Genomic DNA, 57671 nt, shown 5'->3' with positions numbered 1-57671 from the left:
TGAAAAACTGGGTAAAAGCTTCCTTTACCGCACTGGCTCTGGGCCTGACCGTCAGCCAGACAGCATTTGCCGCTACCGACGTGAAAGTTGGCATGTCTGGCCGCTACTTCCCGTTCACTTTCGTGAAACAGGACCAGCTGCAGGGTTTCGAGGTCGATGTCTGGAATGAAATCGGTAAACGTAATGATTATAAAGTGGAATTCGTGACGGCGAACTTCTCCGGGCTGTTCGGCCTGCTGGAAACCGGCCGCATCGATACCATCTCGAACCAGATCACCATCACCGACGAACGTAAAGCCAAATACCTGTTCAGCGACCCTTATGTGATTGACGGCGCGCAGCTGGTGGTCCGTAAAGGAAACGACAGCATTCAAGGCACGGACGATCTGAGCGGTAAAACCGTCGGCGTGAACCTGGGCTCCAACTACGAGCAGCTGCTGCGTGGCCTGGACAATGCAGAGCAGATCAACATCAAAACCTATGAAACCGGCATCGAGCACGACGTTGCGCTGGGCCGTACCGACGCCTTCGTGATGGATCGCCTGTCTTCTGTTGAGCTGATCAAAAAAGCTGGTCTGCCGCTGCAACTGGCCGGCTCGACCTTTGAGCGCATTGAGAATGCCTGGCCGTTCCTGAACAACGACAGAGGCCAGAAGCTGCGTGATGAGGTCAACAAAGCCCTGAACGCCATGCGCGAAGACGGCACACTGACCGAAATCTCACAAAAATGGTTCGATGCTGACATTACCCGCTAATGGGCCGGAATGAATCCTGTCATTTCAGGTCACCATCCTTATACTAATAAGTAATATCAAGACTCACCCTTGTGGTGGGTCTTGTCACTTTTATTCTTTAACTCCACGGAACACGCATCCATATGGGCTTCGATTTTGATTACATGCTGTCGCTCATGCCGATTCTGCTCAAATACCTGGGCACAACCATGGGCATGGCGGTCTGGGGACTGGTCTTTGCACTGGTGATCGCGGTAACGCTGGCTTTGGTGCGGGTTTACCGTCTACCGGTGCTGGATCAGATCAGCCAGGTTTACATCAGCTTCTTCCGCGGCACCCCGCTGCTGGTTCAGCTCTTTCTGCTGTACTACGGCCTGCCTCAGGTCTTTCCGGCTCTGGTCGGGCTGGACGCCTTCAGTGCCGCCGTCATCGGCCTGAGTCTGCACTTTGCCGCCTACATGGCCGAAAGTATCCGGGCTGCCATTATCGGCGTCGACAACAGCCAGCGTGAAGCCAGTCTGTCGATCGGGATGACGGAAATGCAGGCCATGCGCCGCATCATCCTGCCGCAGGCGACTCGCGTCGCGCTGCCGTCCCTGATGAACTACTTTATCGACATGATCAAATCCACCTCACTGGCGTTTACCCTGGGTGTGGCCGAAATCATGGCCAAAGCGCAGATGGAAGCGTCTTCCAGCTTCAAGTTCTTCGAAGCCTTCCTGGCCGTCGCCCTGATTTACTGGGGCATTGTGGTGGTACTGACCCGGATTCAGAACTGGGCGGAAGTGAAACTTAACAGGGCGTATGTACGATGATTCAGCTGCATAACTTCAGCAAACGCTTCGGTGACAATACCATTTTCTCCGGTATTGACCTTCAGATTGACCAGGGTGAGATTGTGGTGATCATCGGCCCGTCCGGCACCGGCAAGTCCACCCTGCTGCGCTGCATTAATTTCCTGGAAACCGCGAACAGCGGCCATCTGACCATTGACAAGATCCACGTGGATACACCGGTGGCCACTCCCAAAGAGATCCTGTCAATTCGGCGCAAAACCGGCTTCGTCTTTCAGAACTACGCCCTGTTTGCCCATATGACGGCCCGTCAGAACATTGCCGAGGGCCTGATCACCGTGAAAGGGTGGAAAAAGCAAGCCGCCTACGACAGAGCCCAGCAAATCCTCGACGATATCGGGCTGGGCGACAAAGGCGACAGCTACCCGGCCGCCCTGTCCGGCGGTCAGCAACAGCGGGTCGGTATCGGCCGCGCGATGGCGCTGGAAGCCGAACTGCTGCTGTTTGATGAGCCGACGTCTGCACTGGATCCGGAATGGGTCGGTGAAGTGCTGAACCTGATGAAAATGCTGGCAACCCGCAACCAGACCATGCTGGTGGTCACGCATGAAATGCAGTTTGCCCGCGAAGTGGCCGATCGGGTGATCTTTATGGCCGACGGCGAGTTCGTGGAACAGGGATCTCCGCAGGAGATCTTCAGCAACGCCAAAGATCCGCGGTTGCAAAAATTCCTGCGTCAGGTGGGGATCCGCTAAGGATCCTTGCACTCAGCAAAACAAAACGTATAATTCAGCGCCCGGGTTTCTCGGACGAAAACGGCGCAAAAACCATCGCCGGAAAGAGGGGAATGATTGACTCGAAGCGGGTCAGTGATTACAATTCCGCCTCTTTGTGGACGTAATGGGTTTCTTTTTGAGCCCTGCCGGGTAACCGGAAACACAAAAACTTAAAACTGATCAGTAATTTTAAGGTAAAACCATGAAACGCACTTTTCAACCTTCAGTTCTAAAGCGCAAGCGTACTCACGGCTTCCGTGCTCGCATGGCAACTAAGAACGGTCGCGCTGTAATCAATGCACGTCGCGCCAAAGGCCGTAAGCGTCTGTCTAAGTAATCATTGCGATTATTTTGAATAAGTTCGCTTTTTCTCGGGAGTTACGTCTGTTAACTCCCGAAGATTATAAACATGTCTTCCAGCAAGCTCACAGTGCTGGCTCCCCTCACTTAACCATTCTGGCCCGCAATAACGACCTGAACCAACCACGGCTCGGTCTGGCAGTCCCTAAAAAACAAATCAAAACCGCAGTCGGCCGCAATCGCTTTAAACGCCTGGTTCGGGAACGTTTCCGTCTCAAGCAACACGATCTGCCTGCGAAAGATTTTGTCGTGATCGCCAAAAAAAGTGCCAGTGAAATGAGCAACGCCGACCTGTGTAAACTGCTGGATAAGCTATGGCATCGCCTGTCTCGCCCATCGCGTGGCTAGTCGTCGGACTAGTCCGCTTTTACCAACTGGCAATCAGCCCGCTGATCGGGCCACGTTGTCGTTTCACCCCCACCTGCTCTCAATACGCGATCGAAGCGGTAAAAACCCATGGAGCAATAAAAGGTTGTTGGTTCGCGGCGAAACGTCTATTAAGATGTCACCCTTTGAACAACGGTGGCTATGACCCCGTTCCGCCAACCCAGGATAACGACAGAGAACATTAACGATGGATTCCCAACGCAATATTCTGTTAATTGCCCTGCTGTTTGTGTCTTTCCTGCTGTTCCAGCAGTGGAATGCAGACAACAGCCCGCAACCTCAGAACCAGACAGCTGCGCAAAGCGCGACGACCCAGGGCGATGTGCCGTCACATTCCGGTGACAGCGCGACGATTCCGGGGCCAAGCAGTTCCGACAAGCTGATCCACATCCGCACCGATGTGCTGGATCTGACTGTTGATACCCTGGGTGGTGATATTATTGAAGCCAAACTGCTGGCTTACGACAATGAGCTGGATTCCAGCGATCCGTTCGTGCTGCTGAAAAACGAGCCCGCACATCAGTTTATTGCTCAGTCCGGCCTGATTGGTGCCAATGGCATCGACTCAACTGCCGGCCGTGCCCAGCTGAACGCAGAAGCCAAAGATTACGTACTGGCCGATGGCCAGGATGAATTGCGCGTTCCGCTGACTTACAGCAAAGACGGCATTGAATATATCAAGACGTTCACGCTGCACCGTGACAGCTATGCGCTGGAAGTGTCTTATACCATCAACAACAAGTCTGAAAAGCCGGCCACTGTACAAATGTACGCCCAGCTGAAACAGACTCTGATGGATGACGGCGGCAGCCTGACCATGCCGACCTACCGTGGCGGCGCCTACTCTGCTGACGATGAGAAGTACAAAAAGTACAGCTTTGACGACATGGCAGACAAGAACCTGAACCTGTCCATGTATCAAGGCTGGGCTGCGATGATGCAGCACTACTTCGTCTCTGCCTGGATTCCAACACCGATTGCCGTCCCTGCAGATAAGAGTGTGCAAACACCAAGCCATAACCTGTTCTCCCGTACCAGCCAGGGCCAGGGCTACATTGGCGTGCGTATGCCAACTGAAATCGTAGCACCAGGCAGCGGCCTGACCACCTCAGCAAAACTGTGGGTAGGTCCGAAACTGCAGGACAAGATGGAAGCAACGGCCGACAACCTGAACCTGACCGCTGACTACGGCTGGCTGTGGTTCATCGCCAGCCCGCTGCATAAGTTCCTGTCCTGGATCCAAAGCTTTGTCGGGAACTGGGGTATCGCGATCATCATCCTGACGATCATTGTGCGTGGCGGCCTGTATCCGTTTACCAAAGCGCAGTATACCTCCATGGCGAAGATGCGCATGCTGCAGCCAAAACTGCAGGCAATGCGTGAGCGTTTCGGCGATGACCGTCAGCGCATGAGCCAGGAAATGATGGAGCTGTACAAGAAAGAGAAAGTGAACCCGCTGGGTGGCTGTCTGCCGCTGCTGCTGCAGATGCCGATTTTCATTGCTCTGTACTGGGCTCTGATGGAATCGGTCGAACTGCGTCACGCACCTTTCTTCGGCTGGATCCACGACCTGTCGGCACAAGACCCGTACTATGTACTGCCGATTCTGATGGGTGTGACCATGTTCCTGATCCAGAAGATGAGCCCAAGCACAGTGACCGACCCGATGCAGCAGAAGATCATGACTTTCATGCCTGTGCTGTTCACCGGTTTCTTCCTGTTCTTCCCATCCGGTCTGGTCCTGTACTGGCTGGTGTCGAACATCGTGACGCTGACTCAGCAGTCCATCATCTTCAAGCAACTGGAGAAGAAAGGCCTGCACAGCAAGTAAGCCTGATCTCACAAGAAGATGACAAGGCGGCCGGAAATGGCCGCCTTTTTGTTTCCTGCGCCATCGCCGGCTCCCGGAGTTGGCTATCCTGTAAACACTGATTACAATGGCGCCCACGCCAAATTACGAAGCAATCATGATGACACAGACTACGGACACTATTGTTGCTCAGGCCACACCTCCCGGTCGTGGCGGAGTCGGCATTATCCGCGTTTCCGGTCCGCTGGCCGGCCAGGTGGCCGAAGCCGTCACCGGACGCACGCTCAAACCACGCTACGCAGAATACCTGCCTTTCCGGGCAGAAGACGGCACGGCACTCGATCAGGGGATTGCCCTGTTCTTCCCGAACCCGAACTCCTTCACCGGCGAAGACGTTCTGGAACTGCAGGGCCATGGCGGTCCGGTTCTGATGGACATGCTGATCAAACGCATCCTGCAAATCGAGGGCGTGCGCCCGGCCCGCCCGGGCGAATTCTCCGAGCGTGCCTTCATGAATGACAAACTGGATCTGGCCCAGGCCGAAGCCATTGCCGATCTGATTGATGCCAGCAGTGAGGAAGCGGCCAAGAGTGCCTTCCAGTCGCTGCAGGGCGCCTTCTCCAACCGGGTCAACGCCTTGGTGGAAGCTCTGATTCACCTGCGTATCTACGTTGAGGCCGCGATTGATTTTCCGGAAGAAGAAATCGACTTTCTCAGTGACGGTAAGGTCAGCACCGATCTGGATACCGTGATTGCACAGCTCAATGCCGTACGCCGCGAGGCCAATCAGGGCGCCATCATGCGTGAAGGCATGAAAGTGGTGATTGCCGGTCGTCCGAACGCCGGTAAATCCAGCCTGCTCAATGCCCTGTCTGGCAAAGACAGTGCCATCGTGACCGACATTGCCGGGACCACCCGCGACGTGCTGCGTGAACATATCCATATTGATGGCATGCCGCTGCATATCATTGATACCGCCGGTCTGCGCGATGCCAGTGACGAAGTGGAACGGATTGGTATCGAGCGTGCCTGGGATGAAATCCGTCAGGCTGACCGCGTGCTCTTCATGGTTGATGCCACCACCACAGACGCCACCGATCCGGCAGACATCTGGCCGGACTTTATCGAACGCCTGCCGGACGGGATGGGACTGACCGTCATCCGGAACAAAGCGGAGCTGACCGGAGAAACGACCGGGATCTGCCATATCAGCCAGCCAACCCTGATCCGCCTGTCGGCGCGAACCGGTGACGGCGTCGATGCCCTGCGCGACCACCTCAAGTCCTGTATGGGCTTTTCCGGCACCACAGAAGGCGGGTTCATGGCCCGCCGCCGCCATCTGGATGCGCTGGAGCGTGCAGCCACACACCTCGACACAGGCAAGGCGCAGCTGGAAGGCTACATGGCCGGTGAAATCCTGGCCGAAGAGCTGCGTCTGGCCCAGCAGCACCTGAGCGAAATCACCGGGGAATTCACCTCGGACGATCTGCTGGGACGCATCTTTACGTCGTTCTGTATCGGGAAGTAACTCTGCACCGATACCGGCAACTGATCACAAAGCCCCGCCATTCCGGCGGGGCTTTGACTTTTCCGCTTTACAACACGGAAACCGAGACAGCAATGTCACCGTGATCGGTCCGGAAGACCTCGGCTTCACTGCACATACCATCCGTCTCAGGGGCAACGACCAGCTCCCGGGCCAGCGTTTCCTGCATCAGATATTCCTGATGCTGTGTGACCCAGCCCGCCAGCGCCGCCGGCGCCTGCAGCTCAATCCGGATCCGGTCGCTGACCCGGAAGCCGCTGTCTTTGCGCAACTTCTGGATCCGGCTGATCACCTCCCGGACCGCTCCTTCCCCGATCAGTGCATCAGACAATTGAGGATCCACATCCAGTGAAATAAACCGGTTCGACACGGCATGGGTCCCTTCTTTCGCCTGACGGTAGAGGACAATCTCTTCATCACTGAAGACCTGTCCGTCCAGCTCCAGCTCTCCCGACTCCTGCAATGTCGTCAATTGCGCCTCGGTCAGGGTATGGATCAACCCGGTGTAGTGCTTCATCTGCGTGCCCAGCTTACGGCCCAGCAGGGCAAAGTTCGGTTTGGCATAAAAATCGATGTAATCCGCCTCGAGCTCGCTGAAGTGAACCGTTTTCACATTCAGCTCAGCCCGGATATAGTCTGACAACCGGGCCACATCCGCCAGCACGGCCGGATCGCGATGAAGCACGGTGATCCGGCTGAGCGGCGTCTTGATTTTGATTTTCAGATCGTTCCGCTTCTGCCGCCCCATCGTCACCAGATGCTGGAAGCGCTCGACCGAAGCTTCCAGCGCCGATTGCTGTATCGCAGGCTGTGCTTCAGGGTACGGACACAGATGTACCGATTCCGGCACGCTCCCGGGCTGACGGAATGCCAGCAGTCCCTGATAGAGATGTTCTGACAGGAAAGGCGCAAACGGCGCCATCAGGGTGCCGAAGGTCTCCAGGCAATGGAACAGGGTCTGGAAAGCCCGGGATTTATCCCCGCTCATCCCATCCTGCCAGAAGCGGGCCCGGTTCAGACGGATATACCAGTTGGTCAGTTGCTCAATAAAATCAAACAGCGCCGGAACCACCTGATAAAGCCGGTACTGCTGCATCTCATCGTTCACCCGCCGGGTCAGGGTCTGAAGGCGGGACAGGATCCACTGATCCAGGATATTATCGCTTGGCATCTGCGCCGGTGAAAACTGCCACTGATCCAGTGCCGCATAGGTCGCAAAGAACTTGTAGCCGTTGTACCAGGGCAGCAGGACCCGGCGGACCATTTCCTGCACTCCACTGTCGGCAAAGCGCTGTTCTTCCGCCTTGACCAGTCCGGAATTGATCAGATACAGCCGCAGGGCGTCAGCGCCGTACTGCTCCATCAGCACATCCGGCGCGGTATAGTTCTTCAGACGCTTGGACATTTTCTTCCCGTCTTCAGCCATCACGATGCCGTTGACGATGACATTCCGAAACGCCGCCTGGCCGAACAGGCACTGACTCAGAACCTGCAGGGTATAGAACCAGCCCCGGGTCTGATCCACCCCTTCGGCAATAAACGCCGCAGGAAAATTCTTTTCAAACTGATCTTTGTTCTCAAACGGATAATGCACCTGGGCATAAGGCATGGCGCCGGACTCAAACCAGCAGTCGAACACTTCCGCGATGCGGCGGTAGACTCCGGCTTCGCCCGGCAGGGTAAAGGTCAGGTCGTCCACATGGTCACGGTGCAGATCCTCGACCGTCACCCCGGTATAACGGGCCAGCTCCTCACGCGAGCCGAGGCACAGCTGGCTGCCAGTGGTGTCGTTGATCCAGATCGGCAGCGGCGTACCCCAGTAGCGGTTGCGGGACACAGCCCAGTCTTTGGCGCCTGCCAGCCATTTGCCCATCCGCCCTTCCTGCAGATGATCCGGCACCCAGTTCACCTGCCGGTTATTCGCCACCAGTGCGTCACGCATCGATTCGACCCGGATATACCAGGACGGTACAGTGCGGTAGATGATCGGGGTATCCGAGCGCGGACAGAAAGGGTAGCTGTGCAAAAGGGTCTCCTGCCGGTACAGCAGCCCCTGCGCTTTGAGAGCCTGAATGATCGCCTTGTCAGCGTCTTTGACGTACATCCCCTGATAGTCCGGTACTTCAGCGGTAAAGCGTCCGCGGCCGTCCAGCGGACAGGGCGCCACCTGAATGCCATGCGCTCTGGCGACCCGCTGATCATCTTCCCCGAAGGCCGGCGCCATATGCACAATCCCGGTCCCGTTATCCGTCGAGACAAAGTCATCCGCCAGCACCCGGAACGCGCCGTCAGCCGCATGTCCGGCAAAACAGTCAAAGACCGGCCGGTAACGCTTCCCTGCCAGTTCAGCCCCGGACCGGGTTTCCAGTACCGCCACATCCCGTCCTTTACAGACGGCCGCCAACCGGGATTCTGCCAGCCACACATCGCCCCCGAGCACGTCATCATGCACTTTGACATAGGAAATATCCGGGCCGACACACAGGGCCAGATTCGCAGGCAACGTCCAAGGGGTCGTGGTCCACGCAGCCAGATACCCGTCCTCATCCGCTAATTTGAAAAGCACGGTGATGGCCGGATCCTGAACGTCTTTGTAGTTAGAAGTTGCCTCAAAGTTCGACAGGACGGTCTCCAGCTCAGTTGAGTAAGCAACCACTTTCTCGCCCTGATAGACCAGTCCCTTGTCCCACAACTGCCGGAACACCCACCACACCGACTCCATATACCAGGGCTCCATGGTGCGGTAGTCGTTGTCAAAATCAACCCAGCGCCCCAAGCGTGAAATGGTCTTCTCCCATTCCCGGGTATAACGCTGCACAATGCCGCGGCACTCATCGTTGTAACGGGCAATCCCCAACTGCTCAACCGCTTCCTTGGCTGACATCCCCAGCGTTTTATCGATCTCATGCTCGATCGGCAAGCCATGGCAATCCCAGCCGAAACGGCGCTGCACAAAATGACCTTTCATCGTGAAATAACGCGGAATGACATCTTTGATCGTCGAAGCCACCAAATGGCCGTGGTGCGGCAGGCCGGTTGCAAACGGAGGGCCGTCGTAAAACACGTATTCCGGCTGGTGGGCCGACTGTGCCAGCGACTGCCGGAAGATCTGCCGGTCCTGCCAGAATCCGAGCACGGCATGCTCGGCCTCGACAAAGGAAAAAACGGATGATGCAGACGCGTCAGATAGCTGATCGGTCTGGGACGGGGTTTCTTTTGAACTCATAGCTGCCTCTCTGCGACTGAGGCCCGGGAAGCAGTGATCAAAAAACCCGCCTCCAGGGCGGGTTTGACGTTATTCAAGCACAAGCGAACCCACCACTCCTAAGGAATGATGATAATAATTCGCTGTGGGTTCAATAAGGTCTTCATGCATTCAACTTAAGCCGCAGACCGACACCTGTCAACACGATATGCAATTCAGGCCTCATATAACACTCCGGATCACCGTCTGCGGGATCAGACAGTCCATTCCCCGCAAATACGGACATCACGTCGATCGGACACGCGAGCATGATCTGCCGGAAACTGTAAAAGCAGGGAAGAACCTTGGGACCCCCTGTGAACAAATAAAATAACCAATTGAATTAAAATGATTTTATTTCATCCAGTTCAGACGGGACTATACGCAGCCCAGGGTCGCGCCCGGATCGACCCCGGTCCCATCCCTCTGACACCACGCCTAATCACTGCCCGGAGCTCTCCCGCACAGCCTGCCGTCGCGCATTACAGGGGTTTCCTTCCCGGGTGTTCCGAGTACAATCCGGACATTTAAGATAACATTTACACAAAGAGGACACGATGGCTGCAATTACCCTGATCACCGGCAGCACCTTAGGAGGTGCGGAATACGTCGCCGATCACCTGGCTGATCTGCTTTCCGAAGCTGGCCATACCACGACGATTATCAATCAGGCCGATCTGTCAGCATTGGATCCGGACCAGATCTGGCTGCTGATCTGTTCCACCCACGGCGCCGGTGAATTTCCGGACAACATCCAGCCTTTTGTCAGCCAGCTCCAGACCCAGCAACCGGACTTAACTCCGCTGCGTTATGGTCTTGTCGCGATCGGAGACAGCAGCTATGACACTTTCTGTCAGGCTGGTAAAGATCTTGACCACCTACTGGCCGGACAGGGAGCCAAACGCCTGGGCGAACGGCTGGAAATCGATGTTTCACAGGATCCGGTGCCGGAAGACCCGGCTGAAATCTGGCTGAACAGCTGGCAAAATCTCCTGTAATCCCCATCAGACTGGCGGAAATTATTCCCATAACCGCCAGTTTTTCACGATTCGGCTGTGGATAAGTATAGTTCTAAACGGTGATCAACCCTTTGTTATCCAATGAACAAGATCATCACGCCGATACCCTTGTTGATAAGTAGCGATTTAGATCCCAGGGTTTCCCAACGAAGATCCCGCTTCCCTCACAAGTAATGATCCTTCCTAACTCCATGATCATCAGGATCAAAAATCACTTATCCACACGATCCGGCGATCCTAATAGTAGATCCAATAAAAGATCTCTTTAAAAGATCTTATATATATTTAGGATCAAATCCCCTGATCATTTGATCGTCAAGAGTGATTCTTTCTTGCCTTGAAACGCGGTAGAATATCCCCCCTTTGCTCCAAGCAAATTGACTGGCTAATTGATCACCTGAGGTAGTTTCATGTTTTACCAGGAAAATTTTGATGTCATCGTGGTAGGTGGCGGTCATGCCGGAACGGAAGCCGCGCTGGCAGCAGCACGTATGGGTCAGAAAACCCTGCTGTTGACCCATAATATCGATACGCTGGGACAAATGTCTTGTAACCCGGCGATTGGCGGGATCGGAAAAGGTCACCTGGTAAAAGAAGTGGACGCTCTGGGTGGCATCATGGCCCGCGCGATAGATAAGGGCGGCATTCAGTTCCGGACCCTGAACTCATCGAAAGGCCCGGCAGTCCGAGCCACCCGTGCCCAGGCTGACCGTGCGCTTTATAAAGCCGCTGTGCGTGAAGCGCTGGAAAACCAGCCGAACCTGATGCTGTTCCAGCAGGCGGTCAATGATCTGATTGTTGAGAACGACCGGGCTGTCGGCGTTGTGACTGAAATGGGACTCAAGTTCCGCGCACGTGCCGTGGTCCTGACCGTGGGGACTTTCCTGGGGGGCAAGATCCATATCGGTCTGGAAAATTACAGCGGCGGCCGCGCCGGTGATCCACCGTCGATCGCACTGGCGGAGCGTCTGCGTGCCCTGCCTTTCCGGGTTGATCGTCTGAAAACCGGTACACCACCGCGCATTGACGCCCGTACAGTGGATTTCAGCCAGTTACAGGCACAGCACGGTGACAATCCGACACCGGTGTTTTCCTTCATGGGAAAACAGACGGATCATCCGCGTCAGATCCCGTGTTTCATCACGCACACCAATGAGCAGACCCATGATGTGATCCGCAATAACTTGGATCGCAGCCCGATGTATTCCGGGGTGATCGAGGGGATCGGTCCGCGTTACTGTCCGTCGATCGAAGACAAAGTCATGCGCTTTGCCGATAAAAACAGCCATCAGATCTTCATTGAACCGGAAGGCCTGACGACCCATGAGCTGTATCCGAACGGGATTTCCACCAGCCTGCCGTTTGACGTGCAGATGCAAATCGTTCGTTCGATGAAAGGCTTTGAAAATGCCAGCATCATCCGTCCGGGTTATGCCATTGAGTACGATTTCTTTGATCCGCGTGATCTGAAACCGACGCTGGAAACCAAATTTATTGACGGTCTGTTCTTTGCCGGTCAGATCAACGGGACAACCGGCTACGAAGAAGCGGCCGCACAGGGGCTGCTGGCCGGGATGAACGCCGCACTGCAGTCGCAGGACAAAGACGGCTGGAGCCCGCGTCGTGATCAGGCCTATCTGGGCGTACTGATCGACGACCTGTCAACCATGGGCACCAAAGAACCGTACCGCATGTTTACCTCCCGTGCCGAGTACCGCCTGCTGCTGCGCGAAGACAATGCCGATATCCGTCTGACCGAACTCGGTCGTCAGTTGGGTCTGGTCGATGACGCACGCTGGGCACGCTTCAATGAAAAAATGAATCATATGGAGCAGGAACGTCAGCGTCTGAAAGAGATCTGGATCCATCCGGCTTCTGAGCATGCGGCGTCCGTCAATGCATTTCTGAAAACCCCGCTGGTTCGCGAAGCTAGTGGTGAAGATCTGCTGCGCCGTCCGGAAGTGACCTATGAGCAGCTGACGGCCCAGGCGCCGTTTGGCCCGGCGCATGAGGATGCCCAGGCCAGTGAGCAGGTTGAAATTCAGGTTAAATACCAGGGCTATATCGACCGCCAGAAAGAAGAGGTGGAGAAATCGCTGCGTCATGAGCAGAGCAAGCTGCCGGCTGATCTGGATTACAGTCTGGTGAAAGGCCTGTCCAATGAGGTCATTGCTAAGCTGAATGAAGCCAAACCCGCGACGATTGGCATGGCCTCCCGGATTTCCGGCGTTACGCCAGCCGCAATTTCGCTGCTGCTGGTCTACCTGAAAAAACATGGGTTGCTGAAGAAAGGTGACGCGGAGGCAGCAGCGTGAAAGAACGTCTGGCACAACTGATTTCAAAAACTGAACTCAAGGTCACAGAACAGCAACTTGAGCAGTTGGTGGGTTATGTTAGCCTGCTGCACAAGTGGAACAAAGCGTATAATCTGACGTCGGTCAGAGATCCGAACGAGATGCTGGTCAAACATATTTTGGACAGTATCGTCGTCAGCCCTTATCTGGTGCAGGGATCCCGGTTTATCGATGTCGGAACCGGCCCGGGTTTACCCGGGATTCCGCTGGCCATTATGCACCCGGACAAGCAGTTTACCCTGCTTGACAGTCTGGGGAAGCGGATCCGGTTTATCCGTCAGGTTGTGCATGAGCTGGGACTCGGCAATGTCACGCCGGTCCAGAGCCGTGTTGAAGAATTTATCCCGGAACAGGGCTTCGATGCTGTCCTGAGCCGGGCTTTTGCGTCGATGTCTGACATGGTTCACTGGTGCCGTCATCTGCCTTCGGCTGAAGGCCGGTTTATGGCACTGAAGGGCCAGGTTACGGAAGAGGAGCTGGCAGAACTACCGTCATGGTGTTCTGTGAGTGAGGTCAAATCTTTGCATGTCCCCGACTTGGAGGGGGCGCGTCATTTAGTACTCTTGACGGCAAAGGAATGAATGAACGAGGGTGATTCGTGGGAAAAGTCATAGCTGTTGCCAACCAAAAGGGCGGCGTGGGTAAAACCACGACCTGTGTCAACCTGGCTGCGTCCCTGGCCGCAACCCAGCGCAAGGTGCTGGTGATTGATTTGGACCCGCAGGGTAATGCCACCATGGCCAGCGGTGTCGACAAGTATCAGGTTGACGCGACCGCATATGAACTTCTGGTCGAAGAAACCCCGTTCTCTGATGTGGTGATCACTGAAAATGCCGGTGGTTACCACCTGGTGGCGGCCAACGGCGACGTGACCGCTGCCGAAATCAAACTCATGGAAGTCTTTGCCCGTGAAGTCCGGCTGCGCACGGCCCTTGAACCGGTTCGTGAACACTATGATTTTATATTCATTGACTGTCCGCCTTCCCTCAACCTGCTGACCATCAACGCAATGACAGCAGCGGACTCGGTTCTGGTACCAATGCAGTGCGAATATTTTGCACTGGAAGGCCTGACAGCCCTGATGGACACCATCAGTAAGCTGGCTGCCGTGGTCAATGCCGATCTTAAGATAGAAGGCTTGCTTCGCACCATGTATGATCCGCGCAACCGACTGGCGAACGAAGTGTCCCAGCAGTTGAAAAAGCATTTTGGTGATAAGGTGTACCGCACCGTGATCCCACGTAACGTACGTCTGGCCGAAGCCCCGAGTCATGGTTGCCCGGCCATGTACTACGATAAAACCTCCAGCGGTGCCAAGGCTTACCTGGCGCTGGCCGGAGAGATGATTCGTCGTGAGGAAACCCAGCGGGAACCGGCTCAGGTAGAGGCGTAAGCAAGCATGTCCATGAATAAACGAGGCCTGGGAAAGGGTCTTGACGCACTGCTGGCCACCAGTTCGGTGGCCCGTGAACGACAACAGGCCGCAGAGGCCGTCAGCAAGGAAGAAACGGTACCGGCCGAAGGCGCACTGCGCGAACTGCCGGTCAGTCAGCTGCAACCGGGTCAGTATCAGCCTCGTCAGGATATGTCGGCGGAAGCGCTGGCGGAACTGACTGACTCCATCCGTGCTCAGGGGGTGATCCAGCCAATCGTGGTTCGCCAGCTGGCACCTCAACAGTATGAAATCATTGCCGGCGAACGACGCTGGCGGGCATCACGTCAGGCCGGACTGCAAGTCGTTCCCTGTCTGGTGAAAAACGTGGACGACCGTGCCACCGTTGCGATTGCTCTGATTGAAAACATCCAGCGTGAAGACCTCAATGCCATTGAGGAAGCCCAGGCGCTGGAACGATTGCAGAATGAATTCTCCCTCACCCATCAGCAAATTGCCGAAGCACTCGGCAAGTCCCGTGCTGCGGTCTCCAACCTGCTGCGTCTGAACCAGCTGGAGCCTCAGGTCAAGCGGTTGCTGGCCCAGCGTCAGCTGGAAATGGGTCACGCCCGTGCATTGTTGTCTCTGGTTGCTGAGCAGCAACTGGAAGCAGCCCACACCGTCGTGGCGAAGTCTCTGACTGTCCGGGATACCGAGCGTCTGGTCAAGAAAATGCTCGCACCGGCCCCAGAGGTCGCCCCTGCCCCTGTTGATCCCCAAGTCGAAGCGATAGAAAACCGTCTGAGTGAACAATTCGGCACTCAAGTTGCGATTAATCAAAGCAAAAGCGGGAAAGGTAAAATTATAATAAATTTTGACGAGCCTCAGAAGTTAGAGCAACTGCTGGCAATGTTAAGTTCGGAAGTGTGACGAGTTTCGTACTATTTTTGCCGTAAAAGTAACCACCGCGTGATCGGGATAATGTGTTATAAAATCTAACTGTTTTTTTGCTGTGATTAGATTGCATTCAATTTATTGAACCGTATAATTTTCGCAGTTTTCCCAGCACGACGTATGTGTAGTGGAACGGACTCGAGGAATGAATACATGGTTTCGGCGCTGGTCAGACCGGGACGCCAATTGGCGAAGCGGTTGTTGTTATTACAATCTGGCGTCGTTTTGACAACGGCAATCATGGCAGTGTTTGCTGTCAATGTTGACTGGGGAATCTCTGCACTGATCGGTGGCGGCATCTTTGTGATAGCTAACGCCGTTTTTTCTGTGTGCGCTTTTCTCTTTGGCGGAGCCAGTAAGGCCCGTCTGGTGATGGCGTCTTTCTACAGCGGAGAAGTGCTGAAAATCCTCACTACAGTCATCTTGTTTTCCCTTGTCTACCTGTATGTCGAGGTGGAACTTGTTCCCCTCAAACTGACCTATTTGCTGGCTCTGGGTATTAATATCTGTGCGCCGGTTTTATTCATTAACAACAACAAATAGGATGAGTTATGGCTGCGCCAGGTGAAGCGCTTACACCATCCAGTTACATCACTCACCACCTGACTAACTTATCAACCGATAAGCTGGGCCTGGTGAGCGAGGGAAGTTTCTGGGCGGTACACATCGACAGCCTCTTCTTCTCTGTGTTGACGGGTGCAATCTTTTTAGGATTGTTCCGTCTGGCAGCGAGAAAGGCGACCTCAGGGGTGCCGGGTAAGCTGCAGTGTTTTGTGGAAATCATGGTGGAATTCGTTGACAACAGCGTCAAAGAAACCTTTCATGGCCGCAACGCGCTGATAGCTCCGCTAGCTCTGACGATCTTCTGTTGGATTTTCCTGATGAACGTCATGGACTTGGTTCCAATCGACTTTCTTCCTTATCCGGCAGAGCATTGGTTGGGTATTCCTTATCTGAAGGTAGTACCGTCGGCCGATGTTAACATCACCATGGCAATGGCGCTGGGTGTCTTTGCATTGATGATTTATTACAGCATCAAGATCAAAGGCCTGGGCGGTTTTGCCAAAGAACTGGCATTACACCCGTTCAATCACCCGGTTATGATTCCGTTCAACCTACTACTGGAAGTAGTTTCGCTGCTGGCGAAGCCTATTTCTCTGGGTATGCGTCTGTTCGGTAACATGTTCGCCGGTGAGGTGGTGTTTATCCTTATCGCGGCACTGATGCCGTGGTGGGCACAATGGCTGGGCTCGGTTCCGTGGGCAATATTCCACATCCTGGTCATTACGATTCAATCTTTCGTCTTTATGATGCTGACTATCGTGTACCTGTCTCAGGCTCACGAAGACAATCATTAATACGTAAATACATTTTTTAAGTTTTTCTTTACAGGCATTTAGGCCGACAACAATAAACTGGAGATAGTGATGGAAACTTTACTAAGCTTTTCTGCAATTGCCGTGGGCATCATTGTAGGTCTTGCTGCCCTGGGTACTGCGATCGGTTTCGCCCTGCTGGGTGGTAAGTTCCTGGAAGGCGCTGCTCGTCAACCAGAAATGGCTCCAATGCTGCAAGTTAAGATGTTCATCATTGCAGGTCTGCTGGATGCGGTTCCAATGATCGGTATCGTAATCGCTCTGCTATTCACATTCGCAAACCCATTCGTTGGACAGCTGGCTGGTTAATCCACGAACGTAACGGACCCATAGCAACCCTTTTTAGGAGATGCCGTTGTGAATATGAATGCAACCTTGCTGGGTCAGGCTATCGCGTTTTTCCTGTTTGTGGTCTTCTGCATGAAATATGTATGGCCACCAATTATGGAAGCGATTGAGGAACGTCAGAAGAAAATTGCTGACGGTTTGGCAGCTGCGGATCGCGCTGCCAAAGATCTCAACCTGGCGCAGGCAAATGCTTCTGAGCAACTGAAAGAAGCAAAACGCACTGCAACTGAACTGATTGAGCAAGCGAATAAGCGCAAAGCTCAAATCATCGAAGAGGCCAAAGCGGAAGCGACGGCTGAGCGTGAAAAAATTCTGACTCAAGGTCGTGCCGAAATTGATGCAGAACGTAATCGCGCGCGCGATGAACTACGCAAACAAGTTGCAACTCTGGCTGTGATTGGTGCTGAGAAAATCATCGAGCGTTCTATTGATAAAGACGCTCATGCTGATCTTCTTAACAAAGTCACTGCAGAACTGTAATAGAAGGGGCAAGCAACATGTCGGAAATGACTACAATCGCACGCCCCTACGCTAAAGCAGCCTTTGATTATGCGGTTGAGAAAGGTGAGTTGGCCCAATGGTCAGAAATGCTCACCTTTGCTGCAGAAGTCGCAAAAAACGAAACGATTCAGGATGTCCTGGATGGTGGTTATGCGGCGGATAAGCTGGTGGAAATCTTCATTTCCGTCTGCGGCGAGCAACTCAACGAAGCCGGCCAGAACCTGATCAAGGTAATGGCTGAAAACGGACGTCTGAAAGCACTTCCTGATGTTAGTGCTCAGTTCCTGTTCCTGAAAGACGAACTGGAAAAGACCATCGACGCCACTGTGACCTCTGCGGTTGCACTGGACGAGGGTCAACTGAGTGCGATCAGTCAAAAGCTGGAAAAGCGTCTGGCGCGTAAGGTTAAGCTGAACTGCAGTGTAGACGAGACCCTGATTGCCGGGGTTGTAATTAGAGCCGGAGACTTAGTCATCGATCAATCAGTACGCGGCAAACTGGCCCGACTGAACGATACGTTGCAGTCTTGATTTGGGGAATTGGAGCATGCAACTTAATTCCACGGAAATTAGCGAACTGATCAAGCAGCGGATTGAAAAATTCAACGTTGCAAGTGAAGCGCGTAACGAAGGTACGATCGTTTCTGTCAGCGATGGTATCATTCGTATCCACGGCCTTGCAGACGTCATGCAAGGTGAAATGATTGAACTACCTGGCGGCCGTTACGCGCTGGCACTGAACCTTGAGCGTGACTCGGTTGGTGCAGTTGTAATGGGTCCTTATGCTGACCTGCAGGAAGGCATGAAAGTGACCGCGACCGGTCGTATCCTGGAAGTTCCAGTCGGCCCTGCCCTGCTGGGTCGTGTTGTGAACACCCTGGGTGAGCCAATCGATGGTAAAGGCCCAATCGAGAGTGACTTCACCTCGCCTGTCGAAGTGATTGCACCGGGTGTTATCGACCGTAAATCTGTTGACCAGCCTGTACAGACTGGCTACAAGGCGGTTGACTCGATGATTCCAATCGGCCGTGGCCAGCGTGAGCTGATCATCGGTGACCGTCAGATCGGTAAAACCGCACTGGCGATCGATGCCATCATCAACCAGAAGAACTCTGGTATCTACTCTATCTATGTTGCTATCGGTCAGAAAGCTTCAACCATCGCTAACGTGGTTCGTAAGCTGGAAGAGCACGGCGCATTGAAGAACACCATCGTTGTTGTTGCCTCTGCTTCTGAAGCAGCTGCACTGCAATACCTGGCGCCATATGCTGGTTGTGCCATGGGTGAATACTTCCGTGACCGCGGTGAAGATGCACTGATCGTATACGATGACCTGTCTAAGCAGGCTGTTGCTTACCGTCAGATCTCTCTGCTGCTGCGTCGTCCACCAGGCCGTGAAGCATTCCCTGGTGACGTTTTCTACCTCCACTCCCGTCTGCTGGAGCGTGCTGCTCGCGTGAGCGAAGAGTACGTAGAAAAGTTCACCAACGGTGAAGTGAAAGGCAAAACCGGTTCTCTGACTGCACTGCCAATCATCGAAACTCAGGCGGGCGACGTTTCTGCGTTCGTACCGACCAACGTGATTTCGATCACCGATGGCCAGATCTTCCTGCAAACTGAGCTGTTCAACGCCGGTATCCGTCCTGCGGTTGACCCAGGTATCTCGGTATCCCGTGTTGGTGGTGCTGCGCAGACCAAGATCATCAAAAAGCTGTCTGGTGGTATCCGTACCGCACTGGCTCAGTACCGTGAACTGGCGGCATTCGCACAGTTCTCTTCTGACCTGGATGACGCGACTAAGCGTCAGCTGGATCACGGCCAGAAAGTAACCGAGCTGATGAAGCAGAAGCAGTACTCTCCAATGTCTGTATTTGAGCAGGCGCTGGTGATTTTCTCTGCTGAGAAAGGTTACCTGAAAGATGTTGAGCTGACGAAGCTGGCAGATTTCGAAGCTGCGTTACTGTCTTACGCCAAGAGTCAATTCGCTGAGTTGGTTGCTCAGATTGATGAAACGGGTGCGTGGAACAACGAAGTTGAAGCCCAGTTCGTGAAACTGGTTGAAGATTTCAAAGCGACCCAGACTTGGTAATTGGTTGGTGATCGCAAGCGATCACCAGCTCAAGGAGAGTAACGATGGCCGGCGCAAAAGAGATACGTAACAAGATCGGCAGTGTGAAAAACACTCAGAAGATCACCAAAGCGATGGAGATGGTTGCTGCGTCTAAAATGCGTAAATCGCAAGACGCGATGGAATCATCACGCCCATACGCACAAACAATGCGCAAAGTGATCGGTCATATCGCCCTTGGTAGCCTCGAGTATAAGCATCCTTATCTTGAGGAGCGTGAGGCCAAGCGCGTAGGTTACATCATTGTTTCGACTGACCGCGGTCTGTGTGGTGGCTTGAACGTGAACATGTTCAAACAAGCCATTCACGGCATGAAGGCCTGGTCAGATAAAGGCGCTGAGGTTGAGCTGGCCCTGATTGGTGCCAAAGCTACAGCTTTCTTTAACAACTACGGTGGCCGTGTTGCGGCTCAGGTAACAGGTCTGGGTGACAAGCCTTCTGTTGATGAGCTGATCGGTACCGTGGGTGTCATGCTGAAGAAATATGATGAAGGCCAACTGGATCGTCTGTATCTGGTGTACAACAAATTTGTGAACACCATGGTGCAAGCGCCAGTGATCGATCAATTGCTGCCTTTGCCTAAGTCAGAAGACGAAGAAATGAAACGCAACCACGCTTGGGACTATATTTATGAGCCTGAGCCAAAACCTCTGCTGGATACCCTGCTGGTTCGCTATGTCGAATCTCAGGTCTATCAGGGTGTGGTCGAAAACCTTGCCTGTGAGCAAGCGGCCCGAATGGTTGCGATGAAAGCAGCAACTGATAATGCAGGTAACTTGATTGACGAACTGCAACTTGTGTACAACAAAGCCCGTCAGGCTGCGATCACACAAGAGCTGTCGGAAATCGTTTCTGGTGCCTCCGCTGTTTAAGGCAAAGAATTAATAAGTTTAGAGGATTAACGATGGCTACAGGTAAGATCGTACAGATCATCGGTGCGGTAGTCGACGTAGAGTTTCCACAGGATTCTGTACCCCAGGTATATGATGCCCTGCACGTTGATGCCAAAGAAAAAGGTACCTTGGTACTGGAAGTTCAGCAGCAGCTGGGCGGTGGCGTAGTTCGTGGTATCGCCATGGGTAGTTCTGATGGCCTGCGTCGTGGTCTGTCTGTTGAAAACACAGGTCGACCAATTGAAGTACCAGTCGGTACAGCGACTCTGGGACGTATCATGAACGTTCTGGGTCAGCCAATTGACGAGTGCGGTGAAATCGGTGAAGAAGAGCGTTACTCAATTCACCGTGCAGCACCAAGCTACGAAGAGCAGTCGAACGCAGTTGAACTGCTGGAAACCGGCGTAAAAGTTATTGACCTGGTTTGCCCATTCGCGAAGGGTGGTAAAATCGGTCTGTTCGGTGGTGCGGGTGTTGGTAAGACCGTCAACATGATGGAACTGATCAACAACATCGCCCTGAAACACTCAGGTCTGTCTGTATTCGCCGGTGTTGGTGAGCGGACGCGTGAGGGTAACGACTTCTACCACGAGATGCAGGAAGCCGGGGTTGTAAACCTGGAGAAACCTGAAGAATCTAAAGTAGCAATGGTTTACGGTCAGATGAACGAGCCACCGGGTAACCGTCTGCGTGTTGCTCTGACTGGCCTGACCATGGCTGAGAAGTTCCGTGATGAAGGCCGTGACGTACTGCTGTTCATCGATAACATCTATCGTTACACCCTGGCCGGTACAGAGGTATCTGCACTGCTGGGTCGTATGCCTTCTGCAGTAGGTTACCAGCCTACACTGGCAGAAGAGATGGGTGTGCTTCAGGAGCGTATCACCTCGACCAAGACTGGTTCTATCACATCTGTACAGGCCGTTTACGTTCCTGCGGATGACTTGACGGACCCGTCTCCGGCAACCACGTTCGCCCACTTGGATGCGACTGTTGTACTGTCTCGTCAGATTGCTTCTCTGGGTCTGTACCCAGCGATCGACCCACTGGATTCTACATCTCGTATGCTGGATCCGCTGGTGGTTGGTCAGGAGCACTATGATATCGCGCGTGGTGTTCAAAGCACCCTGCAGCGTTACAAAGAGCTGAAAGACATCATTGCCATTCTGGGTATGGACGAGCTGTCTGAAGAAGATAAGCAAGCTGTTGCCCGTGCACGTAAGATTGAGCGTTTCCTGACTCAGCCTTACCACGTTGCACAGGTCTTCACTGGCGACCCGGGTATCTACGTTCCACTGAAAGATACCCTGCGCAGCTTCAAAGGCCTGCTGGCTGGCGAATACGACGACATTCCAGAGCAGGCATTCATGTACTGCGGCGCGATCGAAGACGCACTGGAAAACGCGAAGAAGCTGTAAGCTGAACAGGAGGCGACATGGCAGCGATAACTTTCCATCTGGATGTAGTAAGCGCAGAGAAGAGTCTCTTTTCTGGTCGTGCTGAAAATATCCAGGTGACCGGCAGCGAAGGTGAACTGGGTATTCACGCAGGCCACACCCCGCTGCTGACCGCTATCACGCCCGGAATGGTTCGGATCGTAAAACAACACGGTGAGGAAGAAGTGATCTACCTCTCCGGTGGTATGCTGGAAGTTCAGCCGGGGACAGTGACTGTTCTGGCTGATACAGCTATCCGTGGTGTTGATCTGGACGCAGCCAAGGCTGAAGAAGCGAAACGTCAGGCTGAGGAGCGTATCCACAATCAGCACGGCGATATCGACTTCGCGCAAGCGGCCAGTGACCTGGCGAAAGCAATCGCTCAGCTTCGAGTTATCGAGCTGACCAAGCGTAAGCGTTAATCAGGCACCTGAGCAAAAAAGCGACCCAAGGGGTCGCTTTTTTTATATCTGTAGATTTCTTTCCGGCGGAAACTGCAGGAACAGTTCACAAAGCAGGCACTCGCATGTATGCATTGTGTCAATAATATGCGGCAAAGGCTTATATCGGGCGCTCTGTGCCGATACAATGCATCAAGATAATTTTCACCATCATTAGAAGGGACACTGATTCATGAGCTTCAGCGCTGTGATCCTGGCTGCGGGTAAAGGTACCCGCATGTATTCTGCCCTGCCGAAAGTACTGCATACGCTGGCGGGCAAACCTATGGTTAAACACGTGATCGATACCTGCACCGATGCAGGGGCTGCCCATCTTCACCTGGTTTATGGTCATGGCGGCGATTTGATGAAAGAACGCCTGGTTGGAGAGCCGGTGAACTGGGTTCTGCAGGCTGAGCAACTGGGAACCGGTCATGCGGTGAATCAGGCGGCTGAGTCTTTCGCGGATGATGAGCAGGTGCTGGTACTGTACGGTGATGTCCCGCTGATCAGCAGCGAAACGCTGGAAAACCTGCTGGATGCACAGCCGGAAGGCGGGATCGGTCTGCTGACTGTGGTGCTGGATGATCCGACCGGTTATGGCCGGATTGTGCGTGAAAATGAGGCCGTGGTTGCGATTGTTGAACAGAAAGATGCGACCGAGGCACAAAAAGCCATCTGTGAAATCAATACTGGCGTGCTGGTGGCGAATGGTGGTGATCTGAAGCGCTGGCTGGGTCAGCTGAAGAATGACAACGCTCAGGCTGAGTACTACCTGACCGATATCATCGCAATGGCGCATGCAGAAGGCCGTCAGATCCAGGCGGTTCATCCGGCCATGGCGGTGGAAGTTGAAGGCGTGAATAACCGTGTTCAGCTGGCGCGTCTGGAGCGGGCTTATCAGTTGATGCAGGCCGAGCGGTTGCTGGAGCAGGGAGTCATGCTGCGTGATCCGGCCCGTTTTGATCTGCGCGGGACACTGCAGTGTGGTCAGGATGTGGAAATTGATGTCAATGTTGTGATCGAAGGCAACGTGACATTGGGGAATAACGTCGTGATTGGCGCTGGTTCTGTTCTGATTGACTGTGAAATTGACGATAACACCCTGATTCGTCCTTACAGCATCGTGGAAGGTGCGACGGTCGGTGAAGACTGTACGGTCGGTCCGTTTACCCGCCTGCGTCCGGGTGCTGAGCTGGTCGGTGATTCTCATGTCGGTAACTTTGTCGAGATGAAGAAGGCCCGTCTGGGTCAAGGGTCGAAAGCCAACCATCTGACTTATCTGGGGGATGCCGAGATCGGTGACCGCGTGAACATTGGTGCAGGAACCATTACCTGTAACTATGATGGTGCCAATAAGTTCCGGACTGAAATTGAAGACGATGTATTTGTGGGCTCGGATACGCAGCTGATCGCTCCGGTGAAAATCGGCAAAGGTGCCACCATTGGTGCCGGTGCAACGATCAACCGGGATGTGGGTGAAGGTGAGTTAGTGATTACCCGCGCCCCGGCCCGTACAATTAAAGGCTGGAAGCGGCCTGAGAAGAAAAAATAATCCGAATCCCGGAACAGAGTAGGCAGCGCATCGGCGCTGCTTTTTTGTATCTGCAGTCACACCTCCTCGCAACAACGTTTCAGCGCTTTTGGTAATTTCTTGATCTCAGTTGTTTTGTTTTGCTATATTTAGTTTCAGTTCGAAACTTAAATCATAAGAAAAACTTTTATGTCGAAACGAAACACTCAGCAGCGGCGTCATGCCATTGTGGCGATGGTGAATGAACAGGGCGAAGTCAGTGTGGATGCACTGGCCCAGCAGTTTGCGACGTCTGAAGTCACCATCCGCAAAGATCTCGCGGCGTTAGAAACCACAGGTCTGCTGTTGCGCCGTTACGGCGGTGCGATTGCCATGCCGTCTGAAATCGTCGCCGCCGGGCACGAACCTGAAGTTTCGATTCGAAAGCAAGCTATCGCTCAGGCCGCAGCTGCCCGTATTCGTGACCATAACCGGATGATTATCGACAGCGGCAGCACCACGGCGGCGCTGATTGGTTTGCTGGGTGACAAGCAGGGACTGATCGTGATGACCAACTCGCTCAATGTTGCCAATGCCCTCAATGAACTGGAAAACGAACCCACGCTGCTGATGACCGGTGGCACCTGGGACCCTCATTCTGAAGCCTTTCAGGGGCAGGTCGCGGAGTCTGTCCTGCGTTCCTATGATTTTGACCAGCTGTTTATCGGTGCAGACGGTATCGACATCAGTCGCGGCACCACCACTTTCAATGAGCTGATTGGCCTGAGCCGGGTCATGGCTGAAGTTTCCCGCGAAGTGGTGGTGATGGTCGAATCCAGCAAGGTCGGCCGTCGTATCCCCAATCTGGAACTGCCGTGGAGCAGTATCAACACCCTGATCACCGATGAAGGGCTGGATCCGGCCGCCAGGGCGGAAATTGAACAACAAGGGGTGCAGGTGATCTGTGCCGCCATCAATCAATAACGATATTTTTGCAGGAGAATCCTATGTGTGGAATCGTTGGGGCTGTTGCCCAGCGTGATGTGGCTGGCATTCTGATTGAAGGTCTGCGCCGTCTGGAATACCGGGGTTATGACTCGGCTGGTGTGGCGGTCGTCGATGGCAGTAACGCGCTGAATCGTGTTCGTCGGTTGGGTAAAGTTCAGGAACTGGCGGATGCGGTTGCGGCTAGTCCGATTTCCGGCGGCACCGGCATCGCACATACCCGCTGGGCGACCCATGGTGAGCCATCGGAAACCAATGCTCACCCGCACATGTCCGGTGATGAGATTGCCATTGTGCACAACGGCATTATTGAAAACCATGAATCCCTGCGCGCAGTGCTGACTGAACGTGGTTATACTTTCCTTTCTCAGACAGATACCGAAGTGATTGCTCACCTGGTTGACTGGGAATTGCGCACAGCAGCCACCCTGCTGGAAGCTGTGCAGAAGACTGTGACTCAGCTGGAAGGTGCCTACGGCACTGTGGTCATGGACCGTCGCGATCCGAGCCGGATTGTGGTTGCCCGCTCTGGCAGCCCGCTGGTGATCGGCTATGGCGTGGATGAGCATTTTGTGGCTTCTGATCAGCTGGCCCTGCTGCCGGTGACCCGCCGTTTTGCATTCCTGGAAGAAGGAGATGTGGCCGAAGTGACTCGTTTTGACGTGAAGATTTTTGACAAGCACGGCGAGCCGGTTGCACGCGAAATTAACGAATCTGAAGTTTCCCATGACGCCGGCGACAAGGGCCAGTACCGCCATTACATGCTGAAAGAAATCTACGAGCAGCCGATTGCCCTGCAGCGCACGATGGAAGGCCGTCTGGCGAATGGTCAGGTTCTGGCTTCTGCGTTTGGTGAGCATGCTGCCGAGCTGCTGCAGAAAGTGAAGCATGTGCAGATCATTGCCTGCGGTACCAGCTACCATGCAGGTCTGGTTGCCCGTTACTGGCTGGAGCAATGGGCCGGTGTGTCCTGTAATGTGGAGATTGCCTCCGAATTCCGTTACCGCAAATCGCATGTGTTTGAGAACAGCCTGCTGGTGACACTGTCTCAGTCCGGTGAAACCGCCGATACCCTGGCGGCGTTGCGTCTGGCGAAAGAGATGGGTTACATGGCCAGCCTGACGATTTGTAACGTTCCGGGTTCATCCCTGGTGCGCGAATCCGATTTGGCTTACATGATGAAAGCCGGGGCAGAAATCGGTGTGGCTTCAACCAAAGCCTTTACTGTTCAGCTGGCGGGCCTGCTGATGCTGGTGGCGGCAATTGGCCGGGGCAATCAGACCATGGATGCTGCGCAGGAAACTCAGCTGGTGTCAGCCCTGCAGAGCCTGCCGTCCAAAATCGAGCAGACGCTGGCGATGGCGGGTGACATTGAAGCACTGGCGGAAGATTTCGCAGATAAGCATCATGCCCTGTTCCTGGGCCGTGGTGAGCAGTCTCCGATTGCCATGGAAGGTGCGCTGAAGCTGAAAGAGATCTCTTACATTCATGCGGAAGCCTATGCAGCTGGTGAGCTGAAACACGGCCCGCTGGCCCTGATCGATGCCGACATGCCGGTGATTGTGGTGGCGCCGAACAATGAATTGCTGGAGAAGCTGAAGTCGAATGTGGAAGAAGTCCGTGCCCGTGGCGGCCTGATGTATGTGTTTGCGGATGTGAATGCCCACTTCGCCAGCGATGACACCATGACCGTGCTGAACGTACCGCACTGTGATGAGTTTATCGCGCCGATCCTCTATACCCTGCCATTGCAGCTGCTGTCTTATTACGTCGCGCTGATCAAAGGTACGGATGTCGATCAGCCCCGGAACTTGGCCAAGTCGGTAACGGTTGAGTAAGTCCGGCTGATTTTCACCTCGGTGAGATTGCCATTCAGGATGTTCTGCTGCGTCAGAATTCAGTCCTGAACATAGCATGCGATGTCTATTTCAAGCCTCCTGTCGGGCCATACCCGGCAGGAGGTTTTTTATTGTGGGATTCATCTTGTTAATGGATATTTAACTTGTATCATATGTCGCCGGGATATAGTGGACGAAAGAACGAATGACGTGAAAGGAGTCTCGTAGATGCGCAGGATGTCGTGGCCAATCTGTGGGTTGCTGACCCTCAATGGGATAACGATTTTAGGGAATGCCCTCACAGAGGTGGCCATCCCCTGGCTCATTCTGGAAATCTCAGACAGCCCGGCTCTGGTTGCTGCTGTGATGGCTGCGAAAATCACCCCTGTGATTTTGTCGACTTTCTTTAGCGCGCCATTTGTCGATCGGTTAGGGGCATTCAGGGCGTCGGTCCTTTCTGATCTGGTGAACTTTTTCAGTATCTTGCTGATCCCTGTTTTCTATCATGCGGATCTGCTGACCCTCAGTCTTCTGGCGGCATTGCTGGTGCTCAGCACGTTATTGGATACCCCAAGCCGTTTAGCCAAGGATGTGATTTTAAGACATGAAATCAAACGGCATCAGTTGGATCATCACCTGATTAATGGGGTGAATACCACCCTGGAAAATATCTGTGATCTTTTGGGCCCGGTGGTTGCGGCTCTGATTGTGGCGGCTTTTGGCACGATCAGCGCTCTGTACTTTGATGCAGCGACATTCTTCGCGGTTGCATTCGGCATGATTGTTCTGAAGAAGCATTTCAGGCCGGAGGCGGAACGCACGAAGCCTGATTCTGCCCCTCCGTTGAGGTATTTTTCAGAAGGGATGAAGTACCTGAGACAGCAGCGCGCCCTTTTGTCTGTGCTTTACCTCAGTGCCACGGTTAATCTTGTCATCACCCCGTTCCTTTTTGTCTATCTGCCCTATTTGAACAAGTTTGTATTTGAGTCCGTGATGAGTCTGGGGGTATCCATGACATGCTTCGGGGCCGGTACCAGCGTTTCGTCTTTACTTTTTGGCTTTTTCGGCAAGCGGTTTTCGAACCGGCAGATCATGTTCACGGGCTACTTATCGCTGGCGGTGGTGCTTCTCTCAATGTCATTCTTCGCGAGCCAGCCGCTGTTTTTCATTCAGCTTTTTGTTATCGGGCTGTGCCTCGGGTTTGCTGGTCCGATTGAAGTCACCCTGATCCAAACTGTGGTGCCTGAAGCTTTGTTCGGGCGGGTGATGACGCTGTTCTCTTCTGTCCGCTTTCTTTCGGTTCCCGCTGGCTATTTGGTGTTCGGCTGGCTTTTAGAGTCGGCTTTCGCGGACTGGACGCCGGTCGTCATGGCCAGTACCGTGCTGATGGGGGTCATTGCTTACTGGCGGATGAATATGGCTTCCTCCATACGCTTGAACCCGGCAGAAATTGAAAAGGACGTGTAAGACGTTCGCTTCATATTCAACGGTTTGCCCGGAATCTGTCCGGGTCAGTGACTGCTGAGTCAGACAACCCTGTCTTAGCGTTGAGATAAAGGCGTCAATTGTGGCGCCTGGATTCGGTTTCCGCTCCGCCCTGATCCCCAGCGTCTATGATTGAATACAGAAGTGACGTTTTTATTTGCGAAATCAGACGCTTTGCCTGAATCCTTCCGGTTTTGCATTGCACTTTGCAAGATGAGAATGTGGCTTCATATAACGTGCTGATAATAAATAAAAAAATAATAGCTCCTGAGTTGGCTGATTTTATGCTGGCCTTTGGTCAGTACATATTGCAGTGGTGGAGGTATTGATGACAGATCCTAAAGCGATGATCGCCTCGCGAATCAAGGAAGCGCGAGAGTGGAAAGGCCTGACTCAGGTACATATGGCCCAGCAGTTGGGCGTGGCGCGGCAAACTTATCTGGACCTGGAAACCGGAAAGACGGAACCCAAGGTGCGTTTGCTGTCAGCGATTTCGGAAATCACCGAGCGGCCGCTGACCTGGTTTGTTTACGGTGATGAGGGACTCGAGATTCTGGAAAGTGAATATAAAGAAGAAATTGATCGCCTGTTGCAGTATTTCAGCCGGTTGCCCCATTCGGCCCGGAATGTGATTTTGCAGCAGAGTATCAACCTGGCCAGTTTCATGGCGGAATATACCCGTGCGCTGACACAAAAAGATAAGTCCTGAAATCGCCCGGTAATCATCAGGGAATGACGAATCAGCAAGAGAAAACAGCCCCGGCATGCGGGGCTGTTTTTGTCGCTTATTGGGCCAGGAAAAAGCGGTAGGCCGGGTTGTCGGTCTCGTCTTTCCACTGGTAACCCAGTTCACGCAGGTGGCTGGTGAACGACAGCAGGTCGTGATCTTCCAGTTCAAAACCGCACAGGACCCGGCCGTAGTCAGCGCCGTGGTTGCGGTAGTTGAACAGGCTGATGTTCCAGTGGGTGCCCAGCGTGGTCAGGAATCTGAGCAGCGCGCCCGGATATTCGGGAAACTCAAAGCTGTAGAGGCGTTCCTGCAACGGTTTGGACGGCCGGCCGCCAATCATATAGCGAACGTGCACTTTGGCCATCTCGTCATCTGACAGATCCACCACCGGATAACCGCCTTTGCGCAGATCGGTAATGATGTTGTCCAGTTCTTCCTGTCCCTGGATCAGGCGAATACCGACAAACACATTGGCCAGGGTGTCATCGTTGTAACGGTAGTTGAACTCAGTGACCGCCCGGCCGCCCAGCAGGCGACAGAAATCAAGGAAGGCGCCCGGCCGTTCCGGTACGGTGACAGCCAGCAGTCCTTCTCGTTTTTCACCCAGTTCACAGCGTTCCGACACATAGCGCAGGCCGTGGAAGTTGAGGTTGGCACCGGACAAAATCGAGGCAAGCTGTTTGCCTTTCACCTGATGCTGTTCGCTGTATTTCTTCAGGCCGGCCAGCGCCAGCGCGCCGGATGGCTCGGCGATGGCCCGGGTATCTTCGAAGATATCTTTGACTGCCGCACAAATCTCGTCACTGCTGACGGTAATGACATCATCCAGATACTGCTGACACAGACGGAAGGTTTCATCACCGATGCGCTTCACCGCGACCCCGTCGGCAAATTGCCCGACCTGATCCAGTGTGACCGGTTCACCGGCATCCAGCGCGGCCCGCAGACAGGCGGAGTCTTCGGCTTCCACGCCGATCACTTTGATTTCCGGCATCAGCTGCTTGAGCAGGACCGACACGCCTGCCGCCAGACCGCCGCCTCCGACGGGCACAAAAACATAGTCGAGGTGGCCGTTTTGTTGTACCAGTTCTATCCCAATCGTGCCCTGCCCGGCGATCACTGCCGGGTGATCGAACGGGGGAATGAAGGTGTAGTGATGTTTTTCTGCCAGCTCAATGGCATAGGCTTTCGCTTCATCAAAGTTGCTGCCGTGCAGCATCACTTCGCCGCCGAAGCTTTTGACAGCCTCCACCTTGATATCCGGGGTGGTCCGCGGCATCACAATGATGGCTTTCACGTTCAGCTGGCGGGAGGACAGTGCCAGTCCCTGAGCGTGGTTGCCTGCCGAAGCCGCAATCACACCGGCCTGACGCTGTGCCAGTGTCAGCTGGGACATCATATTGTAGGCACCGCGCAGTTTGAATGAGTGCACGGGCTGGCGGTCTTCACGCTTGATCTGGATACGGTTGCCCAACCGGCTGGACAGCCGCTCCATCTCCTGCAACGGGGTGACCTGCGCCACTTCGTAGACCGGTGCGCGCAGCGTCTCCCTTAAATAGTCAGCCCCGCTGAGAAACTCAGCGGCTCTGGCCTGTGTCAGCTCACTCATCATACTTACCCTTCCAGCTTGGTTTTGTCGCGAACCGCACCTTTATCAGCACTGGTGGCCAGGTTGGCATAGGCGCGCAGGGCAAAAGACACTGTACGCTGGCGATCTACCGGTTTCCAGCCGCGTGCATCAGCAGCGGCACGGCGTTTGGCCAGCGTCGCGTTATCAACGTTGAGTTCGATGCTGCGGTTTGGAATGTCGATCGCTACCCGGTCGCCGTCTTCAATCAGACCAATGGTGCCGCCATTGGCCGCTTCCGGAGACACGTGACCGATTGACAGGCCGCTGGTGCCGCCGGAGAAACGACCGTCGGTGATCAGGGCGCAGTCCTTGCCCAGTCCCATCGACTTGAGATAGGTGGTCGGATACAGCATTTCCTGCATACCCGGGCCGCCTTTCGGACCTTCATAGCGGATGATGACCACATCGCCAGCTTTGACTTTGCCGCCCAGAATTCCTTCCACGGCAGTTTCCTGGCTTTCGAATACAACCGCCGGGCCTTCAAAGGTCAGACAGCTTTCGTCCACACCGGCGGTTTTGACAATACATCCGTCAATCGCCATGTTACCGGACAGCACCGCCAGACCGCCGTCCTGACTGAAGGCGTGTTCTTTGCTGCGGATACAGCCGTTCTCGCGGTCATCATCCAGACTGTCCCAGCGGCAGTCCTGAGAAAATGCCTGTGTGGTCCGGATCCCGGCCGGACCGGCACGGAAGAAAGACTGTACGGCTTCGGAGTCGGTTTGCTTGATATCGTACTGCGTCAGTGCTTCGGCCAGTGTCATTCCCAGCACGTTCGGGACATCATTGTGCAGCAGTCCAGCCCGATCCAGTTCACCCAGAATGCCGTAAACCCCGCCCGCACGATGGACATCTTCCATGTGATATTTCTGGGTTGATGGCGCCACCTTGCACAGGTGCGGAACCTTGCGTGACATGCGGTCGATATCTTCCATGGTGAAATCGATTTCGCCTTCCTGCGCGGCGGCCAGCAGGTGCAGCACCGTATTAGTTGAACCGCCCATGGCGATATCCAGCGCCATAGCATTCTCGAAGGCCTGTTTATTGGCGATATTGCGCGGCAGGACGCTGGCATCGTCCTGCTCGTAGTAGCGTTTGGTCAGCGTGACAATCCGCTGGCCTGCGGTCAGGAACAGTTCCTTACGGTCGGCATGGGTGGCCAGACAGGAGCCGTTGCCCGGCTGGCTCAGACCCAGGGCTTCAGTCAGGCAGTTCATGGAGTTGGCTGTGAACATGCCGGAGCAGGATCCGCAGGTCGGACAGGCGGATCGTTCGATCTGTTCGCTTTGTTCGTCGGAAACTTTCGGATCGGCGCCCTGAATCATGGCATCAACCAGATCCAGTTTGAGGATCTGATCCGACAGTTTGGTTTTTCCGGCTTCCATCGGGCCGCCGGAAACGAAGATCACCGGAATGTTCAGGCGCATAGAGGCCATCAGCATCCCCGGGGTGATTTTGTCGCAGTTAGAAATACAGACCATGGCATCGGCACAATGGGCGTTGACCATGTATTCGACCGAGTCGGCAATCAACTCGCGGGACGGCAGGGAATACAGCATGCCGCCGTGGCCCATTGCGATACCGTCGTCGACGGCAATAGTGTTGAATTCTTTGGCAATCCCACCGGCTTTTTCGATTTCGGCTGCAACCAGCTGGCCGAGATCTTTGAGGTGCACGTGGCCCGGTACAAACTGGGTAAAGGAGTTAACAACGGCGATGATGGGTTTGCCAAAATCTTCATCTTTGACTCCGGTGGCACGCCACAGGGCGCGGGCACCGGCCATATTTCGGCCGTGGGTGGTGGTGGCGGAGCGGTACTTAGGCATAACGTGAAATTCCTTTTTGAGCCGCCGGTATGCAAGATACCGGCGGGACATTGCTGTGCTTGCTTATTATAGTGTGGTTTATTTTTCGGCCGGGTAGACCGGATCCAGCCAGCCCCATTTGTCTTCGGTCTGGCCGTTGAACAGGCCGAAGAATGCCGACTGGACTTTCTCGGTGATCGGGCCGCGTTTGCCCTCACCCACGGTGATCTGATCCACACTGCGAACCGGAACGATTTCAGCGGCGGTACCGGTCATGAAGATTTCATCGGCCAGATAGAGGGCTTCACGGGCAATGTTTTCCTCACGGATTTCGTAGCCCATTTCGGTTGCCAGGGTCACGATCGCATCGCGGGTGATACCCGGCAGAATGGCGCTGGTGGCCGGTGGCGTGGAAATCACACCGTTGCGGATGACGAAGATGTTCTCACCGGCTCCTTCGGAGAGGTAACCGCGCACATCGAGCGCGATGCCTTCTGCATAGCCGTGACGACGGGCTTCCCCTCCCACCAGCAGTGAAGACAGGTAATTCCCGCCTGCTTTGGCTGCTGTCGGAATCGTATTGGGTGCCGCGCGGTTCCAGCTGGACACCATGGCGTCCACCCCGTTCGCCAGAGCTTCTTCGCCCAGATACGCACCCCAGGAAAAGGCTGCAATAATCAGGTCCATTTCGGTGCCGTTTGGCGGGCAAACGCCAAGACCGACATTCGGGACATAGCCCAGCGGGCGAATGTAAGCAGAAGTCAGTTTGTTGGCACGAAGGGTCTCGCGGCAGGCTTCCATCAGTTCATCTACGGTATACGGGATCGGAAAGCGGTAGATTTTGGCTGAATCTTTCAGGCGCTCCATGTGCTCACGATGACGGAAGACGATCGGACCGTTCGGGGTGTCATAGCAACGGATGCCTTCAAAAACAGAAGTGCCGTAATGCAGAGCGTGGGTCAGCACGTGAACTTTCGCGTCCTGCCAAGGAACCATTTCGCCGTTGAACCAGATGTAATCTGCTGTGTTTGCCATTGTCTAATCCTTTCGTTATGCGCTGATTTGTTGTTTTTGTTGCTGCTCTAAAATAGTAACGCCGGTGACATCCCACAATTTGTCCAACTGATTGTAGAGGGCAAGGATGGGACGCTCACTATCGACCGTGACTTCAATGTCGACGGACTTATAGTCTTCACTATGCGCCATTGAAAACTGTTTTACCATGAATCCGCGGTGGCGTGTGATCCGGAGAACACGTTCCAGGAGTTCAGGACGGCTGGCAGCTTGGATCGTTAAAGTGTGCTGAGTCATTGTGGTTCCTCCATCATGTCGTGGTTGGCACCACCGGGGGGAACCAGTGGCCAGACGTTATCAGCTTCAGAAATGGCAACGTGCAGCAGATAGGCTGTTTCGCTTGCCAGCAGGGTCTCCAGCGCCGGACCAACTTCTTCCTTGCGCGTAATGGTCTGGCCCGGGATGCCGAAGGCACTGGCCAGGGTGACGAAATCCGGGTTATCAGACAGGATGGTTTCGCTGTAGCGGCCATCGAAAAACAGTTCCTGCCACTGGCGGACCATGCCCAGACGCTGGTTGTCCAGCAGGATAATTTTCACCGGCAGGCCCAGACGGCGGATGGTGCCCAGTTCCTGCACATTCATCATGAAAGAGCCGTCGCCGGAGACCAGCACCACCTGATCATCCGGGCGGGACAGTTTGGCGCCGATGGCCGCCGGCAGACCGAAGCCCATGGTGCCGAGACCGGCAGAGGTCAGCAGGTTGTGGGGCTGGCGATGGGCAACATGCTGCGCGACCCACATCTGATGCTGGCCGACATCCGTACTGATTACTGTCCGGTCGTCCATCGTGTCGGACAGCTGTTTCAGCAGCAGCGGCGCGTAGATCCGCTCGCCCGGATGGTCATAGCGCCAGCCGTTTTCTGACATCAGACTGGTGACGTGCTGTTGCCATGGCACCAGTGACATCGGGCGGGCCAGCTGGGGGAGCACTGTGCTGATATCGCAACGCAGGGCGGCATGGGCACGGCGCAGTTTGCCCAGTTCGGCCGGATCGATATCCAGATGAATCACTTTGGCATGGGGCGCGAAGGTATCCAGCTTGCCGGTTACCCGGTCGTCAAAGCGGGCACCGACCGCAATTAGCAGATCAGATTCCTGGACCGCCAGATTCGCGGCTTTGGTGCCGTGCATGCCCAGCATGCCCAGATGATAGGAATAATCTTTGTCGACAACGCCCAGGCCTTTCAGGGTCGATACCGCCGGCATCTGTGTGGTGGCGAGGAAATCGCGGACCTGATCGACTGCACCCGCCAGTTGGACGCCGCCGCCGACATAAAGGATTGGGCGCTGGCTGTCGGCTAACAATTGCTGTGCCAGTGCAAACTGTTCCGGATCGGTGGCAGGTAAGGCCGGCGCTTCGTGCAGCGGTGCCAGCGGATGGTCAATTGCAGTCAGCTGGACGTCTTTGGCGATATCGACCAGCACCGGACCTGGCCGACCGCTCTGGGCGATTTCAAAGGCTTCATTCAGCACAGCTGGCAGCTCGCTCGGATCTGTGACCAGATAGCTGTGTTTGGTGCATGACAGTGACATGCCCAGTACATCCACTTCCTGAAAGGCATCGGTGCCGATCATCGGGCTGGCGACCTGACCGGTAATGGCAACCAGCGGTATGGAATCGAGCATGGCATCAGCCAGTCCGGTGATCAGGTTGGTAGCGCCCGGTCCTGAGGTCGCCAGGCAGACACCAAGGGTGTTGCTGGCTCTGGCATAGCCGATGGCGGCCATGGCGGCTCCCTGTTCGTGGCGACACAGAACATGCCGGAGTCCGCCGTCGTACAAGGCATCATAGATGGGCATGATTGCGCCGCCCGGATATCCGAATACGGTGCTCACCCCTTGTTGCTTCAAGGCTTCTACTACTAACTCTGCGCCTGTCATCATGGCTCCCTGTTTTTGATGACCTTGGCCGGTTGCTGCGATTTATTGGTTTGGTGCAGTCTTTTCCCGGCTCAGGTATGAAAAAAGCCCCCGGACCTTTCGGTGCGGGGGCTTTTTCTGCGTGTGTTTGCTTGTGTGCTATTTTCCGCCTGCCAGCCCCCGTCGCGGTGAAATAATCACCACGATGACGTTGATAATGAGGACTAGTAGGTTGAGGTTAAATAGCATTGACTTGTCTGTCCAAAATTCTTGTATAGATGTTGTGCGCCTTTAGTCTTATCACAGACTTTCGTCGCATGACAAGAAATTTGTTGTGGTTATTTTCAATACGCATTGGATATCTTGCAGACATTGTGCTGCCTCACCTCAGATATTTAGTGAGAAGGTGGTTAATTTCGATATTCAAGGGGATGAAAATGATGCTGGCAATCGTGCACAGTAGGGCTTGTGTCGGAGTTGATGCTCCGGCTGTTACCGTGGAAGTTCACCTCAGTAATGGTCTGCCTGCGGTGAATCTGGTCGGGCTGCCGGAGACAACGGTGAAGGAAGCGAGAGACCGGGTCAGAAGTGCCATCGTGAATGCCAATTTCGAATTTCCGGCCCGGCGGATTACGGTCAATCTGGCGCCCGCGGACTTGCCGAAAGAAGGCGGTCGGTTTGATCTGCCCATCGCTTTGGGTATTCTTGCAGCTTCCGGGCAGATTCCTGATAGTAAGCTGCACGATCATGAGTTTTTAGGGGAATTGGCGCTTTCCGGTGAACTGCGGCCAGTGAAAGGCGCCCTGCCCGCCGCACTGGCGGCCAAAGAGGCCAACCGTTGTCTGGTTTTGCCGGATGCCAATGGGGATCAGGCCGCGCTGGTGGGCCGCGACAGACACAAATCAGCCGCCAGTTTGCTGGCGGTCTGCGCTTATCTGTGTGGACAGGAGTCCTTGTCGCTGCATTGCCGGGAACCGGGACAGCGCGAGCAGGTAAATCACGGCCGGGACATGCAGGACATTATCGGTCAGCAGCAGGGAAAACGGGCGCTGGAAATTGCAGCTGCAGGCGGTCACAACCTGCTGTTTGTCGGCCCGCCCGGCACCGGTAAGACGATGCTGGCCTCGCGGCTGTGCGATCTGCTGCCCGAGATGGCTGTTGAGGAAGCACTGGAAACCGCTGCCATTACTTCTCTGACCGCTCAGTCGCTCCATGCCGGTAACTGGCGCAATCGTCCGTTTCGGGCACCGCATCATTCCAGTTCAATGGCAGCACTGGTCGGTGGCGGTTCGATCCCCCGCCCCGGTGAAATCTCGCTGGCTCATAACGGCATTTTGTTTTTAGATGAAATGCCGGAGTTTGAGCGGAAAGTGCTGGATTCTTTACGGGAACCGCTTGAATCTGGCGAGATCGTGATTTCTCGTGCCAGCAGCAAAACCACCTTTCCGGCACGGTTTCAGCTCATCGGGGCACTTAATCCCAGTCCGACCGGTTACTACGAAGGCAGCCAGGCGCGCACTAATCCTCAGGCGATATTGCGCTATTTGGGACGACTCTCCGGCCCTTTGCTGGACCGGTTTGATATGTCGATTGAAATACCAGCCCTGCCTCGGGGAACACTGGCGCAGGGCGGCGATCGAGGCGAAGCCACGCCTGTGATTAAGGAAAGAGTGGCTGAGGCCCGCAGTCGGATGCATCACCGCAGTGGTAAGATCAATGCCCTTCTGGGAACCCGTGAGCTGGATAAACACTGTGCCCTGGCCAAAGTTGATGCGGAATTCCTCGAAACCGCCCTACATCAACTCGGGCTGTCGATTCGCGCCTATCACCGGATTATTAAAGTCGCCCGCACTATCGCCGACTTGGCCGGTAAGCCTGACATTGAAAGGGCGCATCTGGCTGAGGCATTAGGCTACCGCGCCATGGATCGATTGCTGAAGCAATTGACGAGTCAGGTGGTGTGAACCGATCTTCTGCGTTTAATGCTGGTTGCTAAATTAAGAGATTGATTTTAATTTGATTTGTTGGGTTTGGTGGTAATGTTGACGAGTATTTAAATCGGAAGTTGATATGAAAGATCATCCATTTTCAATCGCAGAAGGACGGACAAAGTTTTATCGTTTTCTGCGTTTCATACTGATGAATGTTGCATTTGCGATTGATGGCGCCTTGGTCACAATATTTATCAATATGCTCCCTAACTTATTTGGTGTGGATATTAATGCTCCCGTAATGGAGATGACAAATAAGTGGTTGGTTATTAGTCTTATTTTTCTGATAGGTTTGGGGTTTGTTTTCTTGATGTATTGCTCTATGAGAGCCTGTGACTGGCTCAGCAAACAGCTCAGGATCTAGTGGTTGTTCGCCTTCCAGATTCATTTAGATATAAAAAAAGGGCCATCCGGCCCTTTTTTTATGGAGAAATCAGACTTATTTTTTCAGCAGGAAGTTGATGAGCTCGAAGTACTCATCGGCTGATTTCACTTTGTCGGTTTTTACCAGGTATTTATTGTTGACGATAACCGATGGGACGCCGGTCAGGCCACTGTCACGGAAGCCTTTGTTGTAACGATTGACCATAGAGTTCACAGCAAAGCTGTTGAAGGCACCATCGAAATCCTCAGCTTTGACACCGTTGTCCAGGAAGATTTGACGCAGTTCTTCGTCGTTACGCGGTGCTTTATTCAGCTTGTGGATCTGGCTGAACAGAACCGGGATCATCTTGTCTTCAATATCCAGGACCACGGAGGTTGCATAAGCCTTGCTCATGGAAGTACCCATGTTACCGCCCATGAAGGACACATGGTTTTTCTGGAACTTGGCATTGTCCGGAAGTTTGGTTTTCAGCTGCTGGATCAGGGGTTCGAAGTTGTAGCAGTGCGGGCAGTAAAACGAGAAATACTCAGTGACCACCTGATTGGAAGATTTTGGTTGTTCCAGTACCTGATAGTAGTCGCCTTCGGTAAACTGGGCGGCATAAGCCGAAAAAGACAATAGCGCTGCGGTTGCCAGTGCGAAAAGTTGTTTAAACATGTATCGGGTTCTCCCTGAAAAATCAATGCCGTGCCTGATACAGGCACCAGCGTTCGGATTTAAGTCAGACTGATCACCATTGGGGCATCAGCTGCAGTGGCGGCTCGTCGAGGGCTGCCAGTTGTTCTTTGATGGCAAGGACTTGCCCTTCCCAGTATTTTGCATCAGCAAACCAGGGGAATGCACGCGGGAAGGCCGGATCCTGCCAGCGTTTTGCTAACCATGCCATGTAATGCACCATTCTGAGACCACGTAATGGTTCAATAAGTTGCAATTCACGGGGATCAAAATCGGCAAATTCTCCGTAAGCTTCGAGCAGAGTATCGAGCTGGGCCAGCTGATCGGCGCGGTCGCCGTTGAGCAGCATCCACAAGTCCTGAACGGCAGGGCCGTTTCGGGCATCGTCCAGATCGACAAATAGCGGGCCGTCGCGCCATAAAATGTTACCCGGATGGCAGTCACCGTGGATCCTTAGTGGCTGCCAGTTGTTGTGCCATCTTTCAGTGAGTGCGGCAATCAGGCGATCGAGATCCTGAAAAAATGCATCTTCCAGATGCGCCGGAATAAAGCCGGACTGTGCCAGTACGCTCCGGGGCTGTAAGAGGTATTCATCCAGACCGATTGTCGGGCGGTGGATAAAAGTCCGTTGCTGACCTGCCTTGTGGATCCGGCCCAGGAAACGACCGACCTGTTCAATCTGGTCAAAATTATCGACCTCAAACTGACGCCCGCCCAAGCTCGGGAAGAGTGCGAACCGATGTTGCTCGAAGTGGTGCAGTGTATTGCCGTGCATCATCAGTGGTGCGGCAAGCGGGATTTCCTGCTCGGCCAGCTCGGCGGCAAAATCGTGCTCTTCCTGGATCTGCGCATCGGTCCAGCGCTGTGGCCGATAGAATTTCACCACAAAACGGCGGTTTTCATCGTCGGTAAACTGGTACACCCGGTTTTCATAACTGTTCAGCGGCAACAGCCCGGAGGCGGCATAGACGCCGATGCTTTCCAGTGCATTGAGCAGCTGATCCGGGGTCAGGTCGGCAAAGCTGAAATCATCTAGTGCTGTCATGGTGTTACAGCCATCTTTAAAAAGGTTGCATCAGTATACAGCATAATGAAAAAGGGCCGTAAGCGGCCCTTTATTTACTTAATTTTGCACCCAAATATGGCTTATCGCAGCTCACCGATAAACCGGCTGTCGGTGACCAGACGGTTCACGTCGTCGCCGTCCTGCTGTTCCATCACAAAACGGATGTCGACAATCGGACGAGCCAGCTCATAAGGGTCGACTCCCAGGCTGATCGGCAGGGTAAAGATTTCACCCGCTTCCACATGAACCTGTTTCGGGCCATACCATTCGACGCCTTCCAGCCCCTCAACACTCAGGTTATAGGTTGCATCCTGCTGTGTTTTGTTGAGGATTTTCAGGGTGTAAGTATTCTCCACCAGCCCTGCCGTATTGATCCGGAACAGCTGATTCCGGTCACGGATCACATCCAGCCCCATCGGCTGCACGGTCGCAATCAGATAGGCCATCAGACCAAACATCGCCAGCATGACCACGCCATAGCCTATCAGTTTGGGTCGCATCACTTTGGTTTTATGGCCTTCAAGCTTGTGCTCTGTGGTGTAGCTGATCAGGTCGCGCGGATAGCCCATTTTGTCCATGGTCTGATTACAGGCATCGACGCAGGCACCGCAGTTGATGCACTCGTATTGCAGGCCGTCACGGATGTCGATTCCGGTCGGGCAGACCTGGACACAGAGGTTGCAGTCGATACAGTCGCCCAGCCCCAGTTCTTTGGGATCTTTTTTGCGTGAGCGCGGACCCCGGTTCTCACCGCGGGCTGCGTCGTAGCCGACAATGTAGGTGTCTTTATCGAACATGGCCGACTGGAAACGGGCATACGGACACATGTGGATACAGACGATCGAGCGCATCCAGCCAGCGTTGCCGTAGGTACAGAAGGTGAAAAACAGGACCCAGAAGGCAGCCAGGAAGCTGGCATTGAAGGTAAAGAAATCGGCAAACAGCTCTCGGATCGGCAGGAAGTAACCGACGAAAGTCAGACCGCTGATCAGTGCGACCGCCAGCCAGGCAATGTGCTTGAGACTCTTGCGCACCAACAGTTCCCGGGTCAGCGATTTACCGTCCTGAGTCCGGCGTTTGTTGGCCGGGCCTTCCAGTTTTTCTTCGAACCAGATGTAGATAAAAGTCCAGACCGTTTGCGGACACATATAGCCACACCAGACGCGGCCTAAAAAGGTGGTGATAAAAAACAGTCCGAAAGCTGCAACCATAAACAGGCTGGCGAGCAGCGTCAGATCCTGTGGCCAGAAAGTGGTTCCGAAGATGTTGAATTGCTGGCGGCCGATATCGAGCAGGATGCCCTGCCGTCCGTTGTAAGTGATCCAGGGCAGTGCCAGAAATAGGCCCATCATCAGCCAGCCCATCCGCTGACGCAGTTGCTGGTAAGCTCCTTTCATGGCCCGCACATAAATGCGGTTGCTTGGGTTAAAGCGGTCGTCCCCGCCTTTATGGGTTTTCGGATTAAACTCCTTGGGAGTGATATCCTTGATGTTAATTCTCTCTTGGCTCATGACATTGCATTCCTTGGGCATTGCCAATACTGGCGTTCGTCGCCCGGGTACATGGCCTGGGCAATCATGGTTCATTGGGAATAAAACGTGATTATATCTTATCTAACTGGTTGAATATTCTACCTCGCTCAAAAAACGCACGGATAAAAGCTTATTAATGATATGGTTTATTTGAGCACGCCTCTGGCTTTCAGCAGCGCCGTTTTGAAATCGGTTTCGCAGTCTTTCACCAGACCCGGAATCATGGAGTCCTGGCCTTCACCGCGCATTTTCAGTTGATAGATCAGGATGTCGTCGCTGAGTTCATTCAGCGGTCCTACGAAACCTGCTTCTTTGGCCAGTTGATCCAGTAAGGCGGCCAGATTCAGTTCTGGGTATTGCTGCCAGTATGGCTGGAGCAGTGCCAGTAATTCTGTGATGCGGTGTTCGGCCATGCCAGCTTCCTTCTATAAGCTTATACTTTGTGTGGATTATAACAGAGGTCAATTGCACCCTGAAACCAATCAATCCGGTGGCTTGATGAAGTCGGAATGGGCAGATAAACTGGTTTCATACCTTTGCGTGACCGATAAATACTGACAAGGAGTCATGATGTCACTTTTTCATAAAACATTGGCCAGTCTGGGGTTAGGCGGTGCCAGAGTTGATACTGTACTGGAAACGGAAGTCCTGCTGCCCGGCGAGAGCCTGCCGGTGCGTATTGATGTGAAAGGTGGCAAAGTGGATCAGGCGGTAGATAACATTCATCTGTATTTGTGCTGCCGCTATGAGGACGAAATGCCGGTCAGCCGAGGCGACAGCGAACGCCGGATGGAAAAAGTGAAGCAGACCTATACTCTGGCGCAGTGGAGCCTTCCGGAGGCGTTCACGCTCCGGGCGGGAGAGCAGCGCCAGTTTGATTGCCGTTTTGAGCTGCCCGTGAATACGCCGATCACCATTGGAGACTCCGGTGTCTGGCTGGAAACTCTCCTGGATATTCCGCTGGCGCTGGATCCCAAGGACAAGGATCCGCTGACGATACGGCCGGACCCGCTGCTGGATGCCGTGTTTTCTGCCCTTGAGCAGGCCGGATTCCGGCTGTTGCAGGTGGAATGTGAAGCCACTGATGGTTTCGCTCTGCCCTTTGTTCAGGTGTTTGAGTTTGTTCCGGTCGCCGGTCCTTATCACGGCTGCTGGCGGGAACTGGAACTGATCACTCAGGTTGACGGCGACAGCCTGAAACTGTGGTTTGCCATCGATCGCCGTCAGCGCGGCGTCAGCGGGATGCTGGCCAGACTGCTTGGTAGTGGTGAGCTCAAGCGGCAGTTAGCAATCCCTCTGACGGTCAGTCCGGCGGAGGCCGGGGAACGGGTTCTCGCGTATCTGGAGCAGATTGACGATCAGTGATGAAGGTGTGGCACCGTTGTCACAACGGCGTCATGAAATTCAGCTTACAAGTGTAAGCTAAACTGTGCCATACTGCTGGAATTATAAAGACAGCGGATAGCGCTCATGCCCAGACAACAGAAAACTGCTTATTCATATTCCGTGGCCGAAGAGATGGCCAACAGCCTCAGCCATGGTGCCGGGATGATTTTCGGCATTGTGGCGCTGGTGATGCTGCTGATGCGGGCGGTTGAAGTGAATGCTGATGCGCTGAGTGTTGCCAGTCTGAGCATTTACGGCGCCAGCATAATTTTGCTGTATCTCGCATCGACCCTGTACCACGCCATTCCCTTTGAAAGTGCGAAACGGGTTCTGAAAACCCTGGATCATTGTGCCATTTACCTGCTGATTGCCGGCACCTACACCCCGTTTTTGCTGATCACGCTGCGGACGCCGCTGGCGGTCACCCTGATGGCGGTGATCTGGACGGTTGCCCTGCTGGGGATCATTTTCAAAGTCGCGTTTGTCTATCGCTTCAAGCGGCTGTCGTTGGTGATTTATCTGGCGATGGGCTGGCTGTCTCTGGTGGCGGTCTATCCGCTGGCGATGGCCATGTCGACTGCCGGGCTGGTGCTGCTGGCCGTTGGCGGCGTGGTGTATTCGCTGGGGGTGGTGTTCTATGTGAACAAAAAAATCCCTTATAACCATGCTATCTGGCACCTGTTTGTGCTGGGCGGCACGGTGTGTCACTTTCTGGCGATTTACTGGTATGTGGCGCCGACCGCCGGGCTGTAAAGCCCGGCAACCCATTCAGCAGATCAGTTTTTCCAGAACGCCGGGAATGCCAGCACCAGCACAGTCAGGATCTCCAGTCGTCCCATCAGCATGCCAAGGCTGAGCAGCCATTTCGCAGCATCTGGCAACGTCGCAAAATTTCCGGTCGGTCCGATGACGGTTCCCATGCCGGGTCCTACATTGGCGACCGCCGTGACTGAACCGCTGATGGCGGTGACCGGATCCAGTCCCAGCATGGCCAGCAGCGCGGCAATAATGATGATGGTCATGATGAACGTCAGGGCAAAGGCCACCACGGAACGGACGATGCCATCTGTAACCGGGCGTTGGTTGTAACGCTGGATAAAGACCCCGGACGGGTGGATTAACTGCATCAGCTGCTTGCGCAGCAGGGCAATCGCGACCTGAAAACGGAAGACCTTGAATCCGCCGGCAGTTGAACCGGAGCAGCCGCCGACCAGCATCATGAAGGCAAAAATAACGGTCGGGAAGGCCCCCCAGGCCGTGAAATCTTCCAGTCCAAACCCTGTGGTGGTGACCACGGAAATGATGTTGAACATGGACACCCGGATCGCGTGGTTGAAATCATAGCCATCCTGCCAGCACAGCCACATGGCGACCATCAGACTGACGATCACAATGGTGATGGTATATCCCCGCACCTGGGCATCCCGGAACAGAGCGCCCGGGTGGCGTTTTCGCAGTGCCTGTACAAACAGCAGAAACGGCAGGCCACCGGCAAACATGAAGATGATCGCCACCCAGTGTGCAGCCGGGGAAAAGTGATTCATGGAGCCATCAGACGTTGAATAGCCGCCGGTCGATAGCGTCGTAAAGGCATGGTTGATGGCGTCAAAGGTGTTCATGCCCGCCCACATGTAGCCCAGGATACACATGAGGGTCAGACTCAGATAGACCGTCACAATGTTCTTGGCAACGTTTTTGGTCCGCGGCGAGCTTTTTTCCGACCAGTCCGACGATTCGGTCTGGAACAGGCGCATCCCCCCGACGTTCAGCATTGGCAGGATGGCGACCCCCATCACGATAAATCCGATCCCGCCCAGCCATTGCAGGGTTGAACGCCACAGCAGAATACTCGGCGCCATGTCATCCAGTCCGCTCAGCACCGTGGAGCCTGTGGTGGTGATCCCGGACATGGTTTCGAAATAGGCATCGGTAAAGCTGATGTGGTTAATCAGCATAAAGGGCAGCGCCGCAAACGCACTGGCGACCGTCCAGACCAGGGTGGTCAGCAGGAACATATCCCGGACCCCGAGTTTGAACTCTTTCACTTTACCCAGACTGAGGCAGGTAAAGGCCACGATATGTGTGATGATGACTGCGGTAGCAAAATCGATAAATCCCCCCGTACCGGTCAGGAAGGCCAGTATGGTGGGCAGATACATGAACAGGGCGATCTTGGAGAGCACCAACCCGATCACGAAGAGAATGGGACGTAAATTGACCATAGCTGCTTACAGGAAAAACGGGCTTGGCTGGAACAGACGTTCCACATCAGGGATGTACTTCTTGTCGACCAGGAACATCACCACGTGGTCATCCTGCTCAATCACGGTACGGTCGTGGGCGATCAGTACCTCATCGCCGCGGACGATGGCCCCGATGGTTGTGCCCGGCGGCAGTTTAATGTCTCCGATGGCTTTCCCAACCACTTTTGAGGTGGTGGCATCGCCGTGAGCAATGGCTTCAATCGCTTCGGCCGCTCCGCGGCGCAGGGAGGAGACGTTGACGATATCCGCTTTCCGCACGTGGGTCAGCAGGGCCGAAATGGTTGCCTGCTGCGGGGAAATCGCGATATCAATGGTGCCGCCCTGAACCAGATCGACATAAGCGCCGCGCTGGATCAGCACCATGACTTTTTTGGCCCCCATCCGTTTGGCCAGCATGGCCGACATGATATTGGCCTCATCGTCGTTGGTGACGGCAATGAAGACGTCAATCTGCTCAATATGTTCTTCGCTCAGCAGCTCCTGATCCGATGCATCTCCGCAGAACACAATGGTATTAGTCAGCATTTCGGACAGACTTTCCGCCCGCTGCGGGTTGCGCTCAATCAGTTTGACGCTATAGCTGTTTTCCAGCCGTTTGGCCAGACCGGCTCCGATGTTGCCGCCGCCGACAATCATCAGGCGCTTATAGGGTTTTTCCAGCCGCTGCAGTTCACTCATCACGGAGCGGATATGGTTGCTGGCCGCCACGAAGAAGACTTCGTCATCGGCTTCAATAATGGTGGTTCCCTGCGGACGGATCGGTCGGCCCTGACGGAAAATAGCTGCCACCCGGGTGTCGACATGCGGCATATGTTCGCGCAAAGCCGACAGGGCGTTGCCCACCAGCGGACCGCCGTAATAGGCTTTGACTGCCACCAGCCCGACTTTGTTATCGGCAAAGCCCACCACCTGGAGGGCCCCCGGATAGGCGATCAGACGTTCGATATATCCGGTGACCAGTTCTTCGGGTGCGATCAGGTGATCGACCGGTACGGCGTCGGTATGGAACAGCTGATGTTTTTCCTTGAGGTATTCCGGTGAGCGGATCCGGGCGACCCGGTTTGGGGTGTTGAACAGCGAGAAAGCAATCTGGCAGGCAATCATGTTGGTTTCATCGGAATTGGTCACCGCCACCAGCATGTCTGCGTCCTGGGCGCCAGCATCGCGTAAGGTACGGGGATGGCTGGCATAGCCCTGCACGACCCGCAGATCGTACTTGTCCTGCAATTCCCGCAGCCGCTCCGGATTGGAATCGACAATGGTGATGTCATTGTTCTCGCCGACCAGGTTTTCAGCCAGCGTCCCGCCGACCTGGCCTGCGCCAAGGATGATAATTTTCATAGCTGTTGCCTGATAAATGGTCTCAGATCGATACAGTTGCCAATAAGGGCAAAAGCCCTAGGGTACACTGCCTTGGCGAGAGAAGCAGCATTTTTAGCCAGTTTGCACAAAGACTTAACTTTGCAATTTTGTCAACAATGCTGCTTCTTTCACCCTGTCACTCACACTGACGGACGTTTTTCCAGTACGGCGTAATAAAAGCCGTCCATATCCGATTCACCGGGCAGGATCTGGCGTCCCGGCGCTGTGTCGCTTCCATTGTCTTCGCGAGCCGCCAGACTTGCATCCGGGGTGCGGGCCAGGAAGGCGAGTACCTGTTCACGGTTTTCCTGCGGCATGATGGAGCAGGTTGCGTAAACCAGTGTGCCGCCCGGCTTCAGTTGCTGCCACATCGCATCCAGAATTTCGGCCTGCAGCGTTGCCAGTGCGGCAATGTCATCGGCCCGCCGCAGCCATTTGATATCCGGGTGACGACGGATAACACCTGTGGCTGAGCAGGGAGCGTCGAGCAGGATCCGATCGAACGCTTCCCCCTGCCACCATTGTTGCGGAAAACGTGCATCGGCACACAGTACTTCAGCGTCTAGCTTCAGGCGTTGCAGGTTGTCTTTGACTCGCAGCAGGCGGTGGTCGTCACTGTCGATCGCAACCACACGGGCTCCCGGTTCGCGTTCCAGAATATGCGCGGTTTTACCACCCGGTGCGGCACAGCAGTCAAGGATCAGCTCGCCGGCCTTCGGCTGCAAGTAATCGACCGCTAACTGGGCTGCAGCATCCTGCACGGACACCCAGCCTTCGGCAAAGCCCGGCAGTTGCTGGACATCGCAGGCACTGGCCAGTTTCAGGGCGTCACCTGCCTGCGGATGAACAGCGGCACTGATCTCTGCAGCATCAAGCAAGCTTTGGTACTGGTCACGGGTATGGTGACGGCGATTGACCCGCAGCCACATTGGCGCTTTGGTATTGTTGGCGGACGTGACGGCTTCCAGCTGCTCCGGGTAATGAGCCCGCAACATATTCAGCAGCCAGCCCGGATGACCGTATTTGCCGGCATCGTGGCTCATGGCTTGCTGATCCAGTGTCTCCTGCTGGCGCTGGTAATTACGCAGTACAGCGTTGATCAGGCCGCGCAGCTGAGGCTTTTTCAGGGTTTTGGTCGCATCCACGGTTTCTGCCACCGCAGCATGGGCCGGAATCCGCATAAAACTCAGCTGATAGAGACCGACCAGGATCAGGTGGTGGAAGACCCGCTGCTTGCCTTTGAGCGGTTTATCCATCAGTGCCTGAGTCACCGATTCCAGACGCGGCAGCCAGCGCAGCACGCCATAGCAGATTTCCTGCAGCAGGGCATGGTCGCGGGGTTTGATCTCTTGTTGGGCCGCAGGCAGGGCCGTCGAAAGCGATTGGCCTTGATCTACAACCTGATAAATCACCTGGGCCGCAGCAGCTCTTACATTCATGAATGTGTTCCTGACTTGATGACTACCGGATGCCAGTGGTTTGACTGCCATCCTGCCGCCGGAGCGGCGAAAGAAAAAGCCAGTGAAACAGTCAGATATTCTGTTCACTGGCTGATGATGATCCGAAACCGGAGATTACAGCACGGTACCCGGCGTAAACCACTCGCGGCGGGAGTTCAGCAAATCCTGGGCCGCCATGGCTTTTTTACCCGGTGGCTGAAGCTGGACCAGTCGCAGCGCGCCTTTGCCGGTCGCGACAACAATGCCCTGCTTGTCGGCAGATAAAATCGTGCCGGCTGCCTGGCCCTGGTTATCGGCTTCAACTTCGGCCTGCCAGACTTTGACGTTTTGCTCCGCTACTTCAAAAAAGCTCATGGGCCATGGGTTGAAGGCTCGAATGCAACGTTCAATCGCTGCGGCATCCATCGACCAGTCGATTTTTGCTTCGTCCTTGCTGAGCTTTTCAGCATAGTTGGCCTGCTCGTCGTCCTGCTTCTGAGGCACAGCCCGGCCAGCCGCAATATCATCCAGACAGGTCAGCAGTGCCTGCGGACCCAGATCAGCCAGCTTGCCATACAGGGTCGCGCTGGTATCGGTCGATTCAATTGGCAGTGTGGCGATATTGAGCATATCGCCGGTATCCAGCCCTTCATCCATCTGCATGATGGTGACACCGGTTTCAGCATCGCCGGCCCAGATTGAGCGCTGGATCGGTGCTGCACCCCGCCAGCGCGGCAGAATTGAGCCGTGTACATTGATACAGCCCAGACGCGGTGTCTCCAGCACGACTTTCGGCAGGATCAATCCGTAGGCTACCACGACCATGATGTCGGCATTCAGCGCTGCCAGCTCCTGCTGGGCAGTTTCGTCACGCAGGGTCTTCGGCTGATAAACAGGAATTTGATGCTCCAGCGCCAGATTTTTGACCGGGCTGGCCGTGAGTTTTTTACCGCGACCGGCAGGCTGGTCCTGACGGGTGTAGACGGCAATGACTTCATGCTGAGAAGACAATAACGCCGCCAGATGACGGGCGGCGAAATCAGGTGTACCAGCAAATACGATACGTAAGGGTTGACTCAAGATAACCTCGGCTGATCAGACTTTCTCTTGATAACGCTTCATTTTTTCCAGTTTCTTCTGGATGCGCTGGCGTTTGAGCGGCGACAGGTAATCGACGAACAGTTTTCCGGCCAGATGGTCCAGCTCGTGCTGCACACAGATAGCCAGCAGGTCGTCGGCCTCGAAGGTGAATTCCTTGCCGTCACGGTCCAGTGCGCGAACGGTGACTTCAGCAGCACGCGGCACAAGGGCACGGGCGCCCGGCACAGACAGGCAGCCTTCTTCAATACCGTCTTCGCCGTGTTTTTCCAGAATTTCAGGGTTAATCAGCACCATCGGCTGATTGCGTTCTTCCGAGATATCAATGACTACGATTCGCTGATGAAAATCCACCTGGGTGGCCGCCAGACCGATACCATCTTCGTCATACATGGTTTCCAGCATGTCATCGACGATTTTCTGGATTTCTGGTGTGACCGCTTCGACGGGTTTAGCAACCGTGCGCAGGCGCTCATCAGGGAAAGTTAACACGTTTAGAACAGACATAGATTCCCGTAAAAATAGAGATATAAAAGGAGAATAACTGTATTTGCTCTAATTCTAGTCATTTTCGACCTTAATGAACAGCTTTGCCGTTCGGCCCTGTTGCGCTGTCAGCTGTGAGGCGGACCGTTAGAAAGAAGAAAGCGGGCTGAAATGATGACCCGAAAGCGCGACCCCAGCCGCAACCGCAATGATCTGGGGCGTGACTGAGGTGACGAGCGGAAAAAAGCTCTGACATCCTGCGGCACGATGATGATGAAGCAGGAAAAGTAAGATGAGAAAACTGGATCAGATTGGCGTTCTTTGTCTGGCATTATGGGCTGGTGACTTGCAGGCATCCCCTGAGTCACAGGCCCGGCTGATCTCTGCGGCGCAGCTGGATGCGGCACCGCGGATTGTCCCTGTGCTGAGCCGCCGCCGGTATCTGGCTGGTGACGACGGGCTGCTGGTCAGGGAAATCCTGACGAAAGGGAGCGAATGGGGCGTGTTCCGCCCGACCCGGGCGTTCAGTGATATGGTTCCGGACTCTCATTCAACCGCTGATGTTTGGGGGATGCTTCCGGTGGCCCGGGTAAGGGTGACGGACAGTGATTCGCAAGGCAGCCGTCTTCTGATGACAGATTGGCTGCAGGAAGTTCGCCCGGGTGACCGTCTGCTGTCGTTAGCGGCATTGCTTCCGCAGGCAGCAGACACGACCCCTCCATCTTCTGTTCGTGTCCTTGGCGGACTGCAGGCGCGCACGTATCTGGCTCCGGATGACTGGCTGGTACTGGACCGGGGGGCCAGGCACGGCTTAGTTCCGGGGCAATACTGGCGGATTGAACGTGGTTTGTTGGGGCGGCCGCTGGTGGCGGAGATTGAAGTGAAGAATACCTCGGAGCAGTTCAGCCTAGCCCGGGTGATCCGGAGTCAGGGGCCGATCCGGTCCGGCGATGTGGCACATTGGGTTGCGCACTGAGATGAGCCATCTTGAAGATTGGTTGGCCTTAGCAGCCGTACCAAGTCTGGGCGGACAGCGTATCGAGAGGCTGTTACAGCACGGCCATGTGTCTGAACTACGGATCATGCCGGAGCAGGCACTGTTGTCTCTGGGGCTGAAAGCATCGCAGATAGCTCTGCTTAGACATCCGAAGCCAGAGCGCCTCAGTGAAGCCTTACGCTGGTGTGAGCAGGAGAATCAGCATCTGCTGGTGTTGACAGATCCGGCTTACCCCGGATTGTTGAAAGAAATCAGCTCTCCGCCCCCGGTTTTATTTATCCGGGGCGATCTCCGCTGGCTCAGTGAACCCCAGTTGGCGATCGTGGGCAGCCGCTCTGCCAGTCTGGACGGCCGGGAAGCCGCGCGGGATTTTGCCGCGGCCATGGTTGCAGCTGATTATGTGGTGACCAGTGGTCTGGCTCTGGGTGTTGATGGACATGCCCACCACAGTGCCCTGAAAAACGGCGGGGCTACGGTGGCTGTGCTGGGCTCAGGTCTTGGGCGGATTTACCCTGCCGGGCACCGGGAACTGGCGGCACAAATTGCAGAACAGGGGGCGCTGGTGTCAGAGTTCTGGCCGTCTGAGCCGCCGCGACCGCAACATTTTCCCCGCCGTAATCGAATCATCAGCGGGTTGTCTGTGGGCGTGCTGGTGGTGGAGGCCGCGCTGAAGAGCGGTTCGCTGATCACGGCCCGCTATGCGCTGGAGCAGAATCGCGATGTTTTTGCCCTGCCCGGGTCGATTTATGCACCCGGAAGCAAAGGTTGTAACGCCTTGATAAAATCCGGTGCTAAACTGGTGGAAAGTCCGGTCGATATCTTTGAGGAGGTGGGGATACTCACCCGCTGTGCAAAAAGTAGTCAATTGAGCGTATCGCTGCCACATCCTGAAAATGAGCAATTGCCATTTAATGCGGTGTTGGCTAACGTAGGCAATGAAGCAACACCCGTAGATGTGGTTGCTGAACGCTGTGCACAACCAGTTCATGAGGTCATGACGCAACTGCTGGAGTTAGAGTTGCAAGGGGTTGTCACTTCAGTGCCCGGTGGCTATATCAGAACGAGGAGGGGCTAGTCATGATGGATATACTCATGTACCTGTTTGAAACCTATATTCACAGCGACGCTGAGTTAATGGTGGATCAGGACGAATTGTCTGAAGAGTTGCTGCGTGCGGGCTTTCATCAGGAAGATATCTATAAGGCTCTGACCTGGCTGGAGAAACTCGCGGCATTACAGGATACAGACCACACACCGTACATGAATACCAGTGCGGTCACATCAATCCGTATTTATACCCTGGAAGAGATGAACCGTCTGGACGTCGCCTGCCGTGGTTTTCTGACCTACCTTGAGCAGATCCATGTGCTGAGCTCTGAAACGCGCGAAATGGTCATTGACCGGGTGATGGAGCTGGAAACTGCCGAATTTGTGCTCGATGATCTGAAGTGGATTATTCTGATGGTGCTCTTTAATGCACCAGGTAACGAAAGTGCCTACAGCCAGATGGAAGAATTGCTGTACGGCGCAGAAGACGGCTATCTGCATTAATCGCCACTTTCACAGGAGATAAGGCCTGACGTATGGCCAGTAAGATTAATCCTGAATTGTTTTCAACCCACCCTGCTCACAATGAGACGCCCTGCCCACAATGCGGGGCGGCTCTGTTCATACGGCACGGAAAACATGGTCCGTTTCTGGGATGCAGTGCATACCCGGCTTGCGATTATATCAAGCCTTTGCACCATAATGACGGCCATATCGTAAAACCTCTGGGACAGCCATGTCCGGATTGTGGCAGCGAGCTGGTGTTGCGCCAGGGCCGCTACGGAATGTTTATTGGCTGCAGTGCGTATCCGGCTTGCCACTATCTGGCTTCGCCCGAGAAGAAGGCCGAAGAGACCCACATGACTTGTCCTGAGTGTAAAACAGGACATTTGGTTGAGCGAAAATCCCGGTACGGCAAGCGCTTCTATGCCTGTGATCAGTATCCGTCCTGCCGGTTTGCGATCAATTTTCAGCCGGTTCCCGGCCATTGTGAGCAATGCGGTTTCGGCTTGCTGATCGAGAAGAAGCTGGCCCGGGGCACTAAACTGCAGTGTGCCGATCGGAAATGCGGTCATTATCAGTCGGAACCGGAAACGACGCCGTCCTCTGAGGCGGATGACATTTAAAGAAAAAGCCAGCTCTGCTGGCTTTTTACATATCAGGGGAAAGGGTTTAGCCGAGGCGGACCACCGGGAAACTGTCAGCAGGCAGTATCTGAGCCAGTTGGTTCAGTGTCTGCACCAGTTCAGGATGACTGGCTGCAGTGACATTGATGTGGCCCATCTTACGGCCCGGACGTTTTTCCTTTCCGTACCAGTGGAGATGGCAGCCCGGAATGGTGAGAACCGCCGCCGGCAGTGTATCTTCTCCCAGAATATTGAGCATCACAGTGCTGCGAGTCTGTGTTGTGCTGCCCAGAGGCAGATCGCAGACCGCCCGCAGGTGGTTCTCAAACTGGCAGGTATCTGCACCTTGCTGCGTCCAGTGGCCCGAGTTATGTACTCTCGGGGCAATTTCATTGATCAGCAGCTGGCCGTTCACGTCAAAGAACTCAATGGCGAGGACGCCGACATAATCCAGGGTTGCAGCGACAGCGTTGAACATCATCTCCGCTTGCTGTTGTAAAGCCCCCTGCTCTTCCAGTGCCAGAGAGCGACTGAGCACGCCGTCGGTATGAACGTTTTCAGTCAGCGGATAGATGGCGGTATCTCCCGCTGCATTCCGCGCACCGATCATCGACACTTCGCGCTGAAAAGGGACAAAAGCCTCTGCAACAATAGATTGTTCCGGTGCGTGGGTCAGGAAATCGGCAATGTCCTGCCAGATGGCCGGGATCTGCTCCGTTGTTTTCAGGCGCCACTGGCCTTTCCCGTCATAGCCGCCTAGGGCGCTTTTCAGCACCAGTGGCAGGCCGATCGTTTCTGCAGCCAGCGCCAAATCTGCTTCTGTGCTGATCAACTGGTATCGGGCATTGGCCACGCCAGCCTGATCCAGCAGAGCTTTTTCAATCCTGCGGTCGCCACCGGCTTTGATGGCGGCTGCATTGGGTTTGAGTTTACCGCTGGCCTCGCAGGCATCCAGCACATCATGCGGTACATGCTCAAATTCAGCGGTAATGACATCAGCATAACCGATGGCATTGTTCAGTCCGGACAGCACCGGTGCCAGCGTCAGCGGATGGACGACCTGACCGTTATTCACGTCATAGGCCATGACTTCGATATTCAAGGGAGCACCAGCCAGTGCCATCATGCGGGCCAGCTGACCCGCGCCCAGTACCAGAACCTTCTTCATGGTTATGCGTCCTCAGATGGATCCGGCTGGCTCAGGACGGTGTCGGTCTGTTCTTTACGGAATGCATCAATAGCGGCCATGACTGTTGCATCCTGGGTACCGAGAATCTGGGCTGCCAAGAGGCCGGCATTGGCTGCACCGGCTTCCCCGATAGCTAATGTGCCGACAGCAACCCCTTTGGGCATTTGTACAATCGACAGCAGGGAATCCATGCCTTTCAGGGCGCGGGACTGCACCGGGACGCCCAGGACCGGCAGACTGGTGAATGCGGCAGTCATGCCCGGCAGATGTGCAGCGCCGCCGGCACCTGCGATAATCACTGAAAGACCACGCTGATGAGCGGTTTCGGCATATTCGGCCAGCAGGTGTGGAGTCCGGTGTGCGGAAACCACACGGGTTTCGTACGCAATATTAAAGCGATCCAGCATTTCAGCTGCGTGTTGCATGGTTGGCCAGTCAGATTTTGAGCCCATAATAATACCGACTTTCATCCCGAACTCCTTAGGGTCATGTTAATCAGGCAAGAGGGTTTGCGGCGCATTATACGGAGATTTTTCCTTAAGGAAAACGTTTGCGTCGCGCTCTGGTGCGCAATAGGTGCAGTTCGCTGGGATTCGGTTAAAATAGCAGCCAGTGAAAATCAGCCGTCGCCATCGCATTGATCCGGCGACAACACATTGAGGATAGTGTGGATAATTTAAGCCAAGTCGTCACCGCGCTCGAGCAAGGTGAAGTGATTGCCTACCCGACTGAAGCCGTGTTTGGTGTCGGATGCGATCCGGATAACCCAGAGGCTGTTGCCAAACTGCTGGCATTGAAACAGCGCCCGGTAGAGAAAGGCCTGATTCTGATCGCGGCCGATTATGCTCAGCTCGCACCTTATGTGGATGACAGCCAGTTGACTGAAGACCAGAAGGCCCTGATTTTTGCCTCCTGGCCGGGCCCGGTCACTTGGGTGATGCCAACCAAACCGGGTGTTCCGTCGTTTCTGACAGGGCAGTTTTCAACGATTGCGGTCCGGGTGACGGATCATCCGTTGGTGCAGCAGCTGTGCCGGGCGTTCGGGAAACCACTGACATCGACCAGCGCAAATCTGACCGGTGAGCCGCCTTGCCGCAATGTGCAGGAAGTGGAATCACAACTCGGAGCGCATCTGAATACAATTTTGCACGGTGAGACGGGTGGCCGTGACAATCCGTCCGAAATTCGCGATGCTGCCACAGGACAAATTTTCCGACAGGGATAACATACGCATGCAAGACGTCAATAAACACGCCGTGAAGGCGTTCTTACTCGATTTACAGGATAAAATCTGCCAGGCCCTGGAAGCACAGGATGGTGAAGCCCGTTTTGTGGAAGACAGCTGGGATCGTGAAGAAGGCGGCGGTGGCCGCAGCCGTGTTTTGCGTGATGGTGCAGTCTTTGAGCAAGGTGGTGTGAACTTTTCACATGTTTACGGGGCGCAGATGCCAGCCTCAGCCACCGCACATCGTCCGGAGCTGGCTGGCCGTCGTTTTGAGGCCATGGGCGTTTCTCTGGTGATCCATCCGAAAAACCCTTATATCCCGACGTCGCATGCCAATGTCCGCTTCTTTATTGCCGAGAAAGAGGGTGAAGATCCGGTCTGGTGGTTTGGCGGCGGGTTCGACCTGACGCCTTTCTATCCGTTTGAGGAAGACTGCCGGCACTGGCATCAGGTCGCCAAAGACCTGTGTGCTCCTTTTGGTGATGATGTCTATGCAGCACACAAAGCCTGGTGCGATAAATATTTCTTCCTGCCGCATCGTCAGGAAACCCGGGGTGTGGGTGGTCTGTTCTTTGATGATCTGAATCAGTGGGGTTTTGAGAAAAGCTTTGCTTACATGCAGGCGGTTGGGCTGGGTTATCTGGACGCTTATCTGCCAATCGTTGAAAAGCGTGCCCCTACCCCATACGGCTCACGCGAGCGTGAGTTCCAGTTGTATCGCCGTGGCCGCTATGTTGAGTTTAATCTGGTGTATGACCGCGGTACGCTGTTTGGCTTACAGAGCGGCGGGCGCACCGAATCCATTCTGATGTCGATGCCCCCTCTGGCACGCTGGGAGTATTGTTACCAGCCAGAGCCGGGTTCTCAGGAAGCCCGGTTGTACGATTACCTCACTCCGCGTGAGTGGTAATCCAGACAGAAGAAAGCAACTTTAAGTTAAGGAAGAAATTGCAGCCATGAGTCAGGACGCGGATAAATACGTTGTGTTCGGCAACCCGATTGCCCAGAGTAAATCGCCTTTCATTCATACGCTGTTTGCGCGTCAGACCGCTCAGGAGATGACATACGAAGCGCAATTGGTGTCGCTGGATGGCTTTCAGGCAGCAGCCCGTCAGTTCTTTGCCGGTGGCGGCCGTGGCTGCAATATCACGGTTCCTTTTAAAGAGCAGGCTTTTAGCTATGCGACGCAGCTGACCGAACGTGCCCGTCTGGCGGGTGCGGTCAATACCTTAAAAAAGCTGGATGACGGCGGGATCCTTGGTGATAACACTGATGGTGAAGGTTTGGTGCAGGACTTGCTGCGCAATCAGGTTGAGATGAAAGGCAAGCGCATCCTGCTGGTGGGCGCCGGTGGTGCTGCCCGCGGTGTGATTCTGCCTTTGCTGGCTCAGGAACCTGCCAGCCTGACGGTGACCAACCGTACCCTTTCCAAAGCTGAAGAACTGGCCGCGTTGTTTGCCTCGCACGGAAAGGTTTCTGCAATCGCACTTGATGCTTTATCTGCTGATCAGCATTTTGATCTGATTATCAACTCGACATCCGCCAGTCTGAGTCAGTCACTCCCCGGTATTCCTGCTGCTTTGGTTCATCCTGGCCTGGTCTGTTACGACATGGTCTATGGGCCGGAGGAAACGACCTTCAACCAGTGGGCGGCTGAACTCGGTGCAGGTCAAGTTATAGACGGACTTGGAATGCTGGTGGGCCAGGCGGCTGAAAGTTTTCTCTTGTGGCGGGGTATCCGCCCCGGAACAGAACAGGTATTGCGTGAACTTCGTCGTACACTGCAAGTAAAATAGTGGGTCACTATGAATCAAGACATCTTATTCGCTGATATCCAAACTTGGGACAGCGAGCGTCAGGCGGTATGTTTTCCTGCGCAGCAGGCCGGTGCGCTGATCCGTTGCTGGGTGCGTCTGGCATGGCTAGAAAAGCAGACCGGTGAAGTGCTGACGGATGAGGCGGCTATATTAACCGCCTTTAACAGCTGTCGCTTCGATTTGGAGGAGCTTGCTGAATCTCTGATTGATGATGAAGATTTTAATCAGGATGGCGACGTGATGATCGATTGAAGTCATTCGGCTTCATTCAGATACTCATCTTTCAGCCGAACATAATTGTCCGCCGATTGCGGCAGGAAGGCGCGTTCCGCATCTGTGAGCGGCCTTGCCTGTTTGGCTGGGCTTCCGACATACAAGTATCCGCTTTCCAGAACTTTTCCGGGTGGCACTAATGTCCCTGCCCCGATAATCACATCGTCTTCGATCATTGCACCGTCCAGCAGAATAGCACCCATACCAACCAGTACCCGGTTCCCAACTTGGCAGCCATGCAGCATTGCTTTGTGGCCAATTGTCACATCATCGCCAATAATTAAGGGATGGCCATCCGGTTTAGCACCGCTCTTACGGGTGACATGTAAAACAGTGCCGTCCTGTATATTGGTGCGTTCACCTATCTTGATGTAGTTGACGTCTCCGCGTGCAGCAACCAATGGCCAGATGCTGCTGTGGGCGGCTAAATGAATGTCACCAACCAGAACGGCGGAAGCGTCGATATAAACTTGTTGCCCCACTGTTGGGCGTATGCCCTGATAAGGGCGAAGTGAGTTTTGCATTGCTGTACCTCAGGTTATTGCGGAGCATGTTCACTGAATTTGTGAGTTCTCCGGTGTTTATACCATCGAAAAATTGTGATGTTGTGTGAATAATGCGCGCTTAAACAAAAATGACGAATTTATTTCAAATTCGCTATTGCCAATGTGATCGAACTCTCTATAATGCCGCCTCACCGACACGGAGGAACGGCAGCAAAGCGGTTCGGTACGGAAAGGTAAGCGGCAAGAAATTAAATTGAAAAAAGTGTTTGACACTGACTTTTGATTCGATAGAATGGCCGCCCGTTTCGAGAGTTGAGTCACAAGACTCAGCGAGAAACAAAGTTCTTTAACAATTTGACCATGCAATCTGTGTGGGCACTCGACAATGATACA

At 54.5% G+C, this 57671-nt stretch carries 57 protein-coding genes (1 of these 57 running past the window's edge); 39 read left to right on the top strand and 18 right to left on the bottom strand.

Annotated elements, in window-relative coordinates:
* The 8 genes from SPK40_RS20270 to mnmE form a co-directional block, all read left to right on the top strand.
* Positions 1–755: the 3' portion of an amino acid ABC transporter substrate-binding protein gene (locus SPK40_RS20270; RefSeq protein ID WP_248144725.1), read on the top strand. The gene continues 1 nt to the left of window position 1, outside the view; only the last 755 of its 756 coding nucleotides appear in the window; the start codon is cut by the window's left edge — 2 of its three bases fall inside, at positions 1–2; its stop codon occupies positions 753–755.
* Positions 756–877: 122 nt separating this feature from the next.
* Entirely contained in the window at positions 878–1549 is a 672-nt protein-coding gene (locus tag SPK40_RS20265; protein ID WP_330961690.1) for an amino acid ABC transporter permease, read from the top strand.
* Positions 1546–2283, top strand: coding sequence for an amino acid ABC transporter ATP-binding protein (locus SPK40_RS20260; RefSeq protein ID WP_248144727.1), 738 nt, complete (start codon positions 1546–1548; stop codon positions 2281–2283). The genes SPK40_RS20265 and SPK40_RS20260 overlap by 4 nt, the downstream gene beginning before the upstream one ends.
* A 223-nt stretch (positions 2284–2506) precedes the next feature.
* On the top strand, positions 2507–2641 hold the full coding sequence (rpmH, locus tag SPK40_RS20255; protein ID WP_081669218.1) for a 50S ribosomal protein L34: 135 nt from the start codon (positions 2507–2509) through the stop codon (positions 2639–2641).
* Positions 2642–2655: 14 nt separating this feature from the next.
* Positions 2656–3012, top strand: a complete 357-nt coding sequence (gene rnpA, locus SPK40_RS20250; protein ID WP_248144728.1) for a ribonuclease P protein component — start codon at positions 2656–2658, stop codon at positions 3010–3012.
* The gene (gene yidD, locus SPK40_RS20245) at positions 2979–3236 is read left to right on the top strand and encodes a membrane protein insertion efficiency factor YidD (RefSeq protein ID WP_248144729.1); all 258 of its coding nucleotides are present in this window, start codon (positions 2979–2981) and stop codon (positions 3234–3236) included. Before rnpA ends, yidD begins: the two co-directional genes overlap by 34 nt.
* 2 nt (positions 3237–3238) lie before the next feature.
* Entirely contained in the window at positions 3239–4882 is a 1644-nt protein-coding gene (yidC, locus tag SPK40_RS20240; protein WP_248144730.1) for a membrane protein insertase YidC, read from the top strand.
* A gap of 139 nt (positions 4883–5021) precedes the next feature.
* Positions 5022–6389 (top strand): tRNA uridine-5-carboxymethylaminomethyl(34) synthesis GTPase MnmE, encoded by a 1368-nt coding sequence (gene mnmE, locus SPK40_RS20235; RefSeq protein ID WP_248144773.1) that lies wholly within the window; start codon positions 5022–5024, stop codon positions 6387–6389.
* Between the two features lie 67 nt (positions 6390–6456).
* Here mnmE and ileS read toward each other — a convergent pair whose 3' ends face one another.
* On the bottom strand, positions 6457–9633 hold the full coding sequence (gene ileS / locus SPK40_RS20230) for an isoleucine--tRNA ligase (RefSeq protein WP_330961689.1): 3177 nt from the start codon (positions 9631–9633) through the stop codon (positions 6457–6459).
* A gap of 575 nt (positions 9634–10208) precedes the next feature.
* Between ileS and mioC the strand changes: the two genes are divergently transcribed.
* The 19 genes from mioC to SPK40_RS20135 all read left to right on the top strand — a co-directional run bounded on the left by mioC (position 10209) and on the right by SPK40_RS20135 (position 29021).
* A complete protein-coding gene (gene mioC / locus SPK40_RS20225; protein WP_248144732.1) occupies positions 10209–10649 on the top strand; it encodes an FMN-binding protein MioC in 441 nt (146 codons plus the stop codon).
* 431 nt (positions 10650–11080) lie between these two features.
* Positions 11081–12985 (top strand): tRNA uridine-5-carboxymethylaminomethyl(34) synthesis enzyme MnmG, encoded by a 1905-nt coding sequence (mnmG, locus tag SPK40_RS20220; RefSeq protein ID WP_248144733.1) that lies wholly within the window; start codon positions 11081–11083, stop codon positions 12983–12985.
* On the top strand, positions 12982–13605 hold the full coding sequence (gene rsmG / locus SPK40_RS20215; RefSeq protein WP_330961688.1) for a 16S rRNA (guanine(527)-N(7))-methyltransferase RsmG: 624 nt from the start codon (positions 12982–12984) through the stop codon (positions 13603–13605). Before mnmG ends, rsmG begins: the two co-directional genes overlap by 4 nt.
* Positions 13606–13622: 17 nt before the next feature.
* Positions 13623–14417, top strand: coding sequence for a ParA family protein (locus tag SPK40_RS20210; protein ID WP_248144735.1), 795 nt, complete (start codon positions 13623–13625; stop codon positions 14415–14417).
* Between the two features lie 12 nt (positions 14418–14429).
* Positions 14430–15326: a ParB/RepB/Spo0J family partition protein gene (locus SPK40_RS20205; protein WP_248144736.1), complete on the top strand. Its 897-nt coding sequence runs from the start codon at positions 14430–14432 to the stop codon at positions 15324–15326.
* 177 nt (positions 15327–15503) lie between these two features.
* The gene (locus SPK40_RS20200; protein WP_248144737.1) at positions 15504–15893 is read left to right on the top strand and encodes a F0F1 ATP synthase subunit I; all 390 of its coding nucleotides are present in this window, start codon (positions 15504–15506) and stop codon (positions 15891–15893) included.
* A gap of 8 nt (positions 15894–15901) precedes the next feature.
* Positions 15902–16708 (top strand): F0F1 ATP synthase subunit A, encoded by an 807-nt coding sequence (gene atpB, locus SPK40_RS20195; RefSeq protein ID WP_036751196.1) that lies wholly within the window; start codon positions 15902–15904, stop codon positions 16706–16708.
* Between the two features lie 69 nt (positions 16709–16777).
* The gene (gene atpE / locus SPK40_RS20190; RefSeq protein ID WP_005302247.1) at positions 16778–17035 is read left to right on the top strand and encodes a F0F1 ATP synthase subunit C; all 258 of its coding nucleotides are present in this window, start codon (positions 16778–16780) and stop codon (positions 17033–17035) included.
* Positions 17036–17083: 48 nt separating this feature from the next.
* Positions 17084–17554, top strand: a complete 471-nt coding sequence (atpF, locus tag SPK40_RS20185; protein ID WP_248144738.1) for a F0F1 ATP synthase subunit B — start codon at positions 17084–17086, stop codon at positions 17552–17554.
* Positions 17555–17571: 17 nt separating this feature from the next.
* Positions 17572–18105 (top strand): F0F1 ATP synthase subunit delta, encoded by a 534-nt coding sequence (gene atpH, locus SPK40_RS20180; protein WP_248144739.1) that lies wholly within the window; start codon positions 17572–17574, stop codon positions 18103–18105.
* Between the two features lie 16 nt (positions 18106–18121).
* Entirely contained in the window at positions 18122–19663 is a 1542-nt protein-coding gene (gene atpA / locus SPK40_RS20175; RefSeq protein ID WP_248144740.1) for a F0F1 ATP synthase subunit alpha, read from the top strand.
* Between the two features lie 44 nt (positions 19664–19707).
* Positions 19708–20574 (top strand): F0F1 ATP synthase subunit gamma, encoded by an 867-nt coding sequence (gene atpG / locus SPK40_RS20170; RefSeq protein ID WP_248144741.1) that lies wholly within the window; start codon positions 19708–19710, stop codon positions 20572–20574.
* A 32-nt stretch (positions 20575–20606) separates the two neighbouring features.
* Positions 20607–22013, top strand: a complete 1407-nt coding sequence (gene atpD / locus SPK40_RS20165; protein WP_248144742.1) for a F0F1 ATP synthase subunit beta — start codon at positions 20607–20609, stop codon at positions 22011–22013.
* Positions 22014–22030: 17 nt separating this feature from the next.
* The gene (locus tag SPK40_RS20160) at positions 22031–22453 is read left to right on the top strand and encodes a F0F1 ATP synthase subunit epsilon (protein WP_248144743.1); all 423 of its coding nucleotides are present in this window, start codon (positions 22031–22033) and stop codon (positions 22451–22453) included.
* A gap of 211 nt (positions 22454–22664) precedes the next feature.
* Entirely contained in the window at positions 22665–24026 is a 1362-nt protein-coding gene (gene glmU, locus SPK40_RS20155) for a bifunctional UDP-N-acetylglucosamine diphosphorylase/glucosamine-1-phosphate N-acetyltransferase GlmU (RefSeq protein ID WP_330961687.1), read from the top strand.
* A 168-nt stretch (positions 24027–24194) separates the two neighbouring features.
* Positions 24195–24968, top strand: coding sequence for a DeoR/GlpR family DNA-binding transcription regulator (locus SPK40_RS20150; protein WP_248144745.1), 774 nt, complete (start codon positions 24195–24197; stop codon positions 24966–24968).
* Between the two features lie 23 nt (positions 24969–24991).
* Complete coding sequence (gene glmS, locus SPK40_RS20145) at positions 24992–26827, top strand: glutamine--fructose-6-phosphate transaminase (isomerizing) (protein WP_330961686.1); 1836 nt, start codon at positions 24992–24994, stop codon at positions 26825–26827.
* Between the two features lie 228 nt (positions 26828–27055).
* On the top strand, positions 27056–28294 hold the full coding sequence (locus SPK40_RS20140; protein ID WP_330961685.1) for an MFS transporter: 1239 nt from the start codon (positions 27056–27058) through the stop codon (positions 28292–28294).
* Between the two features lie 346 nt (positions 28295–28640).
* Positions 28641–29021 carry a helix-turn-helix transcriptional regulator gene (locus SPK40_RS20135; RefSeq protein ID WP_036751176.1) on the top strand — a complete coding sequence of 127 codons (381 nt, stop codon included), beginning with the start codon at positions 28641–28643 and terminating at the stop codon, positions 29019–29021.
* Positions 29022–29097: 76 nt separating this feature from the next.
* On the opposite strand, the gene ilvA is transcribed toward SPK40_RS20135, so the two are convergent.
* From ilvA to ilvG, 5 genes are all read right to left on the bottom strand, one after another.
* The gene (gene ilvA, locus SPK40_RS20130) at positions 29098–30651 is read right to left on the bottom strand and encodes a threonine ammonia-lyase, biosynthetic (protein ID WP_330961684.1); all 1554 of its coding nucleotides are present in this window, start codon (positions 30649–30651) and stop codon (positions 29098–29100) included.
* 5 nt (positions 30652–30656) lie between these two features.
* Positions 30657–32498: a dihydroxy-acid dehydratase gene (gene ilvD, locus SPK40_RS20125; RefSeq protein ID WP_330961683.1), complete on the bottom strand. Its 1842-nt coding sequence runs from the start codon at positions 32496–32498 to the stop codon at positions 30657–30659.
* Positions 32499–32576: 78 nt separating this feature from the next.
* Positions 32577–33512 carry a branched-chain amino acid transaminase gene (locus tag SPK40_RS20120; protein WP_330961682.1) on the bottom strand — a complete coding sequence of 312 codons (936 nt, stop codon included), beginning with the start codon at positions 33510–33512 and terminating at the stop codon, positions 32577–32579.
* A 15-nt stretch (positions 33513–33527) separates the two neighbouring features.
* The gene (ilvM, locus tag SPK40_RS20115) at positions 33528–33788 is read right to left on the bottom strand and encodes an acetolactate synthase 2 small subunit (protein ID WP_248144750.1); all 261 of its coding nucleotides are present in this window, start codon (positions 33786–33788) and stop codon (positions 33528–33530) included.
* Positions 33785–35434, bottom strand: a complete 1650-nt coding sequence (gene ilvG / locus SPK40_RS20110) for an acetolactate synthase 2 catalytic subunit (RefSeq protein WP_330961712.1) — start codon at positions 35432–35434, stop codon at positions 33785–33787. Before ilvG ends, ilvM begins: the two co-directional genes overlap by 4 nt.
* Before the next feature lie 416 nt (positions 35435–35850).
* Between ilvG and SPK40_RS20105 the strand changes: the two genes are divergently transcribed.
* Both SPK40_RS20105 and SPK40_RS20100 read left to right on the top strand, forming a co-directional pair.
* On the top strand, positions 35851–37377 hold the full coding sequence (locus SPK40_RS20105; RefSeq protein ID WP_330961681.1) for a YifB family Mg chelatase-like AAA ATPase: 1527 nt from the start codon (positions 35851–35853) through the stop codon (positions 37375–37377).
* A gap of 106 nt (positions 37378–37483) precedes the next feature.
* Positions 37484–37768: a hypothetical protein gene (locus tag SPK40_RS20100; protein ID WP_330961680.1), complete on the top strand. Its 285-nt coding sequence runs from the start codon at positions 37484–37486 to the stop codon at positions 37766–37768.
* Between the two features lie 75 nt (positions 37769–37843).
* On the opposite strand, the gene SPK40_RS20095 is transcribed toward SPK40_RS20100, so the two are convergent.
* From SPK40_RS20095 to SPK40_RS20080, 4 genes are all read right to left on the bottom strand, one after another.
* Complete coding sequence (locus SPK40_RS20095) at positions 37844–38446, bottom strand: thiol:disulfide interchange protein DsbA/DsbL (protein WP_330961679.1); 603 nt, start codon at positions 38444–38446, stop codon at positions 37844–37846.
* A gap of 73 nt (positions 38447–38519) precedes the next feature.
* Positions 38520–39509 (bottom strand): serine/threonine protein kinase, encoded by a 990-nt coding sequence (locus tag SPK40_RS20090; RefSeq protein WP_330961678.1) that lies wholly within the window; start codon positions 39507–39509, stop codon positions 38520–38522.
* 101 nt (positions 39510–39610) lie between these two features.
* Positions 39611–41041 carry a cytochrome c oxidase accessory protein CcoG gene (ccoG, locus tag SPK40_RS20085; RefSeq protein WP_330961677.1) on the bottom strand — a complete coding sequence of 477 codons (1431 nt, stop codon included), beginning with the start codon at positions 41039–41041 and terminating at the stop codon, positions 39611–39613.
* Between the two features lie 167 nt (positions 41042–41208).
* The gene (locus tag SPK40_RS20080) at positions 41209–41475 is read right to left on the bottom strand and encodes a YihD family protein (RefSeq protein ID WP_330961676.1); all 267 of its coding nucleotides are present in this window, start codon (positions 41473–41475) and stop codon (positions 41209–41211) included.
* A 157-nt stretch (positions 41476–41632) separates the two neighbouring features.
* On the opposite strand from SPK40_RS20080, the gene SPK40_RS20075 reads away from it, so the two are divergent.
* Positions 41633–42427, top strand: a complete 795-nt coding sequence (locus SPK40_RS20075) for a sporulation protein (protein WP_330961711.1) — start codon at positions 41633–41635, stop codon at positions 42425–42427.
* A gap of 105 nt (positions 42428–42532) precedes the next feature.
* Entirely contained in the window at positions 42533–43201 is a 669-nt protein-coding gene (trhA, locus tag SPK40_RS20070) for a PAQR family membrane homeostasis protein TrhA (RefSeq protein WP_248144757.1), read from the top strand.
* 23 nt (positions 43202–43224) lie between these two features.
* On the opposite strand, the gene SPK40_RS20065 is transcribed toward trhA, so the two are convergent.
* The 5 genes from SPK40_RS20065 to def form a co-directional block, all read right to left on the bottom strand.
* A complete protein-coding gene (locus tag SPK40_RS20065; RefSeq protein ID WP_330961675.1) occupies positions 43225–44670 on the bottom strand; it encodes a TrkH family potassium uptake protein in 1446 nt (481 codons plus the stop codon).
* Positions 44671–44676: 6 nt separating this feature from the next.
* Complete coding sequence (gene trkA, locus SPK40_RS20060; protein WP_036752583.1) at positions 44677–46053, bottom strand: Trk system potassium transporter TrkA; 1377 nt, start codon at positions 46051–46053, stop codon at positions 44677–44679.
* A gap of 161 nt (positions 46054–46214) precedes the next feature.
* On the bottom strand, positions 46215–47513 hold the full coding sequence (rsmB, locus tag SPK40_RS20055; protein WP_330961674.1) for a 16S rRNA (cytosine(967)-C(5))-methyltransferase RsmB: 1299 nt from the start codon (positions 47511–47513) through the stop codon (positions 46215–46217).
* A gap of 135 nt (positions 47514–47648) precedes the next feature.
* The gene (gene fmt, locus SPK40_RS20050) at positions 47649–48593 is read right to left on the bottom strand and encodes a methionyl-tRNA formyltransferase (RefSeq protein WP_330961673.1); all 945 of its coding nucleotides are present in this window, start codon (positions 48591–48593) and stop codon (positions 47649–47651) included.
* A 15-nt stretch (positions 48594–48608) separates the two neighbouring features.
* Positions 48609–49118, bottom strand: coding sequence for a peptide deformylase (def, locus tag SPK40_RS20045; protein WP_330961672.1), 510 nt, complete (start codon positions 49116–49118; stop codon positions 48609–48611).
* Between the two features lie 271 nt (positions 49119–49389).
* Here def and SPK40_RS20040 point away from each other — a divergent pair, with 271 nt between their 5' ends.
* From SPK40_RS20040 to SPK40_RS20025, 4 genes are read left to right on the top strand one after another with little or no spacing between them, the layout of a single operon-like run.
* The gene (locus tag SPK40_RS20040) at positions 49390–50073 is read left to right on the top strand and encodes a hypothetical protein (protein WP_330961671.1); all 684 of its coding nucleotides are present in this window, start codon (positions 49390–49392) and stop codon (positions 50071–50073) included.
* 1 nt (position 50074) lies between these two features.
* Complete coding sequence (gene dprA, locus SPK40_RS20035) at positions 50075–51169, top strand: DNA-processing protein DprA (RefSeq protein ID WP_330961670.1); 1095 nt, start codon at positions 50075–50077, stop codon at positions 51167–51169.
* A gap of 2 nt (positions 51170–51171) precedes the next feature.
* A complete protein-coding gene (locus SPK40_RS20030) occupies positions 51172–51645 on the top strand; it encodes a DUF494 family protein (RefSeq protein WP_036752600.1) in 474 nt (157 codons plus the stop codon).
* 32 nt (positions 51646–51677) lie between these two features.
* Positions 51678–52268 (top strand): DNA topoisomerase family protein, encoded by a 591-nt coding sequence (locus SPK40_RS20025; protein WP_248144764.1) that lies wholly within the window; start codon positions 51678–51680, stop codon positions 52266–52268.
* 46 nt (positions 52269–52314) lie between these two features.
* Here SPK40_RS20025 and SPK40_RS20020 read toward each other — a convergent pair whose 3' ends face one another.
* On the bottom strand, positions 52315–53436 hold the full coding sequence (locus SPK40_RS20020; protein WP_248144765.1) for a 5-(carboxyamino)imidazole ribonucleotide synthase: 1122 nt from the start codon (positions 53434–53436) through the stop codon (positions 52315–52317).
* 2 nt (positions 53437–53438) lie between these two features.
* Positions 53439–53927, bottom strand: coding sequence for a 5-(carboxyamino)imidazole ribonucleotide mutase (gene purE, locus SPK40_RS20015; RefSeq protein WP_330961669.1), 489 nt, complete (start codon positions 53925–53927; stop codon positions 53439–53441).
* A gap of 197 nt (positions 53928–54124) precedes the next feature.
* On the opposite strand from purE, the gene tsaC reads away from it, so the two are divergent.
* From tsaC to SPK40_RS19995, 4 genes are read left to right on the top strand one after another with little or no spacing between them, the layout of a single operon-like run.
* The gene (gene tsaC, locus SPK40_RS20010; RefSeq protein WP_330961668.1) at positions 54125–54682 is read left to right on the top strand and encodes an L-threonylcarbamoyladenylate synthase type 1 TsaC; all 558 of its coding nucleotides are present in this window, start codon (positions 54125–54127) and stop codon (positions 54680–54682) included.
* A gap of 7 nt (positions 54683–54689) precedes the next feature.
* Positions 54690–55592 (top strand): oxygen-dependent coproporphyrinogen oxidase, encoded by a 903-nt coding sequence (gene hemF / locus SPK40_RS20005; protein WP_248144768.1) that lies wholly within the window; start codon positions 54690–54692, stop codon positions 55590–55592.
* A gap of 46 nt (positions 55593–55638) precedes the next feature.
* Positions 55639–56478 carry a shikimate dehydrogenase gene (gene aroE, locus SPK40_RS20000; protein WP_330961667.1) on the top strand — a complete coding sequence of 280 codons (840 nt, stop codon included), beginning with the start codon at positions 55639–55641 and terminating at the stop codon, positions 56476–56478.
* 9 nt (positions 56479–56487) lie between these two features.
* On the top strand, positions 56488–56751 hold the full coding sequence (locus SPK40_RS19995) for a DUF1488 domain-containing protein (RefSeq protein ID WP_248144770.1): 264 nt from the start codon (positions 56488–56490) through the stop codon (positions 56749–56751).
* Between the two features lie 2 nt (positions 56752–56753).
* Here SPK40_RS19995 and SPK40_RS19990 read toward each other — a convergent pair whose 3' ends face one another.
* Positions 56754–57296: a gamma carbonic anhydrase family protein gene (locus SPK40_RS19990; protein ID WP_330961666.1), complete on the bottom strand. Its 543-nt coding sequence runs from the start codon at positions 57294–57296 to the stop codon at positions 56754–56756.
* Positions 57297–57671: the final 375 nt, after the last annotated feature.

The organism is Photobacterium sp. 53610, from assembly GCF_036409375.1.
Lineage (GTDB): Bacteria > Pseudomonadota > Gammaproteobacteria > Enterobacterales > Vibrionaceae > Photobacterium.
This window is presented reverse-complemented; position numbering and strand designations above follow the sequence as displayed.

Excerpts from the sequence above, each read along its gene's own strand:
- SPK40_RS20265 (WP_330961690.1), top strand. The coding sequence starts at position 878 with ATGGGCTTCGATTTTGATTACATGCTGTCGCTCATGCCGATTCTGCTC.
- SPK40_RS20260 (WP_248144727.1), top strand. The coding sequence starts at position 1,546 with ATGATTCAGCTGCATAACTTCAGCAAACGCTTCGGTGACAATACCATT.
- rpmH (WP_081669218.1), top strand. The coding sequence starts at position 2,507 with ATGAAACGCACTTTTCAACCTTCAGTTCTAAAGCGCAAGCGTACTCAC.
- yidD (WP_248144729.1), top strand. The coding sequence starts at position 2,979 with ATGGCATCGCCTGTCTCGCCCATCGCGTGGCTAGTCGTCGGACTAGTC.
- yidC (WP_248144730.1), top strand. The coding sequence starts at position 3,239 with ATGGATTCCCAACGCAATATTCTGTTAATTGCCCTGCTGTTTGTGTCT.
- mnmE (WP_248144773.1), top strand. The coding sequence starts at position 5,022 with ATGACACAGACTACGGACACTATTGTTGCTCAGGCCACACCTCCCGGT.
- ileS (WP_330961689.1), bottom strand. The coding sequence starts at position 9,633 with ATGAGTTCAAAAGAAACCCCGTCCCAGACCGATCAGCTATCTGACGCG.
- mioC (WP_248144732.1), top strand. The coding sequence starts at position 10,209 with ATGGCTGCAATTACCCTGATCACCGGCAGCACCTTAGGAGGTGCGGAA.
- mnmG (WP_248144733.1), top strand. The coding sequence starts at position 11,081 with ATGTTTTACCAGGAAAATTTTGATGTCATCGTGGTAGGTGGCGGTCAT.
- SPK40_RS20205 (WP_248144736.1), top strand. The coding sequence starts at position 14,430 with ATGAATAAACGAGGCCTGGGAAAGGGTCTTGACGCACTGCTGGCCACC.
- SPK40_RS20200 (WP_248144737.1), top strand. The coding sequence starts at position 15,504 with ATGGTTTCGGCGCTGGTCAGACCGGGACGCCAATTGGCGAAGCGGTTG.
- atpB (WP_036751196.1), top strand. The coding sequence starts at position 15,902 with ATGGCTGCGCCAGGTGAAGCGCTTACACCATCCAGTTACATCACTCAC.
- atpE (WP_005302247.1), top strand. The coding sequence starts at position 16,778 with ATGGAAACTTTACTAAGCTTTTCTGCAATTGCCGTGGGCATCATTGTA.
- atpH (WP_248144739.1), top strand. The coding sequence starts at position 17,572 with ATGTCGGAAATGACTACAATCGCACGCCCCTACGCTAAAGCAGCCTTT.
- atpA (WP_248144740.1), top strand. The coding sequence starts at position 18,122 with ATGCAACTTAATTCCACGGAAATTAGCGAACTGATCAAGCAGCGGATT.
- atpG (WP_248144741.1), top strand. The coding sequence starts at position 19,708 with ATGGCCGGCGCAAAAGAGATACGTAACAAGATCGGCAGTGTGAAAAAC.
- atpD (WP_248144742.1), top strand. The coding sequence starts at position 20,607 with ATGGCTACAGGTAAGATCGTACAGATCATCGGTGCGGTAGTCGACGTA.
- SPK40_RS20160 (WP_248144743.1), top strand. The coding sequence starts at position 22,031 with ATGGCAGCGATAACTTTCCATCTGGATGTAGTAAGCGCAGAGAAGAGT.
- glmU (WP_330961687.1), top strand. The coding sequence starts at position 22,665 with ATGAGCTTCAGCGCTGTGATCCTGGCTGCGGGTAAAGGTACCCGCATG.
- SPK40_RS20150 (WP_248144745.1), top strand. The coding sequence starts at position 24,195 with ATGTCGAAACGAAACACTCAGCAGCGGCGTCATGCCATTGTGGCGATG.
- glmS (WP_330961686.1), top strand. The coding sequence starts at position 24,992 with ATGTGTGGAATCGTTGGGGCTGTTGCCCAGCGTGATGTGGCTGGCATT.
- SPK40_RS20140 (WP_330961685.1), top strand. The coding sequence starts at position 27,056 with ATGCGCAGGATGTCGTGGCCAATCTGTGGGTTGCTGACCCTCAATGGG.
- SPK40_RS20135 (WP_036751176.1), top strand. The coding sequence starts at position 28,641 with ATGACAGATCCTAAAGCGATGATCGCCTCGCGAATCAAGGAAGCGCGA.
- ilvA (WP_330961684.1), bottom strand. The coding sequence starts at position 30,651 with ATGAGTGAGCTGACACAGGCCAGAGCCGCTGAGTTTCTCAGCGGGGCT.
- ilvD (WP_330961683.1), bottom strand. The coding sequence starts at position 32,498 with ATGCCTAAGTACCGCTCCGCCACCACCACCCACGGCCGAAATATGGCC.
- SPK40_RS20120 (WP_330961682.1), bottom strand. The coding sequence starts at position 33,512 with ATGGCAAACACAGCAGATTACATCTGGTTCAACGGCGAAATGGTTCCT.
- ilvM (WP_248144750.1), bottom strand. The coding sequence starts at position 33,788 with ATGACTCAGCACACTTTAACGATCCAAGCTGCCAGCCGTCCTGAACTC.
- ilvG (WP_330961712.1), bottom strand. The coding sequence starts at position 35,434 with ATGACAGGCGCAGAGTTAGTAGTAGAAGCCTTGAAGCAACAAGGGGTG.
- SPK40_RS20105 (WP_330961681.1), top strand. The coding sequence starts at position 35,851 with ATGATGCTGGCAATCGTGCACAGTAGGGCTTGTGTCGGAGTTGATGCT.
- SPK40_RS20100 (WP_330961680.1), top strand. The coding sequence starts at position 37,484 with ATGAAAGATCATCCATTTTCAATCGCAGAAGGACGGACAAAGTTTTAT.
- SPK40_RS20095 (WP_330961679.1), bottom strand. The coding sequence starts at position 38,446 with ATGTTTAAACAACTTTTCGCACTGGCAACCGCAGCGCTATTGTCTTTT.
- SPK40_RS20090 (WP_330961678.1), bottom strand. The coding sequence starts at position 39,509 with ATGACAGCACTAGATGATTTCAGCTTTGCCGACCTGACCCCGGATCAG.
- ccoG (WP_330961677.1), bottom strand. The coding sequence starts at position 41,041 with ATGAGCCAAGAGAGAATTAACATCAAGGATATCACTCCCAAGGAGTTT.
- SPK40_RS20080 (WP_330961676.1), bottom strand. The coding sequence starts at position 41,475 with ATGGCCGAACACCGCATCACAGAATTACTGGCACTGCTCCAGCCATAC.
- SPK40_RS20075 (WP_330961711.1), top strand. The coding sequence starts at position 41,633 with ATGTCACTTTTTCATAAAACATTGGCCAGTCTGGGGTTAGGCGGTGCC.
- trhA (WP_248144757.1), top strand. The coding sequence starts at position 42,533 with ATGCCCAGACAACAGAAAACTGCTTATTCATATTCCGTGGCCGAAGAG.
- SPK40_RS20065 (WP_330961675.1), bottom strand. The coding sequence starts at position 44,670 with ATGGTCAATTTACGTCCCATTCTCTTCGTGATCGGGTTGGTGCTCTCC.
- trkA (WP_036752583.1), bottom strand. The coding sequence starts at position 46,053 with ATGAAAATTATCATCCTTGGCGCAGGCCAGGTCGGCGGGACGCTGGCT.
- rsmB (WP_330961674.1), bottom strand. The coding sequence starts at position 47,513 with ATGAATGTAAGAGCTGCTGCGGCCCAGGTGATTTATCAGGTTGTAGAT.
- def (WP_330961672.1), bottom strand. The coding sequence starts at position 49,118 with ATGTCTGTTCTAAACGTGTTAACTTTCCCTGATGAGCGCCTGCGCACG.
- SPK40_RS20040 (WP_330961671.1), top strand. The coding sequence starts at position 49,390 with ATGAGAAAACTGGATCAGATTGGCGTTCTTTGTCTGGCATTATGGGCT.
- dprA (WP_330961670.1), top strand. The coding sequence starts at position 50,075 with ATGAGCCATCTTGAAGATTGGTTGGCCTTAGCAGCCGTACCAAGTCTG.
- SPK40_RS20030 (WP_036752600.1), top strand. The coding sequence starts at position 51,172 with ATGATGGATATACTCATGTACCTGTTTGAAACCTATATTCACAGCGAC.
- SPK40_RS20025 (WP_248144764.1), top strand. The coding sequence starts at position 51,678 with ATGGCCAGTAAGATTAATCCTGAATTGTTTTCAACCCACCCTGCTCAC.
- SPK40_RS20020 (WP_248144765.1), bottom strand. The coding sequence starts at position 53,436 with ATGAAGAAGGTTCTGGTACTGGGCGCGGGTCAGCTGGCCCGCATGATG.
- purE (WP_330961669.1), bottom strand. The coding sequence starts at position 53,927 with ATGAAAGTCGGTATTATTATGGGCTCAAAATCTGACTGGCCAACCATG.
- hemF (WP_248144768.1), top strand. The coding sequence starts at position 54,690 with ATGCAAGACGTCAATAAACACGCCGTGAAGGCGTTCTTACTCGATTTA.
- aroE (WP_330961667.1), top strand. The coding sequence starts at position 55,639 with ATGAGTCAGGACGCGGATAAATACGTTGTGTTCGGCAACCCGATTGCC.
- SPK40_RS19995 (WP_248144770.1), top strand. The coding sequence starts at position 56,488 with ATGAATCAAGACATCTTATTCGCTGATATCCAAACTTGGGACAGCGAG.
- SPK40_RS19990 (WP_330961666.1), bottom strand. The coding sequence starts at position 57,296 with ATGCAAAACTCACTTCGCCCTTATCAGGGCATACGCCCAACAGTGGGG.